The sequence below is a fragment of the Umezawaea endophytica genome, from assembly GCF_025061645.1.
Lineage (GTDB): Bacteria > Actinomycetota > Actinomycetes > Mycobacteriales > Pseudonocardiaceae > Umezawaea > Umezawaea endophytica.
On sequence record NZ_JANYMP010000003.1, the window covers coordinates 57,016 to 114,686 of the forward strand.

The following is a 57,671-nucleotide window of genomic DNA, read 5'->3' on the forward strand; positions in this document are numbered from 1 at the left end:
AGTACCGGGCGATCGGCGAGGGCACACGATGGACGATCTGACGGAGATGCTGAAGGGCACGCTCGAAGGCTGCGTGCTGGAGATCATCGGCGGCGAGGAGACCTACGGCTACGCCATCACGCGCCGGCTGAACGAACTCGGCTTCACCGACGTCGTCGAGGGCACGGTCTACACGATCCTGCTCCGACTGGAGCGCAACGGGTTCGTGCGGGTGGCGAAACGACCGTCCGAGATGGGCCCGCCGCGGAAGTTCTACGCGCTCAACGAGGCGGGGCGCGCGGAACTCGCGACGTTCTGGGCGAAGTGGGAGTACATGACATCGCGGATCGACAAGCTCAAGGAGGGCGGGAGATGAACCTCTGGGACACCATCACCGGCAACGACCTCACCAGGGAGTGGAAGGCGTTCGAGGCCAGGGCCGAGGCGTTGCCCGAAGAGCACCGGGCGGCGTGGAACGAGATGTTCGGCCACCTCTTCCCCTACGGGGACTTCACCGGCCGCAACCTGATGCCGATCCTCGACCAGGCACTGGGACTGCTCGAACTGGCGGCGGCCGACGGGCAGGGCGTCCACGAGGTGCTGGGCGACGACATCGGGGGTTTCTGCGCGGCGCTGGCGGGCGAGGAGGGGGCACGGAGCCATCGCGACCGGTGGCGCGAGCAGGTGAACAGGAACGTCGCGAGGAAGCTCGGCAGGCTGGGAGGCTGACGTGGGCATTCAGGACATGATCGAGGGCAAGAAGCAGTGGCGGGCGCACGTGGCGCGGGTCAAGGCGCTCCCGCCGGACTACCGGATCGTCTACCAGGAGATGCAGAAGTACTTCTTCAAGGTCGGCCCCATCGACCTGACCGACGGGACCCTGCTCTCGGGGCTCGTCGACTTCTTCGAGGAGGGCGCCGCGGCGGGAAAGGGCGTCCTGCAACTCATCGGCGACGACGTCGCTGCCTTCTGCGACGACCTCATCAAGGACTCGCGCACCTACGCGGAGCTGTACCTGGAGTCCGTCAGCCGGGAGGCCGGCGCGGGAGGGAGGTCGTGACCACCGCGCGACCGGCCTGGACCGGGCTGGTGCCGGTCGACGACACCGCGCTCCACGTGCGCGACACCGGTGGCCGCGGTCGTCCCGTGGTCTACCTCAACGGCGCCTACGCCGACCAGTCGCACTGGCGGCGCGTCATCGCCGACCTCGGCGACGACTACCGGCACATCACCTACGACGAGCGCGCCCGCGGCAGGTCGCGGCGCTCGGCGGACTACTCGTTCGAAGGAGCGATCCGAGACCTGGACGCCGTCCTCGAGGCGCGGGGTGTCGACCGTCCGCTGCTGGTGGGCTGGTCGTACGGCGGCATCCTGGCCTGGCACTGGGCCGACCGGAATCCGGACCGCGTCGCGGGGGCGGTGGTCGTGGACGCCTTCCCGGTCGGCCTGACCGGCGAGGAGGGCCGCGACCGGATCCGGAAGCTGTTCCGCCGCATGCGGTTGTTCCTCCCGATCGCCGCCAGGCTGGGCCTGGCCGCGCGGATGACCGCCGACCAGCACGCCGACGTCAACATCGAGCTGAACGAGATCGGCGCCGCCAGCACACCAGTGCTCGAACGACTGACCTGCCCCGTGCGGTTCGTCCTGGCCACGGGTGACAGCCTCGGCAGCCGGGGCGGGGAGATGGAGCGGGGGCGGACCGTGCTCGACCCGCTGCTCGCCACCAACCCGAACCTCGCGGTGGGCGCGAAGGTCCCGAGCAACCACAGCAAGATCTTGCGGCACGACTCCCCCACCGTCGCACGGGTCGTGCGCGAACTGGCGGCCTCACCCGGTCAGGCGGCCCGCGAGGCCGGGTGACGGGCACCGCCTGCCGGGTCGCTCCGCGAATCCACGACCCGGCAGGGGTTACGGCGCTGTCCTCAGATGCCGCAGTTGGGCGCGGACCAGAGCCTGCCGGACCGCAGGGCCACGTGGACGTGGTCGTTGTGGTCGGGGTAGCCGGGGCCGAGGATCTCGGTGAAGCCGTGGTTGCGGGCCTGCTGGGCGAGGGCGCAGAAGCCCTGGACGCCCGCGCCGAGGTCGGCCGCGTCGCCGTACATGTGGCGGCTGGTGGCCGAGCCGCCTACCGCGCTGTTGCACGAGACGCTGCGGAAACCGCCGTTCACCGTGAGCGGGCGGTCGCCCAGCGCGTGGCGCAGCGCTTCCAGCTTCCACATGGTGACGAGGGCGTTGGCCTTGGCCTGCGTGGCCGACACCTTGCCGCCGGACCAGTCGCTGTTGCAGCGGTTCAGCTCGCCGTAGGTGAAGTGCACGGGGGTGCAGTCGTCGTCCTGGAGCGCGTAGATCTTGCTGAACGTGGCGGGGCCCGCGACACCGTCGGCCGCGAGGCCGTAGGCCTGCTGGAAGCGGACGACGGCGGACTTGGTGGCCGCGCCGAACTGGCCGTCGAGGCCGATCACCGCGCCGGAACCGGGGTAGCCGGAGACCCGGATCTGGAGCTGGCGCACGTCCTCGCCGCTCGCGCCCTGGGACAGCGAACGGCTCCAGGTGTAGCACCCGTCCATGGCGTGGACGTCGTTCGCCGTCACGGGTCCGGGATCGGCTGTCGCCGTCCCGGTGAAGGCGAGGAAGCTCGCGACCAGCACGAGCAGGATCCTGCGGATCATGGGAACACCTTTCGGGGCAGGGGGAAAAGGTGACTTGCCGGAGGGTGTCGGAGGATCGCGGCCCGGTCAACGGATCACCGCGACAACACTTCGGGCGAAGCCCACCGAGCGGTGGGCTTCGCCCGATCACGTTCGGACGGAGCGGACGCCGCGCGCCGGGTCCACTCGGGACACCGGACCCGCCTCGTCCACCGTGGACCCGGCGCCGGGTCAGATGTTCTGGTTCGCGAAGCCCTTGGTCGCGATCTTCGACAGCATCCCCTGCCACACGGACGAACTGGTGTGCGGGTCACCCGTCACGGCCAGCGCGGACTTGAGGCCGTTGAACGCGTTCTGCGTGTTCGGGCCCCAGATGCCGTCGATCGCCAGTCCGGCGGCGCGGAAGTTGTTGCAGGTGGCCTGGACGAACTTGGTGTCCGACTCGGAGTCCTTGAGCACGCGGACCGGCATGCCCCCGAAGTCGGAGTGGATGTGGTCGGCGTGGTCGGCGTTGTACCAACCGTCCAGCACGTACCGGAACCGGCGGCGGCACACGGCTTCCGTCGCGAGGTAGCGCTTGCGGGTCGCGGCGGTGCTCGACGCGTGGGCCTGGTCGAGCGGCGAGATGGTGTTGCCACCGGACCAGCGCACGTGGTCGAGGTCCATCGCGGTGCCCGCGCCGTGCTGGCCCGCCTTGTCGACGTAGAAGCCCGCCGACACGATGTAGCTGATCGAGCCGTAGGCCGACGACAGCGACCGCAGGTCGCGGATCCAGGCGACGAGCGCGGTGTAGAACGCGTCGGTGGCCTGCCAGTTGCGGGCGGTGGTGTTGCCGCGGTTGGACCGCCAGTAGTACACGGGCGTTCCGTCGATGTTCTGGAACGTCATCATCGCCAGCGCGCCGACCCCCGGCGCGAACTCGGACTCGCGGTGCTGATCGTTGATCTTGGGATCGGCCGCAGCCAGCCCCGGCGCGAGGGCCGACAGACCCGCGAGACCCGCGACGGCCGCCGCGCCCGTGACGAAGCCGCGCCTGGAAAGGTTGTTCTCGAACACCCCGGTGACTCCTCTGTGTTCTGGCCGGCGGGGACAGGAGGAAGACCTGCCTCGCCAACCGGCGCGACGGAGTCTAGGGATCGCGCCCAGAACGGGGAACCGCACTTGACCTGCGGCTTTCCCATTCCTTTACCGGCCGTGCCGCACCGGGGCAGCCCACGCGGAACGACGTCAGGCGTCCTTCTCCAGCGGTGTCCGGGTGTGGTCGTAGAGGGCGTCGGCGACCTTCTGGCACAGCTCGGCGAAGATGCTCTGCTCGCCGGGGGTGAGGACGGTCCTGGCCACGGCCGCGGCGGCGCGGCGGCTGTCCGCGGCGCGGCTCAGGAACTCGCGGCCCTCGTCGGTCAGGGTGGTCGTCAGCTCGCGGCGGTCGGTGCCGTCCGCGATCTGGGCGACCAGCTCCCGGTCCTTGAGGAACCGCAACGCCTTCGACATGCTCTGCCGGGAGACGCCGAGCGAGTCGCTGAGCTGGGACGGCGTCATCCGGCCGCGCAGGCGCAGGTTCTCCAGGACGTCGTACTGCTGCCACGTGACGTGTTCGGGGTTGGTCCTGGTCCGTCTCGCCACGACGACGCACTGGAGGTGGGTCAACGCGTCTTCGAGCGGGTTCGAGTCCACCGCGCCTGCCGGGTTCGAGTCACCCACGGTCGTCATGACACCCTCGCATCGCTCCCGCGAGCGGCCGAGAACCAATGGCCGCCCACGACATGGTTTCCGCCTGGAAATCATGTTAGCACGGGCTCCGACCAGTGCGGGAGCACTGATCAGCCGGTGCCGCTCAGCGCCTCGGAGAACCAGGTCCGCACCCTCTCGACGTGGCCGTGGTCGACCAGCGGCAGGTCCAGCCTGCCGATCCGACCACTCCGCGTCACCAGGTGGGCGGCGAAGTCGGCCGCCGGGAGGCCGACGTGCTCGTCGACGCGCTCGAACCAGTCCCGGCTCACCTCGGCGACGTGCTGCGTCTTCGCCACGACGGGCATCCGCTCGGCCTCGTAGGCCGCCAGGCCCTCCGGCACCCCGTGGTCGGACAGCGCCATCGCCAGCGCGACCGCGTCCTCCATGGCGAGCTTCGTGCCGGACCCGACGGAGAAGTGCGTGGTGTGGGCGGCGTCGCCGAGCAGCACGACGTTCCCGTCGACCCAGCGGCGGTTGCGCACCACGGTGAACCGGCCCCACCGGGAACCGGCGCACACCAGCCGGTGCCCGTCGAGCTGGTCCGCGAACAGGTCGGCGACGGCCGCCGCGGTCGCCTCGGGCGCGCGGTCGGGCACGTCCAGGCCGCTCGCGGCCAGCACGCGGTCGGTCGTCTCCACGATGAACGTGCTCCACCCCGGCGCGTACGGGTACGAGTGCGCCTGCATGGTCCCGTGCGGCGTCTCGACCACGGTGAACGTGAGGGCGTCGAAGACCCGGTCCGTCCCCATCCAGAGGTAGCGCGAGGCACTGGGCCGGAGGTCGGGGCCGAACGCGTCGGCCCGCGCGGCCCGTGTCGCCGAACCGACGCCGTCCGCGGCCACCACGACGTCGAAGTCCTCCGACAGCAGGGGGACCGGTGGCGCCTCCGTTCCGAAGTGGACGGTCACGCCGACCTCCGCGCAGCGCTCGCGGAGCAGGTGGAGCAGCGCGCGCCGTTCGACGGCCGAGAAGCGGTACCCGCCGCGGGACAGCGTCTCACCCCGGTAGCGCACGTCGACCGCGTCCCAGTGGACGAACCGGTCGCCGAGCACGTCGAACAGCCGGGGGTCCGCCGCTTGGACCCCGCCGAGCGCGCCGTCGGAGAACACCACGCCGAACCCGACCTCGTCCTCGACCCCACCCTTCTCCCAGAGCACGACCTCGTGCCGGGGGGCGATCCGCTTGACCAGCGCCGCGAAGTAGAGCCCTCCGGGACCTCCACCGACCACCGCGATCCGCATGCGACCTCCTCCTCGAAGCGAACGGGATGATCGATTGCCCAGCGGAAACCGCCCAGATCCACCACCCCGACGAACACTGGGGCTTCCCCTTGCCGCGCGCGCTCAATCATCCGTCGAGCCCTGCGACCACCACACGAAGTCGATACCCTTGGTTTCCGAACGGCAATGACCGGGCGGAAGACGGGACCGGATCGATGGCGACACCCCGAACCGATCACGAGGTGAGCGCGCTGCTCGCGAGGCTGACCACGGCGAACGGTCCCGCCTTCGCCCTGCTGGACCGGGGCGGGGACGGGGTGGACGTGCTCGTCGGGTCGACGGTCACCGTGCGGTCGACCGCCGACATCCCGGTGGGGCCGGGCGGTTCGCTGGCGGTGCTGCCCTTCCGGCAACTCGCCGAACGCGGACTCCCCTGCCGCGACGACGGCACGCCGTTGCGGGTGCTCGTGGCCGAGGAGCGCCACTCCGTGCCGAAGGACGCGCTGGAACGGCTGCTGCCCGGCGAACCCGCGGTGGTCGACGCGGGTTTCGACGAGGACGACGCCGCGTACGCGGACCTGGTGGAGCGGGTGGCGGCCGAGGAACTCGGGCACGGCGGCGTGACGCACTGCCTGCTGCGCCGGGGTTTCACCGCACGACTCGTCATCCCCGGCCCGACCGCCGCCTTGGCGCTGCTGGGGAACCTGCTGCGCGGCGAACGCGGCGCGCACTGGACCTTCGCCGTGCACGAGGGCGGCCCGACCGGTCGCGCCCTGGTCGGCGCGCCACCGCAGGGCCAGGTCAGCCTGCGGAACGGCGCCGCGACGACGCACCCGACGTGCGGTACGTACCGCTACCCCACGACCGGCCCCACCGTGGCGGGCGTCGTCGACTTCCTCCGGGACGCCAAGGAGTCCGACGAGCTGGCGGCGACCGTCGACGCGGAACTGGCGGCGCTGTGCGCGCTGGACCCGGACGAGGTCCGGGTGGACGGCCCGCGCCTGCTCACCATGAGCAGGCTGGCGCACACCGGCTGCACGCTGCACGCCTTCGGCACGTTCGACGCGAGGCAGGTCCTGGCGGGCACGATGTTCGCGCCGACCGCGATCGGCACCCCCGTGGCAGGCGCGCTGCGCGTGATCACCGACCGCGAACCCGAGGGCCGCGGCTACTACGGCGGCGCGGCGGCCCTGTTCGAACCGGACGGCACCCTCGACGCCGCCACCCTGATCAGAACAGCGGACCTCGACAACACCGGCCTGCTCCGAATCTCCGTGGGCGCCACGGTGAGCACCGACTCCTCCCCCACCGCCGAGTCAGCAGAAACCCGCGCCAAGCTAGAGGCCCTACTCACCGCACTCGGCCACAACCCCACGAAAACCCAGCCCACTACAGCGCCGAAAACCCCCGCCCTGGCCGATCCACCGCGCGACCGTGACGCCGCGACCACGTCACCCTTCACCACCGCCCCCGTCGTCGAGGAACTCGCGCTGCGTCGCAAGCGGTTCGGCGCGCACTGGACGTCCCCGCCCTCCCCTGCCGCGACGGATCGGGGCCCGCTGCTCGTGGTCGACCTCGGTGATCCCGCCGCAGCCACCCTGGCCCACCTCGCCCGGCTGTGTGGCTGGCGGCCGGTGGTGCGGGAGATCGCGGACGTCGGCGATCTCACCGGGACCGTCCTCCTCGGGCCGGGGCCGGGGCGGGGCGATGATGCGGGTTCGGTGGCGGCGCGGGCGGTGGTGCGGGCGGCGTTGGGGCGGGGGGTCGAGGTGTGCGGGGTGGGGTTGGGGTTTCAGGTGTTGGCGTGCGTGCTGGGGTTTCGGATCGGCGGGCCCCGGCGGGCTTCGGGGGTGGTTCGGGTGGTGGACGTCTTCGGGATCCCGAACACGGTGGTGCCGCGCAACGCCTTCGCGGTAGCCGGTCAGGTGGCCGGTGTGGACGTCTGCCGGGACGAACCCAGCGGTGAAGTGCTGGCGTTGCGGACCGCCGGAGCGCGTGGCGTCCAGTTCCGCCCGGAGTCCGTCCTCGCCGTCGACGGGCTCCGCGCGGTCGACGACCTGCTCCGTCCGACTGATCACTAAACCATCACGGCCGAAATTCACCGAATTCGAGCAATGCGCTCGTACGACGAGACCGAAACCCGCCATATCCACGGGACCAAATGGTGGAAGCACGGTGTGCGCGGCGCGGCGTCAGAGCCAGATGGTTTCCATTTCGACAACACTTCCCCGCGAGAGCCGCATGATCGGCCGTCGCACGCCCCGTCGAAGAACCAGGGCAAAACGGACACTCAGCCGCATCCAAGCAACCATCCCCGGCACCGGTGCTGAGCATCCAGAGTTACCCGCACACCGTCCTAACCATGCACGGAACAGCGATTCTGCAAGTTTTCAGTGCTCGCACCACCAGATGGACCAGGGCCGCACACCACCCGCCGCAGCACGCTCGACCCGCCGCGCGCCTCACCCGTTCGTGTTGACAACCTCAAGCTGAAAGCAGCACACTGATTTCTGTACGACAACCAACTCGCAATCGTCGAGCGCCGGTCCGAATCGGATCACCTCAACGAAACCGGGCATCGCCCGATGGCTCCCCGATCGTTCGGGAAATCTCCACCGCACCTCGCCAGGAGAAGGGAAGCAGAGACGTGCCGGACCAAGCAGCGCACCCCCGGAAAGCCGAGAGCGCGACGAGACCACCGGGCTCGCGCACGCTCGTCTCCTCGTTCGCCGAGGCGGCTCGCGACTTCGCCGACCGGACGGCCCTGGTCGAGGGCGACCGCGTCACGACGTACGCGGAACTCGACCGGCGGTCCGCTCGGGTAGCCGCGCTGCTGCGCGAGCGGTGGGGGGTCGGGCGGGGTGACCCGGTCGGCGTGCACATGGCCAGGTCGACCGATCTCTACGTGCTGATGCTGGGGATACTCAGGGCGGGCGCCTGCGTCGTGCCGCTGAACCCCGAGCACCCGGCAAAGTTCGTCGACCGGGTCGTCGCGGAGTCCGGGACGCGGGTGGTGCTGCACGACGGCGACCGCGCGTTCGGCGACGCCGTTCGGGTCGCGCCGATCCGGGAGTTGACCGGGGGGAAGGACCTCCCGGACGTCGAACCGTCCGAAGTGGACATCACCGGCGAGAGTACCGCGTTCCTGATGTTCACCTCCGGCTCGACCGGCCGCCCGAAGGGGGTGCGGATCGCCCACCGGGGCCTGGCCAGGCTCGGCCCCGACCAGGGTCGGCTCGCCGTGACCGAACGGGACGTCCTGGCGCAGTTCGCGGCCTACTCGTTCGCCGCCTCCACCATCGAGATCTGGCTCAGCCTGCTGCACGGGGCGACCCTGGTGGTCCTGCCGCCGGGTCTCCCGACGCTGCGGGTGCTGCGCGACGCCGTGCTGGACAACGGGGTGACGGTGCTCAGCCTGCCCGGCGGTCTGTTCAACCTGGTGGTGGACGAGGAGCCGGAGGTGCTGGCGGGTCTGCGCGCGGTCGTCCTCAGCGGCGACTTCCCGTCCCACGGACACCTGACCAGGGCGGCCGGGCTCACCTCGGGAACCGTCTACAACGGTTACGGCTGCACGGAGAACTCCTCCATCTCGCTGCTGTACCCGATCGACAGCGTCGACGACGTGAGCCGCCACGACCGGGTCCCGGTCGGCAAACCGATGCCGGGGGTCGTGGCGCGCGTGCTCGACGAGGACCTGCGGCCGTGCCCACCCGGCGAGGTCGGGCAGCTCTGCATCGGCGGCACGGGTGTGGCTCTGGGGTACCTGGACCAGCCGGAGCTGACCGCCGAGAAGTTCGTGCCGGGCCCGGACGGCGAGGTGCTCTACCGGACCGGTGACCTGGCGCGGCTGACCGACGACGGCGACGTCGTGCTGGTCGGCCGGGCCGACAGCATGGTGAAGGTCCGCGGCTACCGGGTGGAGACCAGCGAGGTGGAACTGGCGCTGCGCGACCACCCCTCGGTGCGGCAGGCCGTGGTGAAGTCGTTCGGCGACGAGAACAAGGAACTGGTGGCCTTCTACTCCACTGTGGACGGATCGCCGCTGGACCCGGACCAGGTGGTCGGGCACCTGTCCGACCGGGTCCCGGCGTACGCGGTGCCGTCGCTGTTCGACCACCGGGACTCCTTGCCGCACAACGTGAACGGGAAGATCGACCGGAGTGCGCTGGCGGTCCCCGCCGCGCACGCCACGACGACGAAGGGCGACGAGACCATGAACGACGCGAAAACCCTGCTCGAACCGGTGATCCTCCAGGCCTGGAAGGACATCTCCAGCCTCCAGGACTTCGAGGTCACCGACTCCTTCCTCGGCCACGGCGGCAACTCGCTGCACTTCGTGCAGCTCGCCAACCGGCTCCAGAAGATCTTCGCGGTCGAGGTCGAGACCGAGGACGTGTTCCGGCACGGCACCGTGGAGAAGCTGGCCGCCCACATCGACGGCATCCGCGACCCGCGGACCGCCTCCCACTAGACCGGTCCCGCTCGACCGACACGGAGGCGACGAGAACGTGAACTCCCCACTGGAATCCGCCGTGCTGCACCTGGCGCGGACCGTCACCGGCGTGGCCGACCTGTCGGCCGCCGACTCGGTGTCACGGCGCTGCGGCGGTCCCGAAGGACGCGACCGGGTCGGCGCGGCCGTGCGCGCGGTGTTCGCCGCCGAGCTGACCGACGAGCGGGTGCGGGGGACCGACACGGTGGCCGAGTTGGCGGAGGCCGTCGACCGGCTGCGGGAGGGCACCGAGCGCCCAGGCCTGCGAGCCGGGTCGGCCCCGCGCGAGGACGGCGGGCTCCCGGCGTCCTCGGGGCAGAGCGGCATCTGGTTGGCGGACCAGTACTTCCCCACCTCGACCGCCTACAACGGCCCGTTCTTCGTCCGGTTCCCCGAGGCGCTGGACCCCGAGGCGCTGCGCGAGGCCGTTCGTCGCGTGGTGGACCGGCACGAGGTGCTGCGCACGACGCTGGTCCTGGTCGACGGCGCGCTGACCCAGGTGGTCTCGCCGGAGGCGCGGTTCCGCTACGAGGTGCGGGACTACCGCGGCGCCGACGAGCCCGCCGCCATCGCGACCGAGGTCGCCAGGACCAGGCTCGACCTCGGCAAGGGCCCGGTCGTGTCGATCGTGTGCGCCACCCGCGTCGACGACGGCGCCGGGCCGGAGACCACCGTGGTGTGCAACATCCACCATGTCGCGTCGGACGCCGCGTCCGCCGGGCTGTTCCTGACCGAACTGGTGGCCCGCTACGACGAGGTCGTCGGCGGGATGCCCACCGACGACGGCCGCGACCGGCCGCAGTACGCGGACTTCGCGTGGTGGCAGGAGAACCGCTTGGACGACGTCGAGTCGGCCCGCCTGCTCGACCACTGGGAGGAACGGCTGGGCGGCGACCTGCCCGCGGTGGACCTGCCGCTGGACCGACCGCGGCCCACCACCCGGCGCTTCCGGGGCGACGTCCTCCCGTTCTCCGTGCCCGCGCCGGTGGTGCGCGGACTGCGCGAGCTGGGCGCGACCGAGGACGTCACGCTCTTCATGGCCGCCCACGCGGCCTACGCGGTGCTGCTCGGCCGCTGCACCGGCCAGGACGAGGTGCTGGTCGGCACGCCGGTGTCGCTGCGCGACCCGGTCGAGGCGCACGACGTGATCGGCTACCTCGTCAACATGGTCGTGCTGCGGCACCGCGTCGACGACGGCACCACCGTGCGCGAACTGCTGCGCGCGGTGCGCGCCGAAGCCCTGGACGCGTTGCGGCACAAGTGGGCCCCGTTCGAGAAGGTCGTCGAACGGGTGCGCCCCAAGCGCGGCGGCGGGTACTCGCCGCTCATCCAGACCATGCTGGTGCTCACGCCACCGGGGTCGGCCCACGTCGAGCGCGGCGGGCGCGAGCTGCCGATCGAACGCGATCTCGGCCACGGCGCGAAGTACGACCTGTCGCTGGTGCTGCACCCCGAGCGCGACGGCGGGATGCGGGCAGTGTTCGAGTACGACACAGACCTGTTCGACGCCGACACCGTGCGGGGCATGGGCGTGCGGCTGGTGCGCGTGCTGGAGGAGTTCGCCGCGCGGCCCGACGCACCGCTCGGCGAACTGCGGCTGCTCACGCCGGACGAGGAGCGGGCCGTGCTCGACCAGGGCGACCGGGTCGCCGAGCGGTCGGCCCCGCGCCCGACGTCGGAGCTGTTCGAGGCGAAGGTCTCGGCGGCCCCCGACGCCGTCGCGGTGGAGGACGGCGACCGGGCGTGGACCTACGCCGAGCTGAACGCCCGCGCGAACCGGCTCGCGCACGCCCTGCGGGCGCGGGACGTCGGCGTGGGCACGCGGGTCGCGCTGTACCTGCCCCGGTCCGCGGACGCCGTGGTGGCGCTGCTGGGGGTGCTCAAGTCCGGCGCGGCCTACGTGCCGGTCGACCCGGCCTACCCCCGCGAGCGGATCGAGGCGATGCTCGCGGACGCGGACGTGCGCCTGGTCCTCACCACGTCCGACGTGGCCGCGGGCGTGCCCGGCGGGGTCGGGCTGCTGGAACTGGACCGGGTGGACCTCGACGGTCTGCCCACGAACGACCTCGGCCGGGTCAAGGACCCCGAGGACGAGGTCTACGTCGTCTACACGTCCGGCTCGACCGGGAAGCCGAAGGGCGTGGTGATCCGCGACCTGACCGTGGCCAACCTGGTCGAGGTGCAGGACCGCGTGTCCCCCGTCGGCGCGACCGGCAGGACGGCGCAGTACATGTCGCTGTCGTTCGACGTGTCGGTGATGGAGGTGCTCGGGACGCTGTGCGCGGGCGGCACTCTCGTGCTCGTCCCCGAGGACACGCGCAAGGACCTGCACGCCCTCGCGGAGTTCCTGGAGGCGCGCCGGATCAGCCGGGTGTACCTGCCCTACGTGGCGCTGCGGGGCGTCGCCGCCATCGCGGTGGACGCGGGCCTGCGGCTGGAGCCGCTGCGCGAGGTGGCCTCGGTCGGCGAGCAGCTCGTGGTGTCGCCGCAGATCCGGCGGTTCTTCGCCGAACGCCCCCACGCGCGCCTGCTGAACATGTACGGCCCGTCGGAGACCCACCTCGCGACGTGGCACGAGGTGTCCGGCGACCCGGAGAGCTGGCCGGAGGCACCCGCCATCGGTGACGGCATCGCCGGGCTGCGGCTCGTCGTGCTGGACCGGCGCGGCGCGGTCGTCCCTCCCGGTGTGCCGGGGGAACTGCACATCGGCGGGCCGCTGCTGTCCCCCGGCTACCACGAGCGGCCGGAGGAGACCGCGCGCCGGTTCCTGCCGGACCCGTTCCACGCCGGTGAGGTCCTGTACCGCACGGGCGACCTGGTGCGGCTCACCCCGCGCGACGGCCTGGCGTACCTGGGCCGGGTGGACGACCAGATCAAGATCCGCGGCTACCGGGTCGAGCCCGCCGAGGTGGAGGCGGCGATCGACGCGCTGGACCTGGTCGACGCCGTCGCGGTCGCGGCGGTGGAGACCTCACCCGGCGATCGGAGGCTGGTCGCGTTCGTCGTGGGCGGCCCGGAGGACCTCGACGCCGTCCGGCGCGGGCTCACCGGCGTGCTGCCCGACCACCTGGTGCCCGCCCACGTCGTCGGCGTGGAGCGCCTGCCGGTCGCGCCGAGCGGCAAGGCGGACCGCAAGGCCCTGCCGGGGCTGTTCCGCCTCGACGAGACCACGACCCCGGCGGAGCCGCCCGCCACCCCGCTGGAGGAGGCCGTCGCCCGGCAGTGGGGCGAGGTCCTCGGTCGCGGGGGCGTCAGCCGCCACGACGACTTCTTCGACCTCGGCGGCCACTCGCTCATGGCCACCGACCTGGTCTACCGGATGCGCCGCGAGCACGGGGTGGACGTCCCGCTGCGGATGCTGCTCGACAACCCGACCGTGGCGGGCATGGCGGAACGGCTCCGCGAGGTGCTCGACACCGGTTCCAGCACAGCGCCGCGCGCGCTCGACCTCGCGGGCGAGGTCCGGCTGCCGGACGAGTTCGCGATCCGCGGCACCCCCGTGCCGGACGAGCAGGTCACCGACGTGCTGCTGACCGGCGCGACCGGCTTCCTCGGCTCGTTCCTGCTGCGCGACCTGCTCCGGACCACCTCGTGGCGGGTGCGCTGCCTGGTCCGCGCCGACGACGCCGACCACGCGTGGTCCAGGCTCGTCGAGACGGCCGAGACCTACGGGATCGCGGACGCGCTCGACCCGGCGCGCGTCGTCGCGGTGCCGGGCGACCTGGCGCGCGAACACCTGGGGCTGGCGGAGGACGACTACGCCGCGCTGTCCGCGGGGGTGGACGCGATCTACCACGCGGCGGCGCACATCAACTTCGTGCTGCCCTACTCCGCGGTGAAGGCGACCAACGTCGACGGCACCGCGCGCGTCGTCGAGTTCGCGGCCCACGGTCAGGTCAAGGCGCTGCACCACATGTCCACCATCGCGGTGTTCTCCCCCGCCGAACCGGACGGCACGCTCACCGAGGACTCCGTGCCCAGCGCGCCCGAAGCGCTCGGCATCGGCTACACGCAGAGCAAGTGGGTGGCCGAGCGGATCGTGGCGGACGCGCGCGACCGGGGCTTGCCGGTCACGGTCTACCGCATCGGCCGCGTGTCCGGCGACAGCACCACCGGCGCCTGCCAGGCGGACGACTTCCTGTGGCGCCAGATCAAGAGCTTCATCCAGCTCGGCGCGGCGCCTCCCGGCGACACCACGTCGACCGACCTCCTGCCGGTCGACTTCGTCGCCCGCGCCGTCGTGGCGCTGTCCCGCGAACCGCGGGCCCACGACCGGGCGCTGCACCTGTTCCACCCGCGCGGCGCCGATTTCGACGTGGTGCACCGCGGCATCCGCGACACCGGCCACCCGGTCGAGGTCGTGCCCGAGGACCGGTGGTGGGACCTGCTGGAGTCCGCCGCCTCGAACGGCGGCAACGCGCTGGCCGCCGCCGTGCCCCTGTTCCGCGAAGGAGCGCTGGAACTGGGCGACAACACCTACCGCAACGACGCGACCGAGGCGCTGCTCGACGAACTTGGGCTGGCCTTCCCGGACATCGACCCGGAGTCGGTGTCCCGGCTGATCCGCTTCTTCGAGCGCGTCGGCGAACTGCGTGGAGCCGGTGTGCCCCAACCAGTGGGCTGAGTTCCGAGGCCCACCCGTCGACCCGATCCGTCCCGCCCCGGCGGGACTCGGAGGTACCGCGATGACCGACACGACACCCGCCGACCAGTTGCTCGGCGACGCGATGACCGCGGCGGCGTTACCGGCGCTGCAACAACCGGAGTGGACCGACCAGGAGAGGCTGGCCGAGGTGCGCACCCGGCTCTCGGTGGCCGAACCCATCGTCGAGCTGGACGCCGTGCGCGAGCTGCGGGAGCTGCTGGCCCGCGCCGCCGAGGGCGAGTTCTGCGTGCTCCAGGCTGGCGACTGCGCCGAGGATCCCGCCGAGTGCGCGGTCGACGACATCCGACCGAAGGTCGACCTGCTCGACGTGCTCGGCGACGTGATGAGCGTCGGCGCGGGCGCGCCGGTCCTCAAGATCGGCCGGATCGCCGGGCAGTACGCCAAACCCAGGTCCTCCGACCACGAGGTGCGCGACGGCGTGCGGCTGCCGGTCTACCGCGGGTCCATCGTCAACGGCCCGGCCGCTTCGCCCGGCGCCCGCCGCCCCGACCCCGAGCGCATCCTGCTCGGCCACGTGGCGGCGCGCAGGACGGTGACCGCGATCGACAGCCTCGGGCACGGCGACGGCGCGTCCGGTGACGGCCGGGTGTGGACCAGCCACGAGGCGCTGCTGCTGGACTACGAGGTGCCGCAGATCCGCCCGACCCCGGAGGGCGGGCTGTACCTGGCGAGCACGCACTGGCCGTGGATAGGCGAGCGCACCCGGCAGCTCGACGGCGCGCACGTGCGGCTGCTGGCGCTGGTGGAGAACCCGGTGGCCTGCAAGGTCGGCCCGACGATGACGGTCGACGACGTGCTGGCGCTGTGCGAGGTGCTCGACCCCGACCGCGTCCCCGGCCGGTTGACCCTGATCCCCCGCTTCGGCGCGGAGCACGTCGACGAGCTGGGACCGCTGGTGCGCGCCGTGAGCGGCGCGGGCCACCCCGTGCTGTGGATGTGCGATCCCATGCACGGCAACACCGTCGTCGGCGAGCACGGCCTGAAGACGCGGCGGCTGGAGCACGTGATGACGGAGATCAGCCGGTTCGTCGAGGTGGTGTGCGCCAACGGCGGCACGTCGGCGGGCCTGCACCTGGAGGCCTCCCCCGCAGACGTGTCGGAGTGCGAGGGCGCGGGCGCGGTCGTCGAACGCGGCGAGCACTACCGGACGCTGTGCGACCCGAGGCTGAACACCACCCAGGCCGTCGCGGCGGTCGCGCACTGGCACCGCGACCCGGCCAAGGAGTCCGGGTGATCCCGGAGACCGGCCCGTTCGCGCTGCTGCACCGCCCCGGCAGCGGCCTCGACGGCGACGTCGAGGTGCTCGCCGGGCCGGTGCGCCGGGTCGACCTGCTCGACGGGCTGGGGCTCGACCAGGCCGTCGCGGCCGGCCCGGACGGGCACCGGAGCCTGGTGCTGATGCCCTACCGGCAGATCGTCGAGCGCGGCTTCGACTGCCCGGACGACGGCGAACCGCTGCTGGTGATGGACGTGCTGGCCCAGCACCGGACGCCGCTGGCCGACCTGGTCGCCGAGCTGCCGACGGACGTGCCCGAGGTGGAGGACCTGGCGTTCGACGTGGACGACGACGCCTATGGCGACGCCGTGGACCACGTCGTGCGCACGGAGATCGAGGCGGGCGAGGGCTCGAACTTCGTGCTGGCCCGCAGCCTGCGCGGCCGGTTCCGCGACTTCGACCGGTCGGCGGCGCTCGCGGTGTTCCGCGGCCTGCTGACCGGGGAGAGCGGCGCGTACTGGACGTTCCTCGTGCACACCGGCGACCGGTACCTGGTCGGCAGCACGCCCGAGCGGCACGTGCGGGTGCACGGCGACGAGCTGGGCATGAACCCCATCAGCGGCACCTACCGCTTCCCCGGCCACGGCTCGGCGACGCGCGGCCTGCTGCGGTTCCTGCACGACCCCAAGGAGGTCGACGAGCTGTACATGGTCGTCGACGAGGAGCTGAAGATGATGGCGGCGCTGTGCGACCGGGACGTCCTGGTCTCCGGTCCGTCCCTGACGTGGATGTCGCACGTGGCGCACACCGGCTACCACCTGTCCGGCCGGTCGGACCACCCGCTCGCGGAGGTGTTGCGCCGCACCATGTTCGCGCCCACAGTCGTCGGCAGCCCGCTGGAGAACGCGTGCCGCGCCGTGGCGCTGCACGAGCCCGGCGGTCGCGGCTACTACAGCGGCGTGCTCGCGCTGGTCGGCCGGGAGCGGGGTCGCCGGTCGCTGGACTCGGCGATTCTGATCAGGATGGCCGACATCGGCGCGGACGGCGCCGTGCGGGTCACGACCGGGTCGACGATCGTCCGCGACTCGGTGCCCGCCGCGGAGGCCGCGGAGACCTCCGCGAAGGCGGCCGGTCTGCTGACCGCGATGACCGGCGGGCGGACGTCCACTGTGGACGCTCCGCCGCAACGGGCGCACGAGGCGGTCGCCGAGGTGCTGGGAGCGCGCAACGACGGCGTGTCGGGCTTCTGGCGGTCCGTGGCCGAGCAGCGGGTCGAGGACCTCAGGCTGCGCGGTGTCCGGGTGGCCGTCGTGGACGCCGAGGACGACTTCGCGTCGATGCTGGCCTACCAGCTCCGGTCGCTGGGCTGCGCGGTGCGGATCGTGCCGTGGCACCGCGCCGCGACGGGGATCGGCGACCACGACGTGCTGCTGCTGGGCCCCGGCCCCGGCGCGCCAGACGAGCACGGGAACCCGAAGATCGCCGCGCTGCGCGGGATCGCCGAGGAGGCGCTGCGGAGCGGACGGCCGCTCACCGCCGTCTGCCTCGGACACCAGGTCGTCTGCGACCTGCTGGGCATGCCGATCGTGCGGCTGCCCCGGCCGAACCAGGGCCGCCGGATCCGGGTGCGGCTGCACGACCGCGAGCGGTGGGCGGGTTTCTACAACAGCTTCACCGCCCTCGTCGGGCGCGGGACACCGGTCCTGCCGGGCAGCGGCCTGCCGGTGCGGGTGGACCGGGACCCGGACGGCGCGGTGCTCGCGCTGCGCGGACCGGGTCTGGCCACCGCCCAGTTCCACGCCGAGTCGTTCCTGACCGAGGACGGTCCCGCCGTCCTGCGCTCCGTGGTCCTCGACGCGCTCGCGCCCCACCCGTTCGACGTGAGAGGAGAGCACGTCCATGAGCACGCCCAGTCCCACCGCTCCCCAGGTGGATCCCCTGGCCCTGCGCCGGTTCCTGGGGAACTTCCCCACCGGCGTCACCGTGATCACCTGCAGGCGAGGTGACGTGGTGCACGGCGCGACGGTCAACGCGTTCACGTCGGTGTCGCTGACGCCGCCGCTCGTGCTGAGCGCGCTGGACCGGCGCAGCCGCGCGTGCTCGCACCTGTCCGACGGCGTCTTCGTGGTGAACGTGCTCCGCGAGTCCCAGCGGGACGTGGCCATGCACTTCGCGGGCAGGCCGATGGACGGCCCGGTGCCCTGGGTCGGCGAGGACGGCGACCACCCGCGCCTCGGCGGCGCGGTGGGGCACCTGTTCTGCCGGGTGTGGCGCAACTACGACGGCGGCGACCACGTGCTGCACGTCGCCGAGGTCGAGGACCTCGACCTGCGCGGCGGCCGACCGCTGCTCTTCCACCGGGGCGAGTTCCCGCGACTGGCCGAGAGCGACCCCGTGTGGGCGCTGACGCTGGACGGGCACGCCCCCTCGACCATCCTCTGACGAAGGGAACGCGACATGACCGCCGAGCACGACACCGCGGCCGCCGACACCGGCGCACGCGTGACCAGGCCCCTCACGGGCGACGAGTACCTGGAGAGCATCCGCGACGGCCGGGAGGTGTGGGCCTACGGCGAACGCGTCGACGACGTGACCAAGCACCCCGCGTTCCGCAACACCGCCCGGATGACCGCCCGCCTGTACGACGCGCTGCACGACCCCGAGCACCACGACGTGCTGACCGCGCCCACCGACACCGGGAGCAACGGCTTCACGCACAGCTTCTTCCGCGTGCCGCGCGGTGTCGACGACCTCGTCCACGACCGCGACGCCATCGCCCGGTGGGCCAGGCTGTCCTACGGCTGGCTGGGCCGCAGCCCGGACTACAAGGCGAGCTTCCTGACCACGCTCGGCGCGAACCCGGAGTACTACGGCGACTTCGCCGACAACGCCCGCCGGTGGTACGCCGAGGCGCAGGAGAAGGTCCTGTTCTGGAACCACGCGGTGATCAACCCGCCGGTGGACCGGAACAGGCCGCCGGACGAGGTGGACGACATCTTCGTGCACGTCGAGGAGGAGCGCGACGACGGGCTCGTCGTCAGCGGCGCGAAGGTCGTGGCGACCGGTTCGGCGTTGACCCACTTCAACTTCATCGCCCACTACGGGCTGCCGGTGAAGAAGAAGGAGTACGCGCTGGTGGCCACGTTCCCGATGGACTCGCCGGGGTTGAAGCTGATCTGCCGCCAGTCCTACGAGATGGCGTCGGCCAGGATGGGCAGCCCGTTCGACCAGCCGCTGTCGAGCAGGCTCGACGAGAACGACACGATCTTCATCCTGGACAAGGTGAAGATCCCGTGGGAGAACGTGTTCATCTACGGCGACACCGCGAAGGCGGGGACGTTCCTCACCCAGTCCGGGTTCACCCACCGGCTCACCTTCCACGGCGTGACACGGCTGGGCGTGAAGCTCGACTTCCTGGCCGGGTTGCTGATGAAGGGCCTGGAGGTGACCGGTACCAAGGACTTCCGCGGCGTGCAGACCCGCGTGGGCGAGGTGCTGGCGTGGCGCAACATGTTCTGGGGCCTGGGCGACGCGATGGCGCGCACGCCGAACCAGTGGCACGGGGACGCGGTGCTGCCGAACCTGGACTACGGCATGGCCTACCGGTGGTTCATGACGCTGGGCTACCCGCGCGTGCGGGAGATCATCATGCAGGACCTCAGCAGCGCGCTGATCTACCTCAACTCGCACGCGAAGGACTTCCGCGAGCCGGAGCTGCGCCCGTACCTCGACCGCTTCATGCGCGGGTCCGGCGGGTACGACGCGGTGGAGCGGGCGAAGCTGATGAAGCTCATCTGGGACTCGGTCGGCACGGAGTTCGCGGGCAGGCACGAGCTGTACGAGCGCAACTACTCGGGCAACCACGAGAACGTGCGCATCGAGATGCTGCTGGCGCAGACGGCCTCCGGCCAGGTGGACTCCTACAAGGGGTTCGCCGAGCAGTGCATGGCGGAGTACGACCTGGACGGCTGGACCGCGCCCGACCTGATCAACCCGAGCGAGGTGTGAGGCCGTGGCGCCCGGCTCGGGGGCGCGGGCGGCGGAGGTCCCGCCGCCCGCGGGCCCCGGTCAGCCGGTGACCAGTGCGAGGGTGAACCCGTCGTGGCCCTTGGCGCCCACCGTCTGCAAGGTCGTGGCGTCTACCCGCGGCTCGTCGGCGAGCCCCTCCAGGAACCGCCGCACGCCCTGCACCCCGCGGTCCGGGTGGTCCGGGTCGGCGACCGCGCCGCCCTGCACCACGTTGTCGACCACGATCAGCGAGCCCGGTCGGGTGAGCTTGAGCGCCCACTCGAAGTACTCGGGGATGTCGGGCTTGTTGGCGTCGATGAACACCAGGTCGAACGGCGCGGCCGGGTCGCCGGTCAGCTCGGGCAGGATGTCCAGCGCCCGGCCGACCCGCTGGCGGACGCGGTCCGCGACGCCCGCGCTCTCGATGTGCCCAGCCGCGACCCTGGCGAAGGACTCCTCGTACTCGATGGTCACCAGCGTGCCGTCCGCGGGCAGCGCCCTGGCCAGCCAGATGGTGCTGTACCCGCCGAAGGTGCCGATCTCCAGGATCCTCCGCGCCCCGCGGATCCGGGCGAGCAGGTTGAGGAACTTGCCCTGGCCGGGCGAGACGGCGAGGTCCGGCAGGTCGAAGTCGACGTTGGCGGCCGCGGCGGCCGTCAACGCCGGGTCGTCGGCGACCAGCAGGCCGTTGACGTAGTCGTCCACATCGTTCCAGCTCTGTTTGTCCATAAGCCCATAGTACGAAGAAATCCACGCCGAAACCACTTCCGAAGACAATTCAGCGAACCTATTCACACCATTGTCCGAGTGAGCATCATCCCAGCTCACCGCTAGTTTGACCTGCCATTTTGACAAGAGAAAAACATATTCTCCAAAAAGCCCTCAACGGGTTGACCCATCTTCATATTCGTGCATACCATCGAATGACAGAGACACATTCCCACCACGTCGAAGGAGGAATTGTCGTGACCGGATCCACATTATCGACGACACCGCCCGGTGTCGCGCCACCCGCGCCGAGAACGCACCACCTGGGCATCCAGACGCGGGACCTGGAGAACTGCGCGGCGTGGTACCGGGACTACTTCGGCTGCGAGGAGAAGTGGAGCCTCGACCGGTTCTCCGACCTGACCACGAGCAGGCTGCCGGGGATCACCCGGCTGACCGAGGTCATGGTGGGAGACCTGCGGTTCCACCTGTTCGAGCGCGACGACGCCGACGACACCGCGCCCGGCGGCAACAAGAGCCAGTTCCAGCACGTCTGCCTCGCCGTCGAGTCGCCGGAGGACCTCACGGCCTGGCGCGACCGCTGGCTGGAGCTGCACGGGTCGGGCCGCTACCACTTCGCCACCGACGAGCTGCCCACCGACGTCGTCGAGGACTCCGACGGCGTGCTGAGCTGCTACGTGGTGGACGTCAACGGCCTGGAGTTCGAGCTGACCCACGTCCCCGGCGGCGACCGGTGACCGGCGGACCGGCCGTCCTCGCCGACCTGCCCACGCGGGCGGGCTGGGACTTCGGCGACTTCCCCTACGGCCTGGAGCCGCTGGTCCTGCCCGAACCGCTGGTCAAGGACGCGAGCGACGGGCCCCAGTGCACCACCGTCGACGAGGGCTCCGCCGAGCTGCGGTACGAACTCGGCGCCCTGCCGGACTGCCGTCGCACCGCGCCGGGGCTCGACAACTCCGAGCAGGCGCACCAGCTCTACTGGTTCCGCTGGATCACCGGCCACCAGACGACGTTCGCCGTGTGGCAGTACCTGGCGCGCGCCCTGCACGAGGTGGAGGAGGGCCGGGACGAGGAGCGCAACCTGGAGGTGATGGGCAGGCTGACCGAGGCCTACAGCGCGATGCTGCTCTACACCAGCTCGTGCCCGAACGAGGTCTACCACGAGGTCATCCGCCCCAGCATGTTCCTCCAGCACCGCGGGTTCAGCGGCACCTGGGCCCCGGACTTCGTCCCGGTGCGGAAGCTGTTGCGCGGCAAGCGCTTCCCGTGGTCGGGCAGCGAGGCGGGCGAGGAGCTGAACCGCCAGGTGCGCCTGTACCACGACGTGCACGCGGGCATCGCAGCCAAGCTCGTGCCCGGCGGCCGGTCGCTGCTCCAGGAGACGGCCGTCGAGACCAAGCTGCTGCACCCCGAGATGCGCTCGGTGCTCTACGACAACTACTTCATGACCCTGCGCTCCCCCGTCGGCGAGGAGGAGATCGCCCGGCAGCTCGTGCGCAGGCTCAAGGCCATCGCGCTGGACGTGACGGACAAGGGCCTCTACCCCGGTCAGGACGCCGACTCGCCGGACCTGCCGAGGGAGTTCCACCAGGTCGACGTCGCGGACTGCGAGCGGCGGTTCACCGACATCGTCACCGGGCTGGTCGCGCTGGTGGCGGGCCTGGAACCGCTGGCAGCGCCGGAGGGATGAGGAGGAACAGTGAGACACGGAGTGGTGATCCTGCCCGAACACCGCTGGCGGGACGCCCGGCGGCGGTGGACGCGCGCCGAGGAGATCGGGTTCGACCACGCCTGGACCTACGACCAGCTCATGTGGCGCTGGCTGCGGGACGAGCCGTGGTTCGGCACCGTGCCGACGCTGACCGCCGCGGCCACGGCGACCTCGCGGATCGAGCTGGGCACGATGGTCGCGACCCCCACCTACCGCCACCCCGTCCCGTTCGCCAAGGAGGTGATGGCGCTCGACGACATCAGCGACGGCCGGTTCGTGTGCGGGCTGGGCGCGGGAGCGGGAGCGGTGGACGACCTGGTCGTCGACCCGGTCGAACGCACCCCCCGGCAGCGCGCCGACCGGTTCGCCGAGTTCGTCGAGGTGACCGATCTGCTGCTGCGCCAGCGGAAGACGTCGTACTCGGGCGAGCACTACCGGCTCGACGAGGTGTCGATGAACCCCGGCTGCGTGCGGCGGCCCAGGACGCCGTTCGCCATCGCGGCGACCGGGCCGCGCGGGATGCGCCTGGCCGCCCGGCACGCCGACACCTGGATCACCGCGGGCGCGCCCGGCACGTTCGACGCGCGCCCCTACGAGCAGGCGCTGCCCGACATCGCGCGCCAGGTGCGCGCCGTCGACGACGCGTGCGCCGCGGAGGGGCGCGACCCGGCGTCGCTGCGCAGGCTGCTGCTGGCGGGCGCGGCCGTCGGCGGTGTCCTCGACTCGGTCGAGTCGTGGCGCGACACCGCGGGGCGCTGCGCGGAGATCGGCGTCACCGACCTGGTCGTGCACTGGCCGAGGCCGGGTTTCCCCTACGCGGGGGACGAGCGCGTGCTCGACGACATCGCCGACGACCTGGCGCCGGTGGCGGCGGGAGGCAGGCGGTGATCGACTACGAGGTCGTGGACATGTTCGCCGACCGCCCCCTCACCGGGTGCGCGCTCGGGGTCGTCGCCGACGCGGCCGGGCTGTCCGACCCGGCGATGGCCGCCGTCGCCCGCGAGATCGGCACCTCCGAGACCGCGTTCGTGCTGCCGCCGACGGCACCGGCGGCCACCCACCGGGTCCGGGTCTTCACCCCGCACGGGGAATCGCCGTTCGGCGGTCACTCCGCGGTCGGCACGGCCTGCGCGCTGGTGCGCGCCGGGACCCTGCCGGAGGGCAGGGTGGTGCAGCAGTGCGGCGACCGGCTGCTGCCCGTGGACGCCACCGCGCGGACCGCGGAGCTGACGGCCACCGGACCGCTGGAGACCACTCCGTTCGACGCCGCCGACCTCGCCGCGGCGTGCGACCTGCCGACCGACGAGCTGACCGCGCTCGCGGCCGCCGCGGGCTTCGGGCCCGCCTTCCACTACCTGCCCGCGCACTCGTCGTCGCTCCAGCTCGCGGGCGCGCACCCGGAACGGGACGCCTGGAACGACCGGGCGGACCTGTTCGCGTTCACCTGGGACCAGGCCGCGCGGACCGCCCGCGCCCGGATGTTCGCGCCCGGCTACCGGATGCCGGAGGACCCGGCGTGCGCGTCGGCCGCGCTCGGGCTCGGCGTGTGGCTGGTGTCGGTCGGCTGGCTGCCCACGACCGACGGGCGCCACCGGTACCGCGTGCGCCAGGGCGTCGAGATGGGCCGACCGTCCACACTGGACTGCCGCGTGGACGTCGAGGACGGCCGCGTCGTCGAGGCGGCGGTCTCCGGTGTCGTCCTGCCCGCCGCCCACGGCCGCATGGTGTCGCCCGACCCGGCCGCCGTCCCCGCCTAGCCCCACCCGAGAGGAACCCATCGTGCTCCTGCGTCCCGACCTGCGCGGCACCCAGTCCGCCGTGTCCTCCACCCACTGGCTCGCCTCGGCGGCGGGCATGTCGATGTTCGACCTCGGCGGCAACGCCTTCGACGCGGCGACCGCGACCGCGTTCGTCATCCAGGTGGTCGAACCCCACCTCAACGGCCCGGCGGGCGACGTGCCGATCATGGTGCACCGCGCCTGGTCCGGCCAGGTGGAGGTGGTGTGCGGCCAGGGCCCGATGCCCGCCCGCGCCACCATCCCCGAGTTCCAGGACCGCGGCCTCACCGCCGTGCCCGGCTCCGGTCTGCTCGCCGCGTGCGTGCCCGGCGCGTTCGGGGCGTGGCTGCGGCTGCTCCGCGACTACGGGCGGCTCCCGCTGGCGGACGTGCTGGCGCCCGCCGTGCACTACGCCGAGCACGGCTACCCGATCCTGCCCAAGGCGGCGGAGATGATCGGGTCGCTGGCCGAGCTGTTCCGCGACGAGTGGGCCGAGTCCGGGCGGACGTACCTGGTCGACGGCGTCGCGCCCAGACCGGGGCAGCGCGTGCGCAACCCCGACCTCGCGGGGACCTACCGCAGGCTGCTGGCCGAGGCCCAGGCCGCGGGCGGCACGCGGGAGCACCGCATCGACGCGGCGCACCGCGTGTTCTACGAGGGTTTCGTCGCCGAGGCCGTCGACCGGTTCGCCACCACGGCGGAACTCGCCGACGCCACCGGGCGGCGCAACGGCGGCCTGATCACCGGCGCCGACCTGGCCGCGTGGCAGCCCACCATCGAGGAGTCCGCGACGCTGGACTACCGGGGCCTGAGCGTCCACAAGCCGGGCCCGTGGTCGCAGGGGCCGGTGTTCCTCCAGCAACTGGCGCTGCTGGAGGGGTTCGACCTGGCGGGGATGGGCGCGGGCAGCGCGGAGCACCTGCACACCGTGGTCGAGTGCGCCAAGCTGGCCTTCGCCGACCGGGAGGCGTGGTACGGCGACCCGGAGCACGCCGACGTGCCGCTGAAGGCGCTGCTGGACCGCGCGTACGCCGACGAACGGCGGGCGCTGGTCGGCGAGGCCGCGTCGGGCGCGCTGCGCCCCGGCTCCCCCGACGGCCGCGACCCGTTCCTGCCGCCGCTGCCCGACCACGTCGCGCCCGCGGACGACCCGGCGTGGCTGGCGCAGCTCGACGACGGCATCCCCGCGGTCGTGCGGCGGACGGCGGCCCGCGGCGACACGTGCTGCGTCACCGCGACCGACGTCGAGGGCAACATGGTGTCGGCGACGCCGAGCGGCGGCTGGCTGAAGAGCTCCCCGGTGGTCCCCGGCCTGGGGTTCCCGCTGGGCACCCGCGGCCAGATGGCGTGGCTCGCGGAGGGTCACCCGAACGCGCTGGCGCCCGGCAAGCGCCCGCGGACCACGTTGAGCCCCACGATCGTGTTGCGCGACGGCAAGCCCTACCTGGCGTTCGGCACCCCCGGCGGCGACCAGCAGGACCAGTGGACGCTGAACTTCTTCGTCAACCACGTGGACTTCGGGATGAGCCCGCAGGAGGCCGTGGAGGCGGTCGCCTTCCACACCGACCACGCCCCCTCGTCGTTCAGCCCGCGCTCCGCCCGGCCGTTGTCCCTGGTCACGGAGTCCGGCCGCGACGAGGCCGTGCTGGCCGAGCTGCGGCGCCGGGGTCACGAGGTCCAGGAGGCGGAGCCGTACACGCTGGGCAAGGTGTGCGTCACCGGGCGTACCGATGACGACCTGGTCCTGGCCGCGGCCAGTCCGAGGGGGAACCAGGCGTACGCGATCGTCAAGTGAACCATTCGACCCCACCGGGATTCGTGGAGTGCCGCTCCGCCGGGTGGCGGGACCGGTCGAGCCGATTTATGATTTCCACATGGCAACCATCTGGGAGTGCGGGAGGTGGACGGGATGAGCGGCAGGCGCGACGCCCGCTCCGGCGGGCACATCGTGGTGGGCAACGCGAGGGAGAACAACCTCAAGAACGTCTCCCTGCGCATCCCCAAGGGCAAGCTGACCGTCTTCACCGGCGTGTCCGGCTCCGGCAAGTCGTCGGTGGTGTTCGGCACCATCGCGGTCGAGTCGCAGCGCCAGCTCAACGAGTCGTTCCCGACGTTCATCCGCAACCGGCTGCCCCGCTACGAGCGCCCGGACGCCGAGGTGGTGGAGAACCTGTCCACGGCGATCGTGGTGGACCAGAAGCCGGTCGGCGGCAACTCCCGGTCCACGGTCGGCACGATGACCGACATCAACCCCGTGCTGCGGGTGCTGTTCTCCCGCCACGGCAAGCCCACCGCGGGCCCGTCGACGAAGTTCTCCTTCAACGACCCGCAGGGCATGTGCCCGGAGTGCGAGGGGCTGGGCCGCACCACCGCGCTGGACCTCGACGCGCTGATCGACGACGCGGCCAGCCTCAACGAGGGCGCGATCCGGTTCCCCACCTTCGCCAAGGGCACCTTCCAGTGGCAGCTCTACGCGGAGTCCGGCCTGTTCGACCCGGACAAGCCCGTGGGGAAGTTCAGCAAGGCCGACCGCGAGAAGCTCCTGCACGGCAGCGGGTTCAAGGTCGACCGGGCCGGGCGCAACGGCGTCTACAAGAACGAGTACGAGGGCGTCGTCACCCGCTTCACCCGCCGCTACCTCAAGAAGGGCCTCGACTCGCTCAACGAGCGCGAGCGCGAGGCCGTGGAACAGGTCGTCACCGCGGGCCCGTGCCCGGTGTGCCGCGGCGGCAGGCTGAACCGGGACGCGTTGAGGTCGAAGATCTCCGGGCACTCCATCGCCGACCTCGCCCGGCTGGAGGTCGACGAGCTGATCGGGGTGCTGGAGGGCCTGGACGTGCCCGCCGCCAAGCCGATCGTGCGCGCGGCGCTGGCCGCGTTGAAACGGGTCTCCGGCATCGGGCTGGGGTACCTCACGCTCGACCGCGAGACGCCGACGCTGTCCGGCGGCGAGGGCCAGCGCCTGAAGACGGTGCGCCACCTGGGCAGCAGCCTGACCGACCTCACGTTCATCTTCGACGAGCCGAGCGTCGGCCTGCACCCGCGTGACGTCCACCGCCTCAACGAGCTGCTGCTCGCGTTGCGGGACAAGGGGAACACGGTGCTGGTCGTCGAGCACGACCGGGACGTCGTGGAGATCGCCGACCACGTGGTCGACATGGGGCCCGGCGCGGGCACGGCGGGCGGCGAGGTCGTCTTCGAGGGCACGGTGGCCGGGCTGAAGAGGGCGGCCACGGCCACCGGCAGGCGGATGCGCTCGGTGCCGGGCCTGAAACCGGGGTTCCGCGAGGCGACCGGCGCGCTGCCGGTGGCGAAGGCCGACCTGCACAACCTCAAGAACATCTCGGTCGACTTCCCCACCGGCGTCCTGACGACCGTCACCGGCGTGGCGGGCTCCGGCAAGAGCACCCTGGTGTCCAAGGTGCTGCCGCGGCAGCACCCGGACGCGGTCGTCGTCGACCAGTCCGCACTCGGCCTCTCGCCGCGGTCGGCGCCCGCCACCTACCTGGAGGTCATGGACCCGATCCGGGCGCTGTTCGCCGCGGCGAGCGGCGAGGACGCCGGGCTGTTCAGCTTCAACTCCACCGGCGGGTGCCCGCAGTGCAAGGGGCGCGGTGTCATCCAGACCGACCTGGCCTACCTCGATCCGGTCACCACGACCTGCGAGACCTGCGAGGGCAGCAGGTACCGGCCGGAGGCGCTGGCGCACGAGCTGCGCGGCAAGACCATCGCCGACGTGCTGGCGATGACCACCGACGACGCCGCGGAGTTCTTCGCCGACGAGGCCGCCGTCGCCGGGAAGCTGGCGCTGCTGTCGGAGGTCGGCCTCGGCTACCTGACGCTGGGGCAGCCGCTGTCCACCCTGTCCGGTGGTGAGCGCCAGCGGCTCAAGCTGGCCACCAGGCTGCGCGACACCGGCACCGTGTACGTGCTGGACGAGCCCACCACCGGGCTGCACATGGACGACGTCGACCGGCTGCTCGGCCTGCTGGACCGGATGGTGGACGCGGGCAACACGGTGATCGTCATCGAGCACGACATGGACGTGGTGCGCCACTCCGACTGGATCGTCGACCTCGGCCCCGAGGCTGGCAGGCACGGCGGCGAGGTCGTGTTCGAGGGCACGCCGGAGGACCTGCTGCGGGCCAAGGGCTCGCACACCGCGCGGTGCCTGGCAGAGGACCTGGACAAGTACTCCTGAGGGAGGCGGCATGGCTGAGGACGGGCTCGTTCCCATCGGCCGGGTGGCCGCGTGGTTCGGCATGCGCGTCTCGGCGCTGCGGTACTACGAGGACGAAGGCCTGCTGACCACCCACCGGCTCAACGGTCGCAGGCACTTCGACCAGGACGACCTGCGCAGGCTGGCGCTGGTGCGGACCTACGTCGAGGGCGGTCTGCTCAGCCTCGACGCCGTGCGCAGGCTGGTCGACCCGGCACCGCGCCCCGGCGCGCGGCTGCTGGCCGAGCAGACCGTTCCGGAGCTGGAGGCGCACGCGGACCGGTCGGCAGCGGCGCTGCGCCTGCTGCGCCACCACATCCACCACGAGCACGCCGACCAGTTGACCTGCCCCCGCTGCGCGCGGGAACTGCGCGAACGGGTGGAACGGCTGACCGGCGGGACAGGAGCACCACCGTGCCGCAGATCCACGTGACCGTCCTGAAAGGACGCAGCGAGCACGAGATCGCCGCGCTCGGCGCCGCGCTCACCACCGCCGCCTCGGAGGCGCTCGGGGTGGCGCGGGACGTCATCCGGGTGACGGTCACCGAGTGCGAACCGGACCACTGGTTCGTCGGCGGCGAGTCGATGGCGCGGCTGCGGGCCGCGGGCGAGCGCTAGATCCCGGCGACCACCGCGGGGAGACGAAAGGGGTGAACGATCGTGCGAGAGCCGACACAGGCAGAGGTGCGCCGCGAACTGGAGGGCGGCCTTCCCGGTCTCCGACCGCCGCGGCGGGTCGTCGTCGTGGGAGCGGGGCTGGCGGGGCTGGCCACGGCCTACGAGCTGGCCGGGCGCGGGTGCGACGTGACCGTGTTGGAGGCCTCGGACCGGCCGGGTGGCCGGGCGTACACCCTGCGGCAGCCGTTCGCGGACGGGATGCACGTCGAGGCGGGCGCGATGACCGTGACGCCGCACTGCCACTACGTCATGCACTACACCCGTGAGCTGGGCGTCGAACTGGACACCGCCGACCTGCTGGACACGGAGTTCGCGTACTACCTGCGCGGACGGTTCCTGCGGCCGGACCGCGAGTCCATCGCGACGTCGGGACTGCCGCTGACCGAGGAGGAGTTGCACCTCGACGTGCCGGGCATGGTGAAGCGCTATGTCACCGGCCTGGCCGACGAACTCCAGCCCGACCTGGGCGCCGAGGAGTGGCGGTGCACGCCGAGGCTGGCGCCGTACGACCAGCGGTCGGTGTACGAGGTGCTGCGCGAGCACGGCGCGTCCCCGATGGCGATCGACCTGATGGAGCCGATGTTCCTGGAGATGCGGGGCGGCGACCTGAAGTCCGCGTCCGCGCTGGCGTGGCTGCGGCACGAGGCGAGCCCGCACGCCCTCACGAACGCCGACCCGAGGTGGTCGAAGATCAAGGGCGGCACCGACCGGCTCCCGTACGCGTTCGCGGACCGGCTGCGCGACCGGATCCACTACCGCAAGCCGGTCGTCCGCGTCCGCCAGGACGCCGAGTCGGCCGAGGTGACGTTCCTGGAGCACGGCAGCCCGCGGACCATCACCGCCGACCGCGTCGTCGTCACGGTGCCGTTCAGCGCGATCCGGCACATCGACTTCGGCGAGGCCGCGCTGCCCGCCGACAAGATCGAGGTCATGCGCACGCTGAAGTACTCCTCGATCGTGCGCGTCTACCTCCAGGTGCGGAAGCGGTTCTGGCAGGGTGACGCGGTCAGCTTCTCCACCGACCTGCCGGTCCGCTGGCTGCGCGACGCCACCCCGCACAACGACGGCCCGCGCAAGATCCTCGAATGCCTGCTGACCGGCTGGCGCGCGCGGACCATCGCCGCGATGACCGACGAGGAGCGGGTCGCCTTCGCGCTCGACCAGGTCGAGCAGGTGCTGCCCGGCACCCGCGAGCACTTCGAACTCGGCACCTCGGTGGCGTGGGACCGGCAGCCGCACGTCGAGGGCTCGTACATCCTCCCCGAGGTCGGCCACGAGAAGCTGATGCCGATCATCCGCCGCCCCGAGGGGCGCGTCCACTTCGCGGGTGAGCACACGGGCTTCGAGCCCAACGGCGGCTCGATGACGTTCGCGCTGGAATCAGCCGCGCGCACGGTCCTGGAGCTGGACCGCGCGTCGTAGGACGAGGCGGGCCCCCGCCGCGGTCCGAAGCGGAACGCGGCGAGGGCCCGCCCTCGACCGATCAGCGCTCGCCGAGCTGCCACTCCGGCCGCACGTAGTGGCACGTGTAGCCGTTCGGGATGCGCTCCAGGTAGTCCTGGTGCTCCGGCTCGGCCTCCCAGAACGCGCTCGCCTGGGCCACCTCGGTCACGACCTTGCCCGGCCACTTGCCGGAGGCGTCGACGTCGGCGATGGTCGCCTCGGCCACCTGCTTCTGCCCGTCGGTCTCGTAGAAGATCGCCGACCGGTACCCGGCACCGATGTCGTTGCCCTGGCGGTTGCGGGTCGACGGGTCGTGGATCTGGAAGAAGTACTCCAGGATCTGCCGGTAGCTCAGCTCCTCGGGCTCGAACACGATCTCGATGGCCTCGGCGTGGTTGCCGTGGCGGCGGTACGTGGCGTTGGGCGTGCCAGGGTCGCCGGTGTAGCCGACGCGGGTCGACACGACGCCGGGGTGGCGGCGGAACAGGTCCTGCATGCCCCAGAAGCAGCCGCCCGCGAGAACAGCCTTCTCCGTCACGGTGATAACTCCTCTGCTCGGTGTTTCACCCAGGAGAACGTCCGGGAGGGGGCCGTTCATCCCCGCCGAGTTGTGACGTGTCCATTACGGGCTCGCCGTGCGCGGCGACGAGGGGGTGGCGCCTGGGTAGCGGAACGACGACGCACAGCACGCCACTGTGCCACAACCGCGGGGTGCGCCGGGTGAGGGGCGGCTCCGGGATGCCTGTTCGGGTGAAGGCCGAGGCCGCCTGCTCCGGTGCCGTCGTGCCTAGTCGTGGGAGCGCTTGCGCCACGACGCGAGTTCGGTGTCCCGAGGCGCGTCGACCACGGCGGACACCGGTTCGTCGAAGACGTTCACGGGGCGTTCGCGGCTCCACGCCGTCCATCCGGGGTCGCCGGTCGAGGCGAAGCGCACCCAGGCCGCGTGCACCTCGTCGGCCAGGCGCTGCGGTGCGTCGGGGCCGGTGAGCGCCGTCCAGTCGGGCGACCGCAACCGGTCGAAGACGAAGCCGATCTCCATCACGTGCGCGGCCCGCAGGTCCGCGACCGGGCTCTGCCACGCGAACTCGTAGACGTAGGTCGGCGCTGCCCGGCGTTCGAGGCGGGCGTCGGCGACGCGGTGGAACGGCAGCCGCAGGACGATGTCCGTGGCGAGGTGGCCGAACAGCTCGCCACGGCCCGCCTGCGGGTGGGCCGCGCGGTAGGCGCGCAGGACGCGGCGACCGACGCGGAACCGCAGGCGCACGGCGGCGAACAGGACGCGGCTGAACCGGTCGACGAGGCCGGAGGGCACCAGCCAGAGCCGGGCCTCGTCGGCGTTCCAGCCCAGCACGACCGGGATCGTGTCGCCCGCGCCCGCGAGGATCGCCTCCAGCGGCGCAGCGGGGACGACGTCGTCGCCGATCGCCGGGCCGAACCCGAGGCCGCCGGTAATCGGCGTGGTGCCCGCCGTGACCGCCGCCTCGGCCTCCAGCAGCCGCACCGGTTCGGTGCCGACGAACGCCGCTCGGGTCGCGGGGATGCCCAACGTGCGGGCGATCTTCCTGGTGACGCGCCCGGCGGTCTTCGGCTCGGTGGCGCCCGGCGCGCCGCTCTGGAGGATCACCCGGTCGAACAGCTCGGCCGCGCCGGGGCTCGCGAGCAGCGTGCCCAGCGCCCCGGCGCCCGCGGACTCGCCGAAGGCCGTCACGGTGCGGGGGTCGCCCCCGAAGGCGGCGATCTCGGCGCGGACCCAGCGCAGCGCGGCGGCGACGTCGCGGAGGCCGAGGTTGAGCGGCGCGCCGTCGAGCACGGAGAAGCCCTCGGAGGCGAGCCGGTAGTTCACGCTGACGAAGACGACGCCGTCGCGCGCGAAGGCGGTGCCGTCGTAGCCGTCGAGCGCGTTGGAGCCGTGGGCGAACGACCCGCCGTGCACCCACACCAGGACGGGCCGGTCGCGCGCGTCGGCGGGCGTCCACACGTTGACGTTCAGGTAGTCGTCGCCGGGGTCGATGACGTTGGCGACGAACTTCGCGGTGGCGGGGCCGTACGGGGTCTGCGGCGCCGTCGGCCCCATCGCGGTCGCGTCGCGCACGCCGTCCCAGGCGGGCGCGGGCGCCGGTTCCGCGAACCGCAGCTCACCGACGGGCGCGGCCGCGTACGGGACGCCGAGGTAGCGGTCGACACCGTCCTCACGGGTGCCGCGCAGCAGACCGCTGGACGTCCTGGCCGTGGTCGACGACGTCATGCTGTTCGGGCCTTCCTGTTCCTGGAGCGCTCAGCCCGCCTTCCCGACCGCCGCGGTGTGGTGCTTGCCCACCGGCACCATGAGCGGCTTGCCGGACACGGGGTCCTCGATGATCCGGCACTCCAGGCCGAACGTCGCGCGCACGCCGTCCGCGGTCAGCACCTCCTCCGGCGTGCCCGCCGCGTACAGGCCGCCGTCGGCCAGCGCGACGAGGTGGTCGGCGTAGCGCGCGGCCAGGTTCAGGTCGTGCAGCACCATCACGATGGTCGTGCCGCGGGTCCGGTTGAGGTCGGTCAGCAGGTCCAGCACCTCGATCTGGTGGCTCACGTCCAGGAACGTGGTGGGCTCGTCCAGCAGCAGCAGGTCGGTCTGCTGGGCCAGCACCATGGCGATCCAGACCCGCTGGCGCTGGCCGCCGGACAGCTCGTCGACGGAGCGGTCGGCGAGGTCGGCGGTCGAGGTCGCGTCCAGCGCCGCCGCCACGGCCTCGTCGTCCTCCCTGCGCCACCGGGTCAGGATGCCCTGGTGCGGGTGGCGGCCCCGACCGACCAGCTCGGTGACCGTGATGCCCTCGGGCGCCAGCGGCGACTGCGGGAGCAGGCCCAGGACGCGGGCCAGTTCCTTGGCCGGGGTGCGGTGCACGAGCTTGCCGTCGAGCAGCACCCGGCCCGCCTTCGGCGCGAGCAGGCGGGACATGGAGCGCAGCAGCGTCGACTTGCCGCACGCGTTGGCGCCGACGATCGCGGTGATCTCGCCGGGCGGGATCACCAGGTCGAGCGAGGTGATGACCGCGCGGTCGCCGTAGCCGATGGTCAGCTCCTCCACGGCGAGGGCGTGGGTGGTGGTCACAGCGAGCCTCCGGCCCGGTTGGTGCGGACGATGAGGTAGATCAGGTAGGGCGCACCGAGCACCCCGGTGACGACGCCGACCGGGTACCGCGCGCCGAGCAGGAACTGGCCGCTGAAGTCCGCCACGAGCACCAGCAGCGCGCCGACCAGTGCCGCCGGGACCATCAGCGACCCGCTCGGCCCGACCAGCCTGGCGGCGATCGGCCCGGACAGGAACGCCACGAACGCGATCGGCCCGGTCGCCGCCGTCGCGAACGAGATCAACCCGACCGCGGAGACGATCACGACGATCCTGGTGAGGTCGAGGCGCACGCCGAGCGCCGAGGCGGCGTCGTCACCGAGCTGCATGGTGGCGAGTCGGCGGGTCTGGGCCAGCAGCACCGGACCGAGGACGACCCCGGCGCACAGGACCGGGACCACGTCGGACCAGGCGACGCCGTTGAGGCTGCCGGTGAGCCACCGCAGCGCCTGCTGGAGGTCCCAGTTGCCCGCGCCGTCGAGGATCCAGTTGATCACGCTGGTGAGCATCGCGGCCATGCCGATGCCGATGAGGACGAGCCGGGTGCCCGCGACACCGCCGCGATAGGACAGCAGGTAGATGAGCAGCGCGACGCCCAGCCCCGCGACGATGGCGAACACCTCGACGGCGGCGCCGGACAGCGAGAGCGAGACGATCGCGAACGCGGCGGCGGCGCTCGCGCCGACGCTGATGCCGATGACGTCCGGGCTGGCCAACGGGTTGCGCAGCATCGTCTGGAAGGTCACGCCGCCGACGCCGAAGCAGAGCCCGACCAGCATCGCCAGCACCGCGCGCGGCAGCCGCAGCCTCCCCACGGTGAACGACGCGCCCGGCACCTGCTCGCCGAGGACCACGGCGAGCACGTCGGCGGGCGGGTAGAACCGCTGGCCGACCATGAGCGACGTCGCCACGGCCGCGAGGACCAGCGCGCCCAGCACCGCGATCACGGTGCGACGCCGTCGGGACTGGTGGACCCTCGTGCGCACGACGAGGTCGACGGTGGCGCTCACAGGGCACGGACCTTCTGCCGTCGGACGATCCAGATGAAGAACGGCGCCCCGACGAGCGCGGTGATGATGCCGACGTCGATCTCCTCCGGTCGGGTCACCAGCCTGCCGACGACGTCGGCGGAGGTGAGCAGCACCGCGCCGCCCAGCGCGGAGAACGGCAGCAGCCAGCGGTGGTCGACCCCGATCAGCAGCCTGCACAGGTGCGGGACGACCAGGCCGACGAACCCGATGGGGCCCGCCACCGCGGTGGCCGCGCCGCACAGCACCACGGCCCCGACCGAGGCGCCGAGCCGGATGAGCGCGACCCGTTCGCCGAGACCGGCGGCCAGGTCGTCGCCCAGCGCCAACGAGTTCAGCCCGCGCGCGGTGGCCAGGCACAGGACCGTGCCGACCACGAGGAACGGCAGCACCAGCGAGATCCGGTCGAACGAAGCGCCGCCGACCCCGCCGACGTACCAGGAGCGGAACGTCTCCGAGATGTCGTTGCGCGCGAGCACCACCGCGCTGATCAGCGACCCGAGCGCGGCCGACGTCACCGAGCCCGCGAGGGCGAGCTTGAGCGGGGTGGGACCGCCGCGGCCGAGTGAGCCGATGGCGTAGACGAACACCGCGGCCGTCGCCGCGCCGAGGATGGCGACCCAGATGTGGGAGGTCGCACCGACCAGTCCGAACGAGACCATGCCGGTCACGACGGCGAGTGAGGCGCCCGTGTTCACCCCGAGGATGCCGGGGTCCGCCAGCGGGTTGCGGGTCACGCCCTGCATGACGACCCCGGCCACCCCCAGCGACGCGCCGACCAGCACGGCCAGCACCGTGCGCGGGACCCGTTGCGAGACAGCGGCTTGCGCCAGCGTGTCGCGGGTGCCGCTCACCCCGGCGAGGACGTCGGCCACGCCGACGTCGCGCGCGCCGGCCACCACGGACGCGACGACGGACGCGAGCAGGACGCCGAACACGATGAGCAGCCAGGAGGTCCGAACGCGACCAGGGTGCCGCGCGGTGGCGGCACCCGTGGTCGCGCGGTCGGTCGACGTGCTCACTTGACCTTGTCGGCCGCGGCGGCGAGCTGGCTCGCGTACTCGTCCAGCACCCACGACACCGACATCGGCGTCGGGTTGGCCGCGGTGCCCGCGGGCGAGGTGCCGGGCAGCATGACGACCGAACCGTTGGACACCGCGCGCAGCTTGGACAGCAGCGGGTCGGCGGCCAGGACGCGGCCCACCTCGGCGTCGCCGTAGCCGACGACGATGTCCACGTCGTCGAAGGCGTCGATCTGCTCCGCGCTCTGCTCGAGGGCGAACTTGTCGGTGCCCTCCGAGGCCTTGGCGATGCTGCCCGGCGTGGTCATGCCGAGGTCCAGGAAGAACTCCGTGCGGGTGTCGTGCGTGGTGTAGAAGCCGACCTGGCTCAGGTCCGTGGTGTCGAAGTGGGTCATGAACATCGTCGACTTGCCCTGGATCTGCGGGTACTTCGCCTTGACGTCGGAGATCTGCTTCTCGATGTCGGCGATCACCTTCTGCCCGTCGGCGGAGCGGCCGATCGCCTTGCTGCTCAAAGTGATGCTCTCGCGCCACGGCGTCGCCCAGGCCGCCTTGGGGTAGGCCACCACGGGGGCGATCTCGCTCAGGGTCTTGTAGTCCTCCGGCGTGAGCCCGGAGTACGGGGCCAGGATGACGTCGGGCCGGGTGTCGGACACGGCTTCGAAGTCGATGCCGTCGGTCTCGTCGAACAGCACCGGCGTGGGGGCGTTGAGCTCCTTGAGCTTCGCCGCGACCCACGGCAGCAGGCCGTCGGTGTCGTCGTCGCCGAAGTTGGCCTTGGCCATGCCCACGGGCACGATGCCCAGCGCGAGCGGCACCTCGTGGTTGGCCCACGCGACGGTGGCGATCCGCTCGGGCTTCTTGGGGATCGTGGTCTTCCCGAGCGCGTGCTCGACGGTGACGGGGAACGAGTCACCGGTGGAGGACTGGCCGGCACCGGCGTCACCACCGCCGGTCCCGCTCGTGGACGAACAGGCGCTGAGGGCCAGCACGGCGACAGCGACGACGGCCCCGACTCGTAGGCGGCGTGTACGCACGGGACGAACCTCTTTCATCAGAGCACGGGAGCATGCTTAGCCTAACCTAAGTTACGGGTAGGCAAGCGGGGAAGATCCGTCCTCTGTGATCTGAAACCCGCTCCCGCGGATCTCCACCGGCCGCGTCGCCACGCGACGGCGGGAGCCCGCGGGAGCGGTCGTCAGAGCGCCGCCAGCCGCACCCCCAGCGTGTCCAGCCCCATGGACCCCATTTCCAGGGCCCGCATGTGGAACCGCTTGAGGTCGAACGCCGAACCGTGCCGCGCGCGGGCGTCACCGATGGCCTCGAGCCACAGGCGCTCACCGAGCTTGTACGACGTCGCCTGCGCGGGCCAGCCCAGGTAGCGGTCCACCTGACCCCGAGACTCCTCCTCGCGCACCGTGGTGCGGCTGAGGAAGAACTCCACCGCCAGCGCGGGCGTCCACCTCTCGCCCTCGTGGAACCCCGTGCCCTTGGGGATCGCGAGCCCCAGGTGCAGGCCGATGTCGAGGATCACCCGCGCGGAGCGGTACAGCTCCTCGCTGAGCGTGCCGAGGACGTCACCGTCGGAGCTGATGTAGCCGAGGTCGCGCATCAACCGTTCCGCGTACAGGGCCCAGCCCTCGCCGTGGCCGTAGGCGAACGCGAGCAGCCGCTGGTACTTGTTGAGCCGCTTCGCCTGGTACACGGCGGTTCCGAGCTGGAGGTGGTGGCCCGGCACGCCCTCGTGGTACAGCCGCGAGACGTGCCGCCAGGTCGGGAACACGGTCCGGTCGGCGGGCGCGATCCACCAGGTGCTGCCCGGCCGGGAGAAGTCGTCGGTCGGCGCCGCGTAGTACTGGCCGATCGTCCCGCCGGGCGGGGCCTCCCGCACCTCGAAGCGCATCAGCTCGTCCGGGATGTCGAAGTGGACACCGCGCAGGTCCTGGAGCGCCTCGTCGCTGAGCTTCTGCATCCACGCGCCGTACTGCGCGCGGCCTTCCACGTGGTGGCGGGGATCGGCGTCCAGCAGGGCCGCGACCTCGGCGACCGACGCGCCCGGCTTGATCCGGCCCGCCACCTCGCGCATCTCCCGTTCGACGCGGGCGAAGTCGTCCCACGCCCACTCGTAGGCCGCGATCAGGTCGATCCGCGCGCCGAGGAACTGCCGCGACCACAGCGCGTAGATGTCCGGGCCGACGCCGTCGCGTTCGGGCGCTCGGGGGGCGATCCCGTGCAGGTGGTCCGCGAACTCGGCGAACGCCGCGGTCGCCGCCTTCGCGTTGACCTCCAACTCGGCGAGCAGGGCCGGGCCCACGACGCCTGCCGCGCCGCCGACGAACGTGGTGAAGAACGACTCGGTGCCCGACCGGCCCGACCACGTCTCGCACTGCGCGGCGACCGCGACCAACTGCCGAGCGGAGGTGGAGGTCCCGCGCCCGAGCGCCCGCGTCAGCGACGCGCCGAGACCCGTCAGCGCGTCCGGCACCTTCGCCATCCGCTTGGCGATCTTCTCCCAGTCCTCCGCGGTCTCGGACGACATCAGGTCGAAGGTCAGCCGGATCTCCTGGATCGGGCTGTTGATCGTGTTGACGCACGCCTCGTCGAGCCCGGCCTCGTGCAGGGCGAGTTCGGTGCCCACCCGTTCGGTGAACACCTCCCTGGCGAGTTCCTCCGCCGCGTCGGCGGCCGGGGCGGTCGCGATCTCGCGCAGCGTGCGGGCCCGCAGCTCGCCGCGCGCCGCGTAGCCCTCCGGCGAGAAGTCGGTCATGTGCTCGTCGTGGCCGGGGACGCCGAGGTAGCTGCCGGTCAACGGGTCGAGCGCGGCGAACTCGGCGACATACCGGTCGGACAGCGCGTTGACGTTCATGCGGTATTCCTCACCAGGAGTCGGAGTTCGTTCAGGCGGGCGAGACCGGCCAGCACGCGCTTGGTGTCCACCCCGAAGTCGATCAGGCAGGCGATCTCGTCGACGCCGATGTCCCGCGCCCTCTCCACGGCCCGCACCGCCTTGGGCACGGTGCCGAGCAGGCCGCCGTCGTCGTAGTACCGGTCGAAGGACCGCCGGACGAGGAAGTCCACTTCGGACTCCCGGAGCTTCGCCGGGTCGATCTTCCTCGCTCCGGCCAGCCGCGAGCCCAGCAGCAGGTTGATCGAGCTGCGCAGGTAGTTCGACATCGGCTCGCGCACCACCTCGCGCACCTCGTCCTCGTCGTCGCCGAGGAACGTGTGCACCATCAGCACGACGTGACCGGGGAAACCCTGCTCGGCCGAGGCCTTGCGGTACTCGGCGATCTTCTCCGCCAGGTCGTCCACGTCCTGGCCGAGCAGGTGGGTGAGCAGCCCGGCACCGATCCGGCCCGCGTTGCGGAACGTGTCGACGCCGCCCGCGCTGGTCACCCAGATCGGCAGCTCGCGCTGGACCGGCGGCGGGAAGATCCGCACCTCGCTGGTGCCGCCCGCGCCGTCGAGCGCGGACATGCTGTCCCCGCGCCACAACCGCCGGATCTGGTCGACGTGGTCGAGGACGACCTGCCGCCGGTCGTCGTAGTTCTCCGGGCGCAGCACGAAGTCCGACGCGTGCCAGCCGGAGGCCAGCGAGATGCCGACCCGGCCGCCGGACAGGTTGTCGACCACCGACCACTCCTCGGCGATCCGCAGCGGGTGGTGCAGCGGCGAGACCACGCTGCCCGCGCGGATCCCGACCCGACTGGTCACGGCCGCGATGGCCGCGCCGGTCACGGCCGGGTTCGGGTAGATGCCGCCGAAGGCGTGGAAGTGGCGCTCCGGCGTCCACACGGCGGTGAAGTCGTTGGCGTCGGCGAACCTCGCCCCGGAGAGCAGGAGTTCGTAGCGGTCGGTGTCCAGCGAGCAGTTGTCGTTGGCGAAGTAGAAGAGGCTGAGGTCCACGGCGTCACGCCGCCCTTTCCGCGGCCCTGGTGGTCGCCGCCCAACGTGCGATGGAGGGGGCCAGCAGGCCTGCCACCAGCAGGACCACCCCGAGCGCGAGCCAACCCGGCCACCCGGGACCGATGATCAGCGTCGTGACGACGATGGGGGTCACCATCGTGCCGAAGTTGGACGTCATGCCGAAGAAGCCCTGGTACTGCCCGTGGGCGTGCTCCGGCGCGAGTTCGTAGGCCAGCGCCCAGGAACCGGCGCTGTAGAGCAGTTCGCTGATCGCGTGCACGGCCGCGCCCGCGAACAGGAACGTGACCGCCAGCCACACCGGGCGATCGGCGGCGAGCGCGAAGAGGGCGCAGCACAGGGCGAGCAGCACCCCGCACCGCCGCAGCGCCCGCCCGCCGCCCTCGACGGTCTCCGCGCCCTTGCTGGCCCGCACCTGGAGCAGCACGACCATCACGGTGTTGAGCAGCAGGATGCCGGAGTACACCACCGGCGGCGCGTTCGTCTTCTGCGAGATCCAGATCGGCAGCGCCACGAGCAGGATGCCGACGTTCATCACGAGCACGACGTTGAGCAGTCCGAAGACCGCGAACGGCTTGTCCCGCAGCACTTCCCAGCGCGAGGCGGTCGCGGGTCGCTCGACCCGCCGCACGGCGGGCAGCTTGACGTACACCAGCCCGCTGGCCGCGTACATCACCGCGCACACCAGCAGCAGCGAGACGTACACCCGCGGCGAGTTCGCGGTCAGCGCGAGGCCACCGATGAGCGCGCCGACCGAGAAGCCGATGTTGTTCGCGGCCCGCGTGTACGCCCGCGCCTTGATCCGCTCCTCCGAAGGCATGGCGGCGGCCACGAGCGCGGCCTGACCGCTGTACGCGCCGGACTCCGCCATGTAGACGAGGCTCGCGACGACCGCGAACGCCACCGGCCCGTCGACGAACACGTAGCCGGTGATCAGGGTCCCCTGCACGAGGTGGAAGGCGATCGTCCCGGTGCGGACGCCGATCACGTCGAGCAGGTGCCCGGCGGGGACGCCCACGAACATCCTGAGCCCGGCCGCGATGGTCAGCCCGATGCCGACCTGCGCCGCCGGGATGCCCACGGAGGTGGTGAAGTACAGGATCAGGACGGTCAGCAGCATCCCGTTCGCCAGGCCGTGCGCCATGTTGGCCGAGAACAGCACCCTGATCGGACCCGGCGGTGGGTACACCTGGCGGATCACGTTCTCCCGCACCGAGGTCATGAGCCGACCGCCTCTCGGAGTCGTGCGCGGTCGGCCTTGCCGTTGACGTTGAGCGGGATCTCGTCCAGGTGGTGGAAGCGCCTCGGGACCATGTGGATGGGCAGCCGCCGACGCAGCCACCGCACGAGCTGCGCGGTGGGGAGCGGCTCGCCGGTGAAGTACCCGACGAGTTCGGTCTCGGCACCGGTGTCCGCGGCGACCACGACCACGTCGCGAACGCCGTCGTGCTCCCGCACGCAGGCCTCCACCTCGCCGAGTTCGATGCGGTAGCCGCGGACCTTCACCTGGTTGTCCAGGCGGCCGAGGTGCACCCAGTGCCCGTCCTCCAGCCGAACCCGGTCACCGGTGCGGTAGTAGTGGTCCTCGGTCACGGGCAGGACGTTCGGCAGGAACCGCCCGGCGTCGTCGCTCGGATCGAGGTAACCGCCGAACCGCTGCGCACCGCGCACGCACAGCTCGCCGTCGTCTAGCACGACGGAGTCGAGGAAGTCGTACACCGGACCGATCGGCACGGTGCCGTTCGACGTCGACGGCCAGTCGCCGGGGTCCGCGGGCAGCGTGTACTCGGTGCAGGCCACGGTGAGTTCGGTCGGCCCGTAGACGTTCGTGATCGCCGCCGCCGGAGCGACGCCGTGCCACGCCGCGGCCTGCGCGTAGGTGAACTGCTCGCCGATGAACACGCTGTGCCGCAACGAGTTCGGCACACCGCTCGGCAGGTTCCCCAGCCCGGCGCTGACCGACACGACGGACGGCACCGAGAACCAGTGCGTGATCCCGCGCTCGGAGAGGTACTTCACCGGCTCCATCAGCTCGGTGCGGTCGGGCACGACGAGGGTCGCTCCCCCGCCCCACGTGACGAACAGGTCGAAGACCGACGGGTCGAAGGTCAGGTCGAAGGTCTGCGACATCCGGCAGCCGGGCCCCACGTCGAACTTCGCGATGTTGTGCGCGATGTACGGAGCGAGGTTGGCGTGCGTGATCGGCACGCCCTTGGGCCTGCCGGTCGACCCGGACGTGAACAGCACGTACGCCACGTCCTGCGGCACGCACTCGGCCAACGGCCCGTCGCTGCCCTCGATCCGCCCGTCGAGCACCAGGTCCGGTCGGGCGAGCGCCAGGATCACGTCGTTGCGGGCCCGCGGGTGGGCAGGGTTGATCGGGGTCACGACCGCGCCGAGCCGCAGCGCGGCCAAGTACCCCAGGTAGGTGGCCGGTTCACGGGTGGCGGGCAGCACGATCCTGCGCGGGGCGCTCCCGTGCGCCGCCAGGATCCCCGCGGCCAGCGCGTCGGACCTCTCCTGGAGCTCCCGGTAGGTCAGGGTCAGGCCGTCGACCTCGATGGCGGGGTGGTCCGGGTAGCGGCGCACGGAGTCCTCGAACCACTGGTACAGCGCGGTCATGAGAGCCTCACCGCGTCCAGGCGCATCGTCGTCGGCGCGTCGTGGCGCCCCGGTACCAGGTGCAGGTGCTCGACGGCCTCGGTGGTGCGCACCGCCTCGACACAGGCGCACGGGTCCGTGCGGAACCCCGCGAAGCGGTAGGCGATCTCCATCATCCGGTTGCGCTCGGTCTTGCGGAAGTCCGCGACGAGGTGCACGCCCGCCGCCGCGGCCTGGTCGCAGAGCCAGCGCAGCAGCACCGCGCCCGCGCCGAACGCGACCACCCGGCACGAGGTCGCGAGCAGCTTGAGGTGCCACACCCGCTCGTGCCGCTCGACCAGCAGCAGGCCGACCGCGCCGTGCGGGCCGAACCGGTCCGACATGGTCACGACCAGCACCTCGTGCCGTGGATCCGCCAGCAGCCCGCGCAGCGCGGCGTTCGAGTAGTGCACGCCGGTGGCGTTCATCTGACTGGTCCGCAGGGTCAGCTCCTCGACCCGCGCCAGCTCGTGCTCGGTGGCGCGACCGATCGTCATCACCAGGTCCAGCGACTTCAGGAACTCCTCGTCCGCGCCGGAGTAGGACGCACGCGCCTCGTCGCGGCGGAACCCGGCCTGGTACATCTCCCGGCGCCGCGCGGAGTCGGTGGTGGTCGTGTCCGGGGTGAACTCCGGCAGGCCCGGCAGCGACGTCGCCTGGGTCGCGTCGTAGCACCGCACCGCGGGCAGGTGGAAGGCGACCTCCGCGCGCTCGGTCGGCTGGTCGTCGATGAACGCGATCGTGTCGTGGGCGAAGTTCAGCCGCTCGGCGATGGCGCGCACCGAGTCGGACTTCGGCCCCCACCCGATGCTCGGAAGCACGAAGAACTCCGCGACGCCGAGCTTCTCCAACCACTCCCAGGCGTGGTCGTGGTCGTTGCGGCTGGCGACGGACTGGAGGATCCCGCGCTCGTCGAGCGCGGTGATCACGTCCCGGATCCCGTCGGACAGCTCGGGTACCCCGCCCTCGGCGATGGTGCACGGCCACAGCGTCCGGTCGAGGTCCCACACGAGGCACTTCACAGTTCCCACAGGGTCACCGCCCAGGCCGCCACCGGACTGTTGTTGAGCACCAGCACGAAATCCCCCTCCGCGAGCTCGCCGCTCGCCAGCAGGCAGTCGAGGTTGAGCACCACGTCCATGGCTCCGAGGTGCCCGTACCTGGTCAGGTTCTCCTTGCACAGCGGGTGGATCGACAGGTCCAGGAGGGACTCGTAGAAGTCGTACGCGCTCGCCGTGACGTTCTGCATCAGCGTCGTCGCGACCCGGTCCGGCGCCACACCCGCGTCGGCGAGCACGGCCGCGACCAGCTTGCGCAGCCGGACCTTGCTGTGCATGGCCAGCTCGAACCGGTAGCGGTCCGGCGACTGGCACCGCTCGCTCCACTCGTACCAAGGCGTCTGCTTGTAGTCGACCTCGAACAGGTCGTGGAACGCGCCGTCGGTGGCCATCCGGTGGGCGCGCAGCACCGGCCTCCCGCCGCGCACCAACGTCATCGCGAACGCGCCGTCGCCGATCACCGTGACCGGGTACCGCACCCGGTCCGCCCCGGTCGGCCTGCTGGCGTGCGTGATCAGCACCGACTCCCGGCCGGGGTCGGCGAGCAGCAGGTCGCGCCCGATCGCCCACGCCGCGCTGGACCCCGCGCACCCCAGCCCGTCGACGGTGAACGCGAACGCCCCGGTCAGCTTGGCCTCGGACTGGACCCGGCACACGTCCGAGCCGAGCAGCACGTCGGGCGCGCGCGGCCCCACCATCATCAGCAGGTCCGGCTCGACGGGGTCGCGTTCCAGCAGTTCCCGGCACGCCCTGGCGGCCAGCGCCCCGGACTGGGCGTCGGCGAACTCGGCGATCGTCCCGATCCCGCACGCGCGGGCGAACGCCGCCTCGTCGTGACCGAGCGCCTCGAACTCCGGCAACCGCTCCACCGGGACCAGCACGTCCGGCAGCACGCAGTGGATCGTCCCCACACCGATGCTCATGCCGCACCCGCCAGCAGCAACCGGCAGATCTCGTTGCTGCCCTCGATGATCTCCATCAGCTTGGCGTCCCGGTACGCCCTGGCCACCGGGTGGCCGTCACGGGCGCCCGCCGACCCCAGCACCTGGACCGCGGAGGCCGCGCCGCGCGCCGCGTTGGTGGCCGCGACGTGCTTGGCGAGCACGGACGCGATCACCAGGTCCGGCGACCCGTCGTCCCAGCACGTGCTCGCGTGCTCGCACATCCTCGTCGCGACCTGCTCGGCCACGAGGAGTTCGGCGAGGTGCTCGGCGACCAACTGGTGTTCCGCCAACGGTTTGCCGGACTGCGTCCGCGACCGCGCGTGGCTCGCCGCCGCTTCGCGGCAGGAGCGGAGGATGCCGACGCACCCCCAGGCGATCGACACCCTGCCGTAGGTCAACGCGGACGTCACCAGCAGGCTCAGCGACTGCCCAGCGGCACCGAGCAGGTGATCGGCGGGGACCCGGACCGAGTCGAGCCGCACGGTCGCGTGCCCGGCCGCGCGGCAGCCCAGCGGGTCCTCGACCCGTTCGACGACCACCCCGGCCGCGGCGGTCGGGACGACCACGGCGGCGGCGCCGTCGCCGAACCGGCCGAAGACCACGACCAGGTCGGCGTAGGCGCCGACGGTGATCCAGACCTTCTCCCCCGACACCACGACGTCGTCGCCGTCGCGCCGGATCTCCGTCGCCATCGCGGCGAGGTCGCTGCCCGCCTCGGGTTCGCTGAACGCGACCGCGGCCAGCTCACCGCCGGTCAGCCTGGGCAGGAACGCGGTGCGCTGCCGCCGCGAGCCCAACCGGGTGATGACCCACGCGGCCATGCCCTGCGACGTCGCCACGCTCCTCGTGGACCCGCAGAGCGCGCCGAGGTGCGCGGTGAGTTCCCCGTTCTCCTTGCTGGACAGGCCGAGCCCGCCGTCCTTCACCGGGACCTGGGCGCAGAGGACACCCGCGGACCCGAGGTCGCGCAGCAGGTCGAGCGGCAACCGACCGGCGCGGTCCCACTCGCCCGCCCGGTCGCCGACGCGGTCGCTGACGAGTTCTCGGGCCGAGCCGAGCGCGTCGCTCACGAAGCGGCCGCCTGGAGTTCGCGCACCAGCTCCTCGATGCGGCGGATGGTGCGGAAGTTGTCGATGCTGAGGTTCTCGCCCTCGACCTCGACGCCGTAGGCCTTCTCCAGGTACACCACCAGTTCCAGCGCGAACAGCGACGAGACGACGCCGGAGGCGAACAGGTCCTCCTCCGGCTCCCACGACCTCTTGGTGCGGGTGACGAGGAAGTCCTGCAAACCGAGTGCGATGTTCACGACTGCGCCCCTCCGTGGTCGTAGAAGCCCTGGCCCGTCTTGCGGCCGAACCGTCCTTCGTGGACCTTCGCCAGCAGCAGGTCGCACGGGGCGTAACCGGCGTCGCCGGTCCGCTCGTGAAGCACCCGCAGGCTGTCCACGACGTTGTCCAGCCCGATGAGGTCGGCGGTCGCCAGCGGGCCGGTCCGGTGCCCGAGGCACCCCTGGAACAGCGCGTCGACGTCCTCCGGCGTGGCGATGCCCTCGCCGACGATGCGGGCCGCCTCGTTGATGGTCCGCTGGAGGACGCGGTTGATGACGAAACCGGGCCCGTCGCCCACGGTCACGTGGTCGCGGTCCAGCGCGCCGAGCAGGTCCCGCACCGCGGCCATCGCGGCCTCGCTGGTGCGCGGTCCGCGGATCACCTCGACCATCCGGATCAGGTAGGGCGGGTTCATGAAGTGGGCGCCCGCGACGTCCTCCGGCCGGTCGACGGCCGACGCCAGCTCGTCGACCGGGATCGCCGAGGTGTTGGTCAGCAGCAACGTCCCCGGCGCGACGATCGACGACACGGCGGCCAGCACCTTCGCCTTCAGGTCCGGCAGTTCCGTCACCGCCTCGATCACCGCGCTGGCACCCGCGACGTCGTCGAGGTCACCGGTGCGCGTCAGCTCGCCGACCGGCCCGGACCTGGGCATCGCGCCCACCAGGCGGGCCCCGCGGAGCTGGCGGCGAACCGACTGCTCGGCGGCGGCCAGCTTGTCCGCGTCCGTGTCGACCAGCGTCACCGGCACGCCGTGCCCGATGGCGAGGGTGGCGATGGCGGTCCCCATCACGCCCGCGCCCAGTACCGCGATCACGAGTTCCTCCCCAGGTCCGGCAGCACGCCCCGCATGTCCGCGTTCCGCTCCGCCAGGAACGCCAGCCCCGCCCGCAGCGCAGGCCCGGTCGGCGCCGACCCGAGGCCCGCCTCCCGCAGCCAGGAGCGCCACGCGGTGGCCTCCAGACCGTCCTCGCCCAACTGGTGGCCCTCGATCTCGTAGAGCGCCATCGTGGACAGCACGGCGTTGCCCGTCGCCAGCGCCTCCTTGCCGACCCGGTCCTGCCAGTCGTCGGCGGACATCGGTTTCGTCGACAGGTCCAGCAGTTCGAACACCTCCCGCAGGCTGTGGCACCGCTCGTCGATCAGGTGGTAGGCGCGGCCGATCGCACGGGGGTCCCTGGACAGCTCGGCTATCGCCCTGGACACGACGTCGACCGGTGCCATCGGCATCGCCCGGTCGTCCAGCGGGTGCGCGCCGACCGCGAGACCGCTCGCGAGGATGTGCCAGATCAGGTCCCGGTCGTTGCACGCGCCGGTGCCGCTGTCGGCCAGGACGAAACCGGGCCGGAACACCCGCACCCGCATCCCGTCCGCCTCGGCTCGTTCAAGCAGGCGTTCACCGACCCACTTGCTCGCGCCGTACCCGCCCTGCTGCGGGTCGAGCGACTGGGAGCGCTGTTCCAGGATCCGGTCGTCCACGCCCAGTGCGGGCGCGGTCGCGGCCACGGTCGAGACGAACGAGAACTCGCCGACGCCGTTCTCGCGCATCCACCGCAGCAGCTCGACCATCGGCAGCACGTTGTCCTCGCGCAGCACCCGGTACGGCTCGGTGAACACGACCTTCGCGGCGCAGTGCAGCACCTGCCCGACGTGGGTGGACAGCTCGTCGTCCTCGCGGCAGATCCGCCCGATGTCCCGCAGGTCGCCGAGGACCGGCCGGACCCGCGTCGGATCCGGTTCCGGGAGCGCGAACTTCGCGGCGGCGGCCCGCAACCGCGCCCAGGCGGCCTCCTCGTCGGCGGCCCGGACGACGCAGTGCACCCGGCCCTCCCCCGCCTTCAGCAGCTCGTGCAGCACGAACGCGCCCAGGAAGCCGGTGGCGCCGGTGAGCAGGACGTCCGAGCCGGTCCCGCTCGGCGCGACCTCACCGAGCGGGAGCCGCATGTCGGCGTCCATGAGTTCGCCGTCGCCGTCCGCGATCGGGTCGATGTCGGCCGATCCCCGCAACGCTCCCGCCTGTTTGGCCCGCACGATCTCGGCGATCCGGCGCACGGTCGCCCGGCTGCCGCCCGCGCGGTGCACGTTGACCAGCACGCCTTGGCGCTGCTGCAACTCCAGGGCCATCCGCACGGACAGCAGCGACGTGCCGCCGAGCGAGCCGAACTCGTCGTCGAGCCCGACGTGGTCCACCCCGAACAGCTCGGTCCACACCGCCGCGACGTCGCTCTCGACGTCGTCGCCGACCGATTTCTCCACGACGGCTTCCAGCGCCCCGACGACCTCGGGCACGGCGGCGATCGGTGGCAGCCGGTCGAGGGCCCAGTAGCGCTTGCGCTGGAACGGGTACGTGGGCAGGCCGACCCGCCGACCGGTCGACACGGCGGCCCAGTCGACCTCGACACCGTGCAGCCAGGCCTCGTGGAGCACGTCATCGCCTGGCGTGAGCACGACGGTGCCCTCGGGCGTGGACAGCGGCGCTTCGGCGACGACCTGGGTGTCCGCGGGCAGACCCAGCGGGACCTCGCCGTCGGAGACCACCACCGCACGCCGGGCGGTCGCGCGCATCGTGCGTGCCGCAGGAGGTCTCGGCAGCCTGAGCACGGCGGCCAGCCTGTCGGGCGGCGCGGTGACCACCCGCCGCTCCACAAAGGACTTCCGGCCCACCTTCAGGGTGTGCGCCACGTCCTCGACGTCGTGCACACCGCGGTCGAGCTCGTCGGCCAGCCGCTTGGCCATGGCGTCCAGCTCGGCACGGGTGCGCGCGGACAGGACCAGCCGCACGACCTCACCCGACGGCGCGGAACCCCGCGCCTGCGGCGGTGGCGCGGCGAGCACGGCGGCGACGTTCGTCCCCCCGACACCCATCGAGTTGACCAGGACGTGGCGGCCGGGCTCGGTGGCGGACCCCGCCGTCCCCGACAGGAAGAACGGGCTGCCCGCCAGCTCGCCCTCGTCACGGGCCCGCTCGAAGAACGGGTGGGGCGGCAGGATCCCGGTGTGCGCGATGTGCACGGCCTTGATGAAGCCCGCGATCCCGGCGGCGGGCCCGCAGTGCCCCAGGTTGGTCTTCACCGAGCCGAGCCCGCAGAACCCGGTCCTGGTCGTGCCGCTCCGCAGGCCCTTGCTCAGGCCCACCAGCTCCACGTGGTCGCCCAGCGGCGTGCCGGACCCGTGCGCCTCCACGTACCGCAGGTCGTCGGCGGACACCCCCGCGACCCGGAGCGCCGTCGCCACGACGTCGGCGACCCCGGCGGGGCTCGGCGCGGTGTAGCCGGGGCGGTCCGCGCCGTCGTTGCCGACCGCGCTGCCCTTGACCACCGCCAGCACCGGATCGCCGTCGGCGAGCGCGTCCGACAGGCGCCGCAGCGCGACCACGCCGACGCCGGAGCTGAACGAGGTGCCGCTGGAGCGGGCGTCGAAGGACCGGCAGAACCCGTCGTCCGACATGAGCCCGCCGGGCTGGTAGTGGTAGCCCGCCAGCGGTTCCAGCACGGTCGCGCCGCCCGCGAGGGCGATGTCGCACTCCCCGGACAGCAGGCTCAGCACCGCGTAGTGCACGGCGTAGAGCGACGACGAGCACGCCGTCTGCACGCTCACCGCGGGGCCGCGCAGCCCCAGTTTGTGGGCCACCCGCGAGGTCAGGAAGTCGGCCTGGCCGCCGAGGGTGAGGTCGAGGTCGTCGATGGCGGCGGCGAGGCCTTCGCGCTGCGCCTTCGCCGCGAACACCGCCGCCGAGTAGGTGCCCGCCGCGCTGCCCGCGAACACCCCGGTCACCGGGCCGTCCTTGCGGGGCGTGTGCCCGGCGGCCTCCAGCGCCTCCCAGCAGACCTCCAGGAAGATGCGCTGCTGCGGGTCGATCGTGTCCACCTCGGCGGGCGGGTAGCCGAAGAACTCGGCCGCGAAGTCGGTCGCGCCCGGCAGGGACGTGCCCTTCGCGACGAAACCCGGTCGGGCCGCCACGTCGTCGGAGATCCCGCCCGCGCGGCGCTGCTCCTCGGTCAGGTCCTGGATGGACACCCGGCCCGCGTCGATGTTGCGCCAGAAGTCCTGCGGGGTCCAGGCGTCCGGGAACCGGCAGCCCACCCCGACGACGGCGATGTCGGTCGCGCTCACCTGACCTCCCGCCGAGCCCGGCCGAGCAGCGCCGAACGGGACGCCGCGGCGACGACGGGACGCTCGTCGGTGCCGTCGAGGAACTCGCTCTGCGCCACCACGGTGCTGTGCTCGAACAGGTCCGCCGCCTTGAGGTCGCGGGCGGTCAGCTCGGTCAGCCGCTCCCAGAGCAGCAGCAACAGCAACGAGTTGCCGCCTGCCTCGAAGAAGCTGACGTCGAGCGGCACGGCGTCGGTCTCGACGTCCAGCGCGTCGGCCCACGCCTCGCGTACTTGCTCCAGTGTGGACACTCAGTTCTCCCCCAGGGTAGGCGAATCGAGGTCGGCCACCAGGTCGGTGGCCGCGGCCGTGATCCCGGCCAGCAAGCGCGTGATCGTGGTCTCGTCGAACAGGTCGACCTGGTAGGCGGCGGCGAGCCGCAGACCTCCGTCCAGGTCCGTCGCGGTCAGCTCCAGTTCGTACTTCACCGCGACGGGGTCCAGCGGGAGCTGCTCGCCTCCCATGGGCGGTCGCCACCCGTCGACGTCGGCGGCGACGTACACCGGCGTGATCGGCGGGCGGCTCAGGTCGCGGTCCGGGTGCAGGGCGCCGACCACGGCGTCGAACGGCACGTCCGCCGCCCGGTACGCGGCCGAACCGGCCCGGCGCACGCGGTCCAGCAGCTCCCGCCACGTCGGGTCGCCGCGCAGGTCGACCCGCAGCGCCAGGGTGTTCACGAACATCCCGACCGCGTGCGGGTCCGTTCGCCCCGACCACGGGAACGCGAAAAGGAAGTCCCGCTGGTCGCCCCGCCGCGCCAGGGTGACCGCCAGCAGCGCCGCCGTCACCAGGAACGTGCCGCACCCCGACCCGGCCGCGGTCGCGCGCACCGACTCCGCGGTCCCGGCGTCGAGCGTGGTGGTGCGGGTGGCGCCGAGGATCGACTGCGTGGTGCCGCGTGGCCGGTCGTGCGGGAGGGCGACGTCCGTCGGGGCGCCTGCGAGCACGGCGATCAGGTCACCGGGGTCCGCGGGAGCCTCGACCGCCGCCGGGCGCACGGGCGGCGGCAGTTCCCGCCCCGACACGACGGCGTCGACCTCGTCGAGCAGCACCCGCACCGACGCGCCGTCCACGACCATGTGGTGCGCGCACAGCACCAGCAGGACGCGGTCGCGCGTCCGCGCCAGCGCCGCCCGGACCGGTGCCTCGTCGGCGAGGTCGAACGGCGTCCAGCACAGGTCGGCGACGTGGTCCTCCAGCTTGACCGGGTCCCAGCCGCGCGCGTCCGTGACGGTCGCCGAAGCCGGTGCCCCGGAGGTCGTGCGGACGACCTGCTTCCGCCTGCGGTCCAGGGTGAACCGCGACCGGAGCGCGGGGTGCCGCGCGAGCACCACGTCGAGCGCCGCCCGCAGGGCCTCGACGTCGACGTCGTCGGGGAACTCGACGACCGTCGGCACGAGGTAGGCGGCACGCAGTTCGGGCATCCGGTCCAGGAACCAGAACCGCTGCTGCGTCGAGGTCGCCGGGAACGGGCCGTCGTCGGCCTCCACCACCGGTCCGGTGGTCCGCGCGCCCGCGTCGAGCAGCGCGGCGAGCCGGGCGACGGTCGGCTCGGCGAGGAACTCACCCGGCCGCACGGCCACGCCGCACCGCGCCTGGGCACGCGCCACCATGCTCACCGCCAGCAGCGAATGACCGCCCAGCACGAAGAAGTTCGAGTCCCTGCCCAGGTCGACCTCGTCGACGCCCGCCTCGGCCAGCACGTCGCGGAACAACGCGGCGGCCAGGCGCTCCCGACCGGTCAGGTCACCGGCGTCGGTCGTCACGACCGGCGTCTCCCACGGTGGGGCGGGTTCCGGGACCGCCAGTGGGCCGTGGGGCAGCCGGAACTCGCGCAGCGGGGCGTCGGGGGCGCTCACGCCGTGGCGCAGCACCGCCACGAAGTCCTCGGCCAGCCGAGGACCCAGCTCGACCGGGTAGCGCTCGACGTCGAAGTCCAGCGTGCCGACCAGTCCGTCCGGCGTCTCGTCGATGATGAGCAGGACGTCGAATTTGGCCACGCCGGTCGGCAGCACCCGCGGGGCCGTGCACCTGGTCGACCGAGGCGCGGGCATGTTCTGCACCACGAACCCGACGTCGACCACTCCCCGTCCGGGCAGTGCGGCGACCAGGTCGCGGTACGGGACGCGCTGGTTGGTCATGGTGGCGAACGCCTCGCGGCGCAACCCGGCGCAGCGCTCGGCGAACGTGGCCCCGCACGTGGTGCAGCGCAGCGGCACCGTGTTGACGAAGAAGCCGACCAGGTCCTCCACCGCCGGGTGGGTCCGGTTGGCGGTGACCGCGCCCACCAGGAACTCCTCGCGCGCGGACCACCGGCTCAGCGCCTCGGCGTAGGCCGCGAGCAGCACGACGAACGGCGTGACCCGCAGCCCCTTCGCCAGCGCGGTCAGCGCCGAGCACGTGTCGTCGGGGAGGTCGAACCGGTGCTGGGCGCCCGCGTGGATCCCGTCCGGGACCTCCCTGGCGCCGCCGAGCCGCAGCTCGGCCGGTGTCGTCGCCAGTTCGTCGGCGCGGCGGGCGAGCAGCCCCTCGTCGGCAACAGCCCGGTCCCACACCGCGAAGTCGGCGTACTGCACCGGCAGTTCCGGCAGCCGCGGCGGCTCGCCCGCGACGGCGGCGGCGTACGCGGCGTCGAGGTCCTCGAAGAGCGGGGCGAGCGACCACCCGTCCACCGCGATGTGGTGGATCGTCAGCAGCACCGCGTCACCACCCGTTCGTCCTCGCCGGACGGCGCAGCGCACCAGCGGTCCGGCGGCGAGGTCGAACCCGCGCCGGGCCTCCGCTTCGAGGTCGTGGTCGACGACCTCGACAGTGACCCGCGGTTCGCCGATGACCTGCACCAGTCCCCCGTCGTCCTCCCGGTAGGTCGTGCGCAGCACCTCGTGCCTCTCGACGACCGCGAGCAGCGCCACGCGCAGCGCCTCGACGTCGACCGCTCCCCGCCACTCGACCAGCAGCGGGACGGTGTAGACCGGCGACCCTGGCGCGGCGGCGTCGATGAACCACAGGCGTTCCTGGGCGGAGGACAGCGGTGCGGTCCGAGCCCCGAGCCTGTGCAACCGGGGCTCGCTCATCAGGCGGCCCCGGAGTAGCGCAAACGGGCGTTCAGCTCCGCCGCGGACTCGGCCAGAAGGATGTCCGACGGCTCTATCCGGCCTATCAGCCCCGGATTGAGGCGGGACGCGACCTGGACCGCCAACAGCGAGTTCCCACCCAAATCCAAGAAGTTGTCGGAGGGATCGACGTGAGGCACTTGAAGGACTTCTTTCCAGATCCGACAAAGATCATCGGCGGTGCCGGCACCCGTTTCCCCGACAATTGGGCGGGACGCTTCCCAGAGCGCCAAGAGCTGGTCCCGATCAGCTTTTCCGGTCGCACCCAGAGGCACCTCCGAGAGCACGATCCAGCGAGCCGGAACCATGTAGTCCGGTAATCGCGCGGCCAAGCCCAGGTGCAGTGCGGCGGGCAGCTCGACCGCGCCCGCGGCGTTCGGCAGCACGAATCCGACGAGGATCGCGGCGGGTCCTTCGCCGATCTTCTCGACGAACGCGGCGGCCACCAGACCCGTCGCCGAAAGGGCCTGCTCGACCTCCTCCAGCTCGATGCGGAAGCCCCGCAGCTTCACCTGCCGGTCCTTGCGCCCGACCACCTCCAGCGCGCCGTCCGGCCGCTGTCTGACCAGGTCACCCGTGCGGTAGACCCGCTCCGCGGAGCCGGGCGCGAGGACGAACCGCTCCGCCGTGAGGTCGGGGCGACCGAGGTACCGCAGCGCGACGCCGGGGCCGCCCACGCACAGCTCCCCCGTCTCGCCCGGCGTCACCGCGCCGAGGTGGTCGTCGAGCACGTGCAGCGTCGTGTTCTGGAGCGGGAAGCCGATCGGCGTCCGGACCACGTCGCGCATCGACTCCCCGGTGCACTCGAACGCAGCCGCGAACGTCGTGGTCTCGGTCGGGCCGTAGCCGTTGACGACGTGCCGGGGCGGGCCAGCGTCCAGCACCGCCCGCACCACGTCGGCGTCGAGCTGCTCGCCGCCGACGACCAGGCGCACGAGGTCCCGGAACGCCGACGGGCGCTCACGCGCGATGGAGTGGAACAGCGAGGTCGTGAGGAACATCGTGCTGATCGAGAGGGCGCGCAGCTCCGCCACCCACTCGTCGAGGGTGAGGTCCACCGGTGACGAGACGGCGACGACCGTGCCGCCGACCGCGAGCGGCGCCCACACCTCGAACGTCGTCGCGTCGAACGCCGGGTTCGAGAGGCTGGCGACCCGGTCCTCGGGACCGAGCGGGCAGTAGGCGGCCTCGGTGACGAGGCGGACGACCGCGCGGTGCGGCACCACGACGCCCTTCGGCCGCCCGGTCGAGCCGGAGGTGTACGCGACGTACGCGGGATCCTCCCGACCGACCGGCACCGCTCCGACCTGCGTCGACGCGTGTCTCGGCACGGTGAGCGCCAGCATGCCGCCGGGCAGCCGCCCGGTCCAGCGGGAGCCCGCGGCGGAGCGCACGACGACGCGCGGCGCGGCCTCGTCGAGGATGGTGGCCAGCCGCTCGGCCGGTGCTCGGTTGTCCAGCGGGAGGTAGGCGGCGCCCGCGCGCAGGACGCCGAGGAAGGCCACCACCAGGTCGACCGACGGGTCCACCGCGACCGCGACCAGGTCACCCGGCCGGACACCGAGGTCGACGAGGTCGTGCGCGAGGGAGCCCGAGAGGTCCCACAGCCCGCGGTAGTCGACCTCCCGCTCCGCGTCGACCACGGCGGCGGAGCCGGGCCGTCGTTCCACCTGGTCGCGAACCAACGTCAACACCGTGCGCTCGTCGGCGTACAAAGATCATTACCTCCTGCGCCCCATCGAAGAATTGATCGGAATGAGAGAGTGCGGAATACCGAAGAAGGCCGATCGGAAAAATCACAGAGAGCCATCGCGAGTGGCGACAAGCCGACTCGACCGCCAGAACGAGCATCTCCCCAGTCCCATTGACGCACATCCTCCGGCCGTCGGCGAGTGTAGGCACGGGCGACGAATCCGAGCAAGGCCCCGATCGACCGCCATCGCGAAAACGCGGCCCGGCCTATTATGAAGCGCTATATTCGGTGGTCAAACTTTCAACTGCACTAGGACTGAACGCGGCATGCGGTGCACTCTTGACCCCACGCATTGTTGATCAAATTCCGACGACGGGTGCGGCGCGCGGTCCCGCGGCACGTCCGCGACGCCCGACCACCCACGAGGGGGGACGATGTTCGATTCCGGGTTCCACGCCGCGGTGGCGGGGTTGCGGGTACCGGCCGCGGGCACGGACGTGGTCGCACCGCTGCTCTCGTCGCTGGTGCACCTGGCGAGACCTCGGCGGGTGCTGGAGGTGGGCATGGGCTACACCACCCCGTTCCTCGCCGCGGCTCTGGTCCAGGTCGCGGAGCAGGCTCGGGCGGAGGCGTCCGCGCTCGCGGCCAAGACTGCGAGGCACCTGGACTCGGTCGGCGAACTCGACTCCGACTGGCTCCACGCCGACCCCGCGCTGCGCGCGCCGGGGTTCTACCTCGACCCCTACCAGCCTCGGTTCATCGCGGTCGACGACCTGTCGATCCCCGACTCGTCGGCGGGCCGGGTCATGGACGTGCTGGCCTCGCTCGGTCTCGCCGAGCACGTGCAGGTCGTCAACGCGAACATCCGGGAGTGCCGGGCCCTGCTGCCCGACGACTTCACGCCCATCGACCTGGCCTGGGTCGACGCGTGGGAGTGCCTGTACTTCTTCGACCACTTCTGGGACATGATCAACCCGGACGGCGGTTTGCTGGTCATGCACTACCTGATGACGTACCCCGAGGGTGAGGCCATCCTCGACTACATCGCCAAGGTCCAGCGCCGCAAGCCCGGCGAACTGGAGGTGCTGAACCTGCTCGAACCGCACAAGATGCTCCAGAACAGCCTCACCGTCATCCGCCGCACGAGCGCGGGCCGGGCCCGCTCGTTCGCCCACGCCGGTGGGCACCTGGACTTCGACGGCCGACTGCGGCACGAGGCCGAGACACAAGCAGGGAGAGGGACAGCGAGTGCCTGACTTCATGGACCAGGAGACCGCCTGCCGGGCCCTGGTGGCCGACCGCGACCACCTGGTGGCCGCGCTGGCGGCGGACACCCCGCCGACGATCCACCACAACCCGCTCGGCGACGACCCGATGAGCCTCACCGACCTGGTCGTCCACGTGTCGATGTGGGACGAGATCGTGCTGGGCGTGCTCACCGAGGCCCAGGCCGGTCGCGCGCACTGGTACGTCGACCCCCGGTGGGAGACCAGGGACTGCGGTCGCGCGCTGAACGTCGGCGGGGTCGACGCCGGACGCCGCCTGCCCGCGCCGCTGGTGCACGACAGGTTCCGCGTCGTGCGCGACGCCCTGATCGCCGCCACCGCCGCGGTCGACCCCGGCCTGTGGCACAAGGCCCTGCCGTTCCGGCACTCGGGCCCGGAACCGCAGACGCTGGCGGGGCTGTGCTTCAAGGTCAACATGCCGGAGGCCGACCCCACCAGGTCCAAGGTGTACCAGCACGCGACCGTGCACCTGGGACTGACCGAGATCCAGCGGTGACCCCGCGCCGTGGGTGACCACCGCGGTCACCCACGGCGCGATACCGGGTCAGGAGCCGTAGCTCGCCTGCTCCACGGCGAACACGTTGCGGTGGCCCACGGTTTCCTGGAGGGACCAGAGCAGGTCCGGCTCGGTGTCGTGCTCCCAGTAGCTGATGCTCTCCGCGCCACCCACCCAGTTGTGCGTCGCCGAACCGGTGGCGGGCGCCCAGTAGTACAGCTTCTTGGCGCCCGACGAGGCGAACCACCAGCGCGAGTTGTGCGAGGCGACGCCGTTCAGGTTGTACCAGGGCAACCGAAGCGCCTCGGAAGCCGTGGTCGTGGCGGCGAAGGTGGTGGCACCCGAGGCGAACGGGAAACGGACCGCGCGCGGCGGCCGGTTCGGGTACTTGTCGCAGTCGGCCTGGCAGGTGTACTCGGTCATGACGATCGACGCGGTGGGGCGGTCGAGGGAGATCGTCGACCACTTGAGCGCGGCGTCGGACGTGGTGGCCGCGGTGACCGTGCCGACCTGCGGGAGGACGTAGGCGTAGTTGTGGGCGTAGTAGGTGGTGTCGGACTGCCTGCCGATCTGGCTCGCGCTGCCGCCCGTGTCGGTCTTGAGGATCTTCTTCATGTCGAACACGCGCATGCCGCGGTTCGTGTCGGCGACGTAGAGGTGGTCGCCGTACCAGGACACGCCGCCCGCGTGCATGGGGATGTCCCTGAAGTCCGGCACCGCCGCGGTGCCGGTGGGCTCCACGAGCAGGATCTTGCGGTACTTGTTGGGGTACGTGGCGTCCCAGTCGACGAGCGTGATCCGGCTGCGGGCCTGGTCCCCTCCGCACCCGTCCTTGGTGTACCAGCTCACCAGCACGAGCTGGTGCCCGTCGTAGTTGCCGCTGTTCGCGGTGCCCACGGCGTCCCGGCTCGTGGTGATGCCCTGCGGGTAGTTCGCGCAGTCGCCGTTGTCGCCGGAGTCGAACTTGAACCCGCCCGTGTAGCCCGCGACCCCCAACGAGTCCGTGATGGCCGTCCGGTCGTGGTTGGCGTTCGCCATGACCGCGTGGACCGACGCGACACCGAGCTTCGACCCGAGCGCGCTGTTCAGTGCGTCGAACTGGTGGTAGTCGGACCGCAGGGTGAACTGGCCCGCGGGCAGCACCGTCGGCGCGGCCGCGGCCTGCGCGCCCGCGACCGTGGTGGTCGTCGACATCAGGACGCAGGCCAGGAGCAGCAGGGCCTTCTTGGACAAGGGCATGGCAGGATCCCCTTTCACCGGTGATCGGGATCTCCACGACCTTGCTCGGCCTGCCCGCCGTCCGGAAGCAGTTTCGACCACGGGTGAAACCGCGAGCGGGACGACGACCGTCCGGGTA

General features: G+C 72.0%; 47 protein-coding genes. 22 read left to right on the forward strand and 25 right to left on the reverse strand.

Features of this window, described 5'->3' with window-relative positions:
• Window positions 1-28 precede the first annotated feature (28 nt).
• Genes NZH93_RS07655 through NZH93_RS07670 form a run of 4 tightly spaced genes read left to right on the forward strand, consistent with a single transcriptional unit; the run spans window position 29 to window position 1,839 of the window.
• Window positions 29-355, forward strand: a complete 327-nt coding sequence (locus tag NZH93_RS07655; RefSeq protein ID WP_259622241.1) for a PadR family transcriptional regulator — start codon at window positions 29-31, stop codon at window positions 353-355.
• Window positions 352-708 carry a DUF1048 domain-containing protein gene (locus NZH93_RS07660; RefSeq protein WP_259622242.1) on the forward strand — a complete coding sequence of 119 codons (357 nt, stop codon included), beginning with the start codon at window positions 352-354 and terminating at the stop codon, window positions 706-708. The genes NZH93_RS07655 and NZH93_RS07660 overlap by 4 nt, the downstream gene beginning before the upstream one ends.
• 1 nt (window position 709) lies before the next feature.
• The gene (locus tag NZH93_RS07665) at window positions 710-1,039 is read left to right on the forward strand and encodes a DUF1048 domain-containing protein (RefSeq protein ID WP_259622243.1); all 330 of its coding nucleotides are present in this window, start codon (window positions 710-712) and stop codon (window positions 1,037-1,039) included.
• Window positions 1,036-1,839, forward strand: a complete 804-nt coding sequence (locus NZH93_RS07670) for an alpha/beta fold hydrolase (protein ID WP_259622244.1) — start codon at window positions 1,036-1,038, stop codon at window positions 1,837-1,839. Before NZH93_RS07665 ends, NZH93_RS07670 begins: the two co-directional genes overlap by 4 nt.
• 62 nt (window positions 1,840-1,901) lie before the next feature.
• On the opposite strand, the gene NZH93_RS07675 is transcribed toward NZH93_RS07670, so the two are convergent.
• The 4 genes from NZH93_RS07675 to NZH93_RS07690 all read right to left on the reverse strand — a co-directional run bounded on the left by NZH93_RS07675 (window position 1,902) and on the right by NZH93_RS07690 (window position 5,599).
• Window positions 1,902-2,648, reverse strand: a complete 747-nt coding sequence (locus NZH93_RS07675) for a D-Ala-D-Ala carboxypeptidase family metallohydrolase (RefSeq protein WP_259622245.1) — start codon at window positions 2,646-2,648, stop codon at window positions 1,902-1,904.
• A gap of 210 nt (window positions 2,649-2,858) precedes the next feature.
• A complete protein-coding gene (locus tag NZH93_RS07680) occupies window positions 2,859-3,683 on the reverse strand; it encodes an extensin family protein (protein ID WP_259622246.1) in 825 nt (274 codons plus the stop codon).
• 171 nt (window positions 3,684-3,854) lie between these two features.
• Window positions 3,855-4,337 (reverse strand): MarR family winged helix-turn-helix transcriptional regulator, encoded by a 483-nt coding sequence (locus NZH93_RS07685; protein WP_259622247.1) that lies wholly within the window; start codon window positions 4,335-4,337, stop codon window positions 3,855-3,857.
• Window positions 4,338-4,447: 110 nt separating this feature from the next.
• Window positions 4,448-5,599 (reverse strand): FAD-dependent monooxygenase, encoded by a 1,152-nt coding sequence (locus NZH93_RS07690; RefSeq protein WP_259622248.1) that lies wholly within the window; start codon window positions 5,597-5,599, stop codon window positions 4,448-4,450.
• A gap of 194 nt (window positions 5,600-5,793) precedes the next feature.
• Here NZH93_RS07690 and NZH93_RS07695 point away from each other — a divergent pair, with 194 nt between their 5' ends.
• The 7 genes from NZH93_RS07695 (at window position 5,794) to NZH93_RS07725 (ending at window position 19,960) form a co-directional block, all read left to right on the forward strand.
• Window positions 5,794-7,659: a chorismate-binding protein gene (locus tag NZH93_RS07695; RefSeq protein WP_259622249.1), complete on the forward strand. Its 1,866-nt coding sequence runs from the start codon at window positions 5,794-5,796 to the stop codon at window positions 7,657-7,659.
• A 566-nt stretch (window positions 7,660-8,225) separates the two neighbouring features.
• Complete coding sequence (locus NZH93_RS07700) at window positions 8,226-10,049, forward strand: non-ribosomal peptide synthetase (RefSeq protein ID WP_259622250.1); 1,824 nt, start codon at window positions 8,226-8,228, stop codon at window positions 10,047-10,049.
• 37 nt (window positions 10,050-10,086) lie between these two features.
• The gene (locus tag NZH93_RS07705; protein ID WP_259622251.1) at window positions 10,087-14,694 is read left to right on the forward strand and encodes a non-ribosomal peptide synthetase; all 4,608 of its coding nucleotides are present in this window, start codon (window positions 10,087-10,089) and stop codon (window positions 14,692-14,694) included.
• A 61-nt stretch (window positions 14,695-14,755) separates the two neighbouring features.
• Window positions 14,756-15,970 carry a 3-deoxy-7-phosphoheptulonate synthase gene (locus NZH93_RS07710; RefSeq protein ID WP_259622252.1) on the forward strand — a complete coding sequence of 405 codons (1,215 nt, stop codon included), beginning with the start codon at window positions 14,756-14,758 and terminating at the stop codon, window positions 15,968-15,970.
• Entirely contained in the window at window positions 15,967-17,958 is a 1,992-nt protein-coding gene (locus NZH93_RS07715; RefSeq protein WP_259622253.1) for an anthranilate synthase family protein, read from the forward strand. The genes NZH93_RS07710 and NZH93_RS07715 overlap by 4 nt, the downstream gene beginning before the upstream one ends.
• Before the next feature lie 4 nt (window positions 17,959-17,962).
• Entirely contained in the window at window positions 17,963-18,394 is a 432-nt protein-coding gene (locus tag NZH93_RS07720; protein ID WP_259622254.1) for a flavin reductase family protein, read from the forward strand.
• Window positions 18,395-18,409: 15 nt separating this feature from the next.
• The gene (locus NZH93_RS07725) at window positions 18,410-19,960 is read left to right on the forward strand and encodes a 4-hydroxyphenylacetate 3-hydroxylase family protein (protein WP_259622255.1); all 1,551 of its coding nucleotides are present in this window, start codon (window positions 18,410-18,412) and stop codon (window positions 19,958-19,960) included.
• Between the two features lie 60 nt (window positions 19,961-20,020).
• Here NZH93_RS07725 and NZH93_RS07730 read toward each other — a convergent pair whose 3' ends face one another.
• On the reverse strand, window positions 20,021-20,689 hold the full coding sequence (locus NZH93_RS07730; protein WP_259622256.1) for an O-methyltransferase: 669 nt from the start codon (window positions 20,687-20,689) through the stop codon (window positions 20,021-20,023).
• A gap of 236 nt (window positions 20,690-20,925) precedes the next feature.
• Between NZH93_RS07730 and NZH93_RS07735 the strand changes: the two genes are divergently transcribed.
• From NZH93_RS07735 to NZH93_RS07775, 9 genes are all read left to right on the forward strand, one after another.
• Complete coding sequence (locus NZH93_RS07735) at window positions 20,926-21,426, forward strand: VOC family protein (RefSeq protein ID WP_259622257.1); 501 nt, start codon at window positions 20,926-20,928, stop codon at window positions 21,424-21,426.
• Window positions 21,423-22,379 carry a 3-methyl-L-tyrosine peroxygenase-related protein gene (locus NZH93_RS07740; RefSeq protein ID WP_259622258.1) on the forward strand — a complete coding sequence of 319 codons (957 nt, stop codon included), beginning with the start codon at window positions 21,423-21,425 and terminating at the stop codon, window positions 22,377-22,379. Before NZH93_RS07735 ends, NZH93_RS07740 begins: the two co-directional genes overlap by 4 nt.
• Window positions 22,380-22,388: 9 nt before the next feature.
• Window positions 22,389-23,288: an LLM class flavin-dependent oxidoreductase gene (locus NZH93_RS07745; RefSeq protein WP_259622259.1), complete on the forward strand. Its 900-nt coding sequence runs from the start codon at window positions 22,389-22,391 to the stop codon at window positions 23,286-23,288.
• Entirely contained in the window at window positions 23,285-24,157 is an 873-nt protein-coding gene (locus NZH93_RS07750; RefSeq protein WP_259622260.1) for a PhzF family phenazine biosynthesis protein, read from the forward strand. Before NZH93_RS07745 ends, NZH93_RS07750 begins: the two co-directional genes overlap by 4 nt.
• 22 nt (window positions 24,158-24,179) lie before the next feature.
• Window positions 24,180-25,973: a gamma-glutamyltransferase family protein gene (locus tag NZH93_RS07755; protein ID WP_308214178.1), complete on the forward strand. Its 1,794-nt coding sequence runs from the start codon at window positions 24,180-24,182 to the stop codon at window positions 25,971-25,973.
• Window positions 25,974-26,087: 114 nt separating this feature from the next.
• The gene (locus tag NZH93_RS07760; RefSeq protein WP_259622261.1) at window positions 26,088-28,379 is read left to right on the forward strand and encodes an ATP-binding cassette domain-containing protein; all 2,292 of its coding nucleotides are present in this window, start codon (window positions 26,088-26,090) and stop codon (window positions 28,377-28,379) included.
• A 10-nt stretch (window positions 28,380-28,389) separates the two neighbouring features.
• Window positions 28,390-28,830, forward strand: coding sequence for a MerR family transcriptional regulator (locus NZH93_RS07765; RefSeq protein WP_259622262.1), 441 nt, complete (start codon window positions 28,390-28,392; stop codon window positions 28,828-28,830).
• Complete coding sequence (locus tag NZH93_RS07770) at window positions 28,812-29,015, forward strand: tautomerase family protein (RefSeq protein ID WP_259622263.1); 204 nt, start codon at window positions 28,812-28,814, stop codon at window positions 29,013-29,015. The genes NZH93_RS07765 and NZH93_RS07770 overlap by 19 nt, the downstream gene beginning before the upstream one ends.
• A gap of 42 nt (window positions 29,016-29,057) precedes the next feature.
• Complete coding sequence (locus tag NZH93_RS07775) at window positions 29,058-30,497, forward strand: flavin monoamine oxidase family protein (protein ID WP_259622264.1); 1,440 nt, start codon at window positions 29,058-29,060, stop codon at window positions 30,495-30,497.
• 61 nt (window positions 30,498-30,558) lie between these two features.
• Here NZH93_RS07775 and msrA read toward each other — a convergent pair whose 3' ends face one another.
• From msrA to NZH93_RS07870, 19 genes are all read right to left on the reverse strand, one after another.
• Complete coding sequence (gene msrA / locus NZH93_RS07780; RefSeq protein ID WP_259622265.1) at window positions 30,559-31,056, reverse strand: peptide-methionine (S)-S-oxide reductase MsrA; 498 nt, start codon at window positions 31,054-31,056, stop codon at window positions 30,559-30,561.
• 249 nt (window positions 31,057-31,305) lie between these two features.
• Window positions 31,306-32,763 carry a carboxylesterase/lipase family protein gene (locus NZH93_RS07785; RefSeq protein WP_259622266.1) on the reverse strand — a complete coding sequence of 486 codons (1,458 nt, stop codon included), beginning with the start codon at window positions 32,761-32,763 and terminating at the stop codon, window positions 31,306-31,308.
• A 30-nt stretch (window positions 32,764-32,793) separates the two neighbouring features.
• Window positions 32,794-33,612, reverse strand: a complete 819-nt coding sequence (locus NZH93_RS07790; protein WP_259622267.1) for an ABC transporter ATP-binding protein — start codon at window positions 33,610-33,612, stop codon at window positions 32,794-32,796.
• On the reverse strand, window positions 33,609-34,640 hold the full coding sequence (locus NZH93_RS07795) for a FecCD family ABC transporter permease (protein WP_259622268.1): 1,032 nt from the start codon (window positions 34,638-34,640) through the stop codon (window positions 33,609-33,611). The genes NZH93_RS07790 and NZH93_RS07795 overlap by 4 nt, the downstream gene beginning before the upstream one ends.
• The gene (locus tag NZH93_RS07800; protein WP_259622269.1) at window positions 34,637-35,680 is read right to left on the reverse strand and encodes a FecCD family ABC transporter permease; all 1,044 of its coding nucleotides are present in this window, start codon (window positions 35,678-35,680) and stop codon (window positions 34,637-34,639) included. Before NZH93_RS07800 ends, NZH93_RS07795 begins: the two co-directional genes overlap by 4 nt.
• Window positions 35,677-36,717, reverse strand: coding sequence for an iron-siderophore ABC transporter substrate-binding protein (locus NZH93_RS07805; RefSeq protein ID WP_259622270.1), 1,041 nt, complete (start codon window positions 36,715-36,717; stop codon window positions 35,677-35,679). Before NZH93_RS07805 ends, NZH93_RS07800 begins: the two co-directional genes overlap by 4 nt.
• A 161-nt stretch (window positions 36,718-36,878) precedes the next feature.
• Window positions 36,879-38,546: a DUF885 domain-containing protein gene (locus NZH93_RS07810; RefSeq protein ID WP_259622271.1), complete on the reverse strand. Its 1,668-nt coding sequence runs from the start codon at window positions 38,544-38,546 to the stop codon at window positions 36,879-36,881.
• Complete coding sequence (locus NZH93_RS07815; RefSeq protein WP_259622272.1) at window positions 38,543-39,586, reverse strand: LLM class flavin-dependent oxidoreductase; 1,044 nt, start codon at window positions 39,584-39,586, stop codon at window positions 38,543-38,545. The genes NZH93_RS07810 and NZH93_RS07815 overlap by 4 nt, the downstream gene beginning before the upstream one ends.
• Before the next feature lie 4 nt (window positions 39,587-39,590).
• Window positions 39,591-40,826, reverse strand: coding sequence for an MFS transporter (locus NZH93_RS07820; RefSeq protein ID WP_259622273.1), 1,236 nt, complete (start codon window positions 40,824-40,826; stop codon window positions 39,591-39,593).
• Complete coding sequence (locus NZH93_RS07825; RefSeq protein WP_259622274.1) at window positions 40,823-42,226, reverse strand: AMP-binding protein; 1,404 nt, start codon at window positions 42,224-42,226, stop codon at window positions 40,823-40,825. Before NZH93_RS07825 ends, NZH93_RS07820 begins: the two co-directional genes overlap by 4 nt.
• Window positions 42,223-43,266, reverse strand: a complete 1,044-nt coding sequence (locus NZH93_RS07830; RefSeq protein WP_372506600.1) for an HAD-IIIC family phosphatase — start codon at window positions 43,264-43,266, stop codon at window positions 42,223-42,225. Before NZH93_RS07830 ends, NZH93_RS07825 begins: the two co-directional genes overlap by 4 nt.
• Window positions 43,263-44,225, reverse strand: coding sequence for a 3-oxoacyl-ACP synthase (locus NZH93_RS07835; protein WP_259622276.1), 963 nt, complete (start codon window positions 44,223-44,225; stop codon window positions 43,263-43,265). The genes NZH93_RS07830 and NZH93_RS07835 overlap by 4 nt, the downstream gene beginning before the upstream one ends.
• Complete coding sequence (locus NZH93_RS07840) at window positions 44,222-45,316, reverse strand: acyl-CoA dehydrogenase family protein (RefSeq protein WP_259622277.1); 1,095 nt, start codon at window positions 45,314-45,316, stop codon at window positions 44,222-44,224. Before NZH93_RS07840 ends, NZH93_RS07835 begins: the two co-directional genes overlap by 4 nt.
• The gene (locus tag NZH93_RS07845; RefSeq protein WP_259622278.1) at window positions 45,313-45,552 is read right to left on the reverse strand and encodes an acyl carrier protein; all 240 of its coding nucleotides are present in this window, start codon (window positions 45,550-45,552) and stop codon (window positions 45,313-45,315) included. Before NZH93_RS07845 ends, NZH93_RS07840 begins: the two co-directional genes overlap by 4 nt.
• Window positions 45,549-46,391, reverse strand: a complete 843-nt coding sequence (locus tag NZH93_RS07850; RefSeq protein WP_259622279.1) for a 3-hydroxyacyl-CoA dehydrogenase family protein — start codon at window positions 46,389-46,391, stop codon at window positions 45,549-45,551. Before NZH93_RS07850 ends, NZH93_RS07845 begins: the two co-directional genes overlap by 4 nt.
• Window positions 46,388-49,687 carry a thioester reductase domain-containing protein gene (locus NZH93_RS50545; protein WP_259622280.1) on the reverse strand — a complete coding sequence of 1,100 codons (3,300 nt, stop codon included), beginning with the start codon at window positions 49,685-49,687 and terminating at the stop codon, window positions 46,388-46,390. Before NZH93_RS50545 ends, NZH93_RS07850 begins: the two co-directional genes overlap by 4 nt.
• Window positions 49,684-49,977 (reverse strand): acyl carrier protein, encoded by a 294-nt coding sequence (locus NZH93_RS07860; protein WP_259622281.1) that lies wholly within the window; start codon window positions 49,975-49,977, stop codon window positions 49,684-49,686. The genes NZH93_RS50545 and NZH93_RS07860 overlap by 4 nt, the downstream gene beginning before the upstream one ends.
• A complete protein-coding gene (locus NZH93_RS07865) occupies window positions 49,978-52,800 on the reverse strand; it encodes a condensation domain-containing protein (protein ID WP_259622282.1) in 2,823 nt (940 codons plus the stop codon).
• Window positions 52,800-54,533, reverse strand: a complete 1,734-nt coding sequence (locus NZH93_RS07870; protein ID WP_259622283.1) for a non-ribosomal peptide synthetase — start codon at window positions 54,531-54,533, stop codon at window positions 52,800-52,802. The genes NZH93_RS07865 and NZH93_RS07870 overlap by 1 nt, the downstream gene beginning before the upstream one ends.
• A 433-nt stretch (window positions 54,534-54,966) precedes the next feature.
• Here NZH93_RS07870 and NZH93_RS07875 point away from each other — a divergent pair, with 433 nt between their 5' ends.
• Window positions 54,967-55,788: an O-methyltransferase gene (locus NZH93_RS07875; RefSeq protein ID WP_259622284.1), complete on the forward strand. Its 822-nt coding sequence runs from the start codon at window positions 54,967-54,969 to the stop codon at window positions 55,786-55,788.
• On the forward strand, window positions 55,781-56,314 hold the full coding sequence (locus NZH93_RS07880; RefSeq protein ID WP_259622285.1) for a hypothetical protein: 534 nt from the start codon (window positions 55,781-55,783) through the stop codon (window positions 56,312-56,314). Before NZH93_RS07875 ends, NZH93_RS07880 begins: the two co-directional genes overlap by 8 nt.
• Window positions 56,315-56,362: 48 nt before the next feature.
• Here the strand turns inward: NZH93_RS07880 and NZH93_RS07885 are convergent, their stop codons facing one another.
• Window positions 56,363-57,553: a hypothetical protein gene (locus NZH93_RS07885; protein ID WP_259622286.1), complete on the reverse strand. Its 1,191-nt coding sequence runs from the start codon at window positions 57,551-57,553 to the stop codon at window positions 56,363-56,365.
• Window positions 57,554-57,671 lie beyond the last annotated feature (118 nt).

Coding starts and splice junctions, on each gene's coding strand:
- NZH93_RS07655 (WP_259622241.1), top strand. CDS start 29: ATGGACGATCTGACGGAGATGCTGAAGGGCACGCTCGAAGGCTGCGTG.
- NZH93_RS07660 (WP_259622242.1), top strand. CDS start 352: ATGAACCTCTGGGACACCATCACCGGCAACGACCTCACCAGGGAGTGG.
- NZH93_RS07675 (WP_259622245.1), bottom strand. CDS start 2,648: ATGATCCGCAGGATCCTGCTCGTGCTGGTCGCGAGCTTCCTCGCCTTC.
- NZH93_RS07685 (WP_259622247.1), bottom strand. CDS start 4,337: ATGACGACCGTGGGTGACTCGAACCCGGCAGGCGCGGTGGACTCGAAC.
- NZH93_RS07690 (WP_259622248.1), bottom strand. CDS start 5,599: ATGCGGATCGCGGTGGTCGGTGGAGGTCCCGGAGGGCTCTACTTCGCG.
- NZH93_RS07695 (WP_259622249.1), top strand. CDS start 5,794: ATGGCGACACCCCGAACCGATCACGAGGTGAGCGCGCTGCTCGCGAGG.
- NZH93_RS07710 (WP_259622252.1), top strand. CDS start 14,756: ATGACCGACACGACACCCGCCGACCAGTTGCTCGGCGACGCGATGACC.
- NZH93_RS07725 (WP_259622255.1), top strand. CDS start 18,410: ATGACCGCCGAGCACGACACCGCGGCCGCCGACACCGGCGCACGCGTG.
- NZH93_RS07730 (WP_259622256.1), bottom strand. CDS start 20,689: ATGGACAAACAGAGCTGGAACGATGTGGACGACTACGTCAACGGCCTG.
- NZH93_RS07760 (WP_259622261.1), top strand. CDS start 26,088: ATGAGCGGCAGGCGCGACGCCCGCTCCGGCGGGCACATCGTGGTGGGC.
- NZH93_RS07765 (WP_259622262.1), top strand. CDS start 28,390: ATGGCTGAGGACGGGCTCGTTCCCATCGGCCGGGTGGCCGCGTGGTTC.
- NZH93_RS07785 (WP_259622266.1), bottom strand. CDS start 32,763: ATGACGTCGTCGACCACGGCCAGGACGTCCAGCGGTCTGCTGCGCGGC.
- NZH93_RS07810 (WP_259622271.1), bottom strand. CDS start 38,546: ATGAACGTCAACGCGCTGTCCGACCGGTATGTCGCCGAGTTCGCCGCG.
- NZH93_RS07820 (WP_259622273.1), bottom strand. CDS start 40,826: ATGACCTCGGTGCGGGAGAACGTGATCCGCCAGGTGTACCCACCGCCG.
- NZH93_RS07825 (WP_259622274.1), bottom strand. CDS start 42,226: ATGACCGCGCTGTACCAGTGGTTCGAGGACTCCGTGCGCCGCTACCCG.
- NZH93_RS07835 (WP_259622276.1), bottom strand. CDS start 44,225: ATGAGCATCGGTGTGGGGACGATCCACTGCGTGCTGCCGGACGTGCTG.
- NZH93_RS07865 (WP_259622282.1), bottom strand. CDS start 52,800: ATGAGCGAGCCCCGGTTGCACAGGCTCGGGGCTCGGACCGCACCGCTG.
- NZH93_RS07875 (WP_259622284.1), top strand. CDS start 54,967: ATGTTCGATTCCGGGTTCCACGCCGCGGTGGCGGGGTTGCGGGTACCG.
- NZH93_RS07885 (WP_259622286.1), bottom strand. CDS start 57,553: ATGCCCTTGTCCAAGAAGGCCCTGCTGCTCCTGGCCTGCGTCCTGATG.